Source organism: Spirosoma sp. 209 (assembly GCF_002006735.1).
Classification (GTDB): Bacteria; Bacteroidota; Bacteroidia; order Cytophagales; family Spirosomataceae; genus Spirosoma; species Spirosoma sordidisoli.
Genome location: NZ_MVEC01000019.1, coordinates 57,672 through 115,342 on the forward strand (window position 1 = coordinate 57,672; position 57,671 = coordinate 115,342).

The following is a 57,671-nucleotide window of genomic DNA, read 5'->3' on the forward strand; positions in this document are numbered from 1 at the left end:
GAGCCAGTCGACGGCCAGGGCGGGTATGACCAGCAGCATCGGAAAGTGAAACGGCTGATAATGGGTAATGGGGTTCAGGACCGGACCCAGCCGGGGCGTAGCCGGGAAGTTCTGAATCACCCAGCTCGGCACCACCAGCGCCAGCATATAGATACCGGCAATGGTGGTAAGCGGCCAGCGCAACATCGACGCCCGCCCCACGGCCAGTAGGTAAAATGGCAGCACAATGGCCGCTGTGGCGTAATAAACCGAGTTATGCGACTCCTGCATGCCCATCGATTCGGAAGCCAGCGTGAACAGCATGGCCAGCAACAGCCCGGCACTGATCGCGAACAGCCACTTCAGCCGCGTAGCCCGGCTGTCGGTCGGTAAACTAGCCGATGGAGCCGAACTGGTTGTCCGGTACTGGTTCTGCAAGGTTAGCACGCCAACCATAGCGCCGAACTGTACGGTCATGATGCCAATGGCCAGAATCGTATGCGGAGGGGTCAGAATCTGGACATCGAGGCCGTAGGTGTTGTGCCACCAGTCGTCGAAGGGTGCCGACGTCAGCATAGCCAGCGCCCCCCATACACAGAACATCGCTCCGAGTGGCGCGTAGAAAACACCCCAGAACCGCACCGACTTAATCCGGTCCGGATGGTTCCGGGTCAGCGTCAGGTTCAGAATCTGATAGGCCGAAAACAAACCGGACACCACGGCACCGACGTAGATAACCACGTGGGGTGGCGCAAACAGTCCGTCGCGGCCAATGCTGATGTGCCACATGATGTCCCAGAGCAGCCCTACTACGACGCAGAGCGATGAAAAGACGACCGCGTATACATACACCGGAATGGAATTGCCCGTACGGCTCACGGGCCAGACGGCCGACCGGGTACCCAGCAGCGGTTGATTGGAAGAAGGAATAGCCGATTGCATTAGCTTTAGTATAGTTTGACCAGTAGATGCTGAAAATTACGAAAACGTTGCCTGAAGCAATGCGCTTCCCGGATGAAATGACAGGATAAGTAGCTGAATGGTAGACTTGTGAAGGTAAACCGCAGGCTTTCGAGGGAATGGGACAATAGATGTGCGGATTTACTACGTTATTCGTAGAGAAATCAGTCAATACCCGCCACCATGTGTTTACTCTTAAAATCAGGTCGTTTGTTTATCGCGTTACTGCTGACCAGCGGGTTGCTCAGTGCCTGTGTCCCCGATTTTCTGTCATCGGAGCCGGACTGGGTCACCATTGAGCGGGGCGACCATGAACCGATGCCCAAGCGTAAAGTCGGCATCGTCATTGCGCCCGGCGAGCTGACGGCTACGGTTACTTTCGATAGCTCCTGCATCTACGACATTGGCGCGGTCGACGCCCAGGACTGGAACAAGGTCATCGGCATGGGATTCGTTGGCTCCAAAAATCAGGATGTAACGACGGGTGTGCCGCCCCACCAGGTCGATGGCATACGGGTTGGCTGGCGCTGGAATCCGCAGCGGGGCCGTATCGACCTGGGCGCCTACGCCTATGTCGACGGGAAGCGCACCGACTTCAAAGTGGCCGAAACGGGTATCAATGTGCCCACCCGGATGACGATCAAAATCGACTACGACCGGAAGGTGTACCAGGTGCTGGGCGGACAAACCATTCCGTTTACGCACAACAAAACCTTCGGCTACAAAACCGGCCTGTATTTCGGCGGTAGTTTCCCCGCCCCCCACAAGATCCGGGTCAAGATCGAAGATTAACGGGTTTGCCGGTGGTGCTGGTGTGGTATCCCCCCCACCGTGGTCCGTGGGGACACGGACCACCCATGCGTCAGCAGAAAAATTGTTCAATCGGAGCTAAGACAGTTTGTTTACATGAGTTTGTTGCTGACGCATATGAGACGCAAATGGTTGCGTCTCTACGGAGCCCACGCGCAACAGCCAAAATCATACGGACAGCAGTAGCTGCTGCATTTTACAGGGCGATTTGCCAGACGCCGTAGACGCTGACGGCCAGAATGGACAGGATGCTGAGCCAGAGCCAGATGTCGTAGGCCACGGACGGCTTGAGTGAGGGTGGTAGCTGGCGATACCGGAACTGGAGCGCGGCCCAGACCACCACCAGCAGCAGCACCGAGGTAGCCGCTCCGCCCAGCAATATCATCTGTACCGGTAGTTCGATAAACAGAAACAGCAGACACCAGATGGCCGGAAACGCCCATGACAAGGTCGCCAGTGCTTTCTGCCGGGCCGTCACATCGTGAAAGTTCAGCCAGCCCAACTGTCCGAACGCATCCGCAAAAATCCGCGACCAGCTCGCCGTGGCGGTGAATAAGGTAGAATACAGCACGAAAAACGCGCCAATCATAAACGCCACCCTGGCCCCCGGCCCCAGCGAAACCGTGAACAGCCGGGAGAGCGTTTCGACCATGGCGTACCCCTCCGGAATAGATCCTTCTTCGTGCAGCAGCGAAGCCCCGAGCAGGTAGAACGCAGCCGTTACGGTGGTGTATACGACCATTGAACAGAGCGCATCCAGGGTCATGACCCGAATCCAGCCCCGGGCGCGCTCGGTCCAGGCGGGCGATTCTTCGTACGGACCCACGTAGGCCGCGTAGCCTTTCTCGATACACCAGTAGGTGTAATACATGATCTCGTCGCCACCGACACCAGTAATGCCAAAGGCGGCTATGGCCACCCCCACCGTAGCGGGCGGCAGCGAGAACGTCAGTCCGTCGGCCAGCTCGGCTCCGCTGATGGCATAATCGGTACGTTGCAGCAGAAACAGCGAGAGCAGAATCAGTGCCGTAAAGAGAATGATCATCAGCAGGGAACCGCGCTCGACCCAGCCGTACTGACCTCCGTAGATCAGCAGACCCGCCGAGGCCGCTGACAGAACGGCCCATATACTGACCGGAACCGCCGGAAAGGCCATGTTTAGCACCAGCGCCACGCCCCCCACAATACCACCGACCTGCAACACCTTCAGCGTTTGTAAACTAAGCCAGAGCCAGATTGTCCAGTGCCCCCGGCCCAGTCGGAGACCCGGCAGCCGGTTGAGCGATTGCATGCTGGGCAGGCCGCTGTAGATGGCATTTTTGCCAAACTCAAGCTGGAGGGCCACCTTTACAAAACAGCTGACCAGAATAACCCAGAAGGTGATGAAACCCGCTTTGGCGCCCAGCGCCGTGGTCGCGATCAACTCCCCCGACCCCACAATGGCGGCCGACAGAATAAAGCCGGGGCCGAGGTGCCGTAACTGGTCGCGCAGGGCCGTTGGCGCTGGTTTTATACGATCGGTAGTCAGTACGTACAGATCGGCTGGGGGCCGGGTATCCGGTGGGGCTGGAGTCATGGAGACAGCGTTTAGCGAACTCTTAGATGCATAAAGACCAGTCCGTAATTTTCATACGCAGTAGGCTTCGGTTTCCGGCTACTTTTGCGCCGGTATCCCGGCCTGTTTGTTTCGTTTCCCGCCATGACCATCGCCCCGCTTGACCTGATTTTACTGCTCGGCTCCGGACAGGGGTTTATTCTGGCCATCCTGCTCTGGACAAACCGGAAAGGCAATCGCCTGTCGAACCGGTTGCTGGCGGTGCTGATCGGTTTGCTGGCGCTGATGAGCCTGGCGGTTGGCATACCGGTCGTTAGCCGATGGATGAGCCTGGCGCTCGATCTGCTGCCCCTGGTTATAGCGATGCCGCTGGGACCACTCATCTTTTTTTATACCCGCTCCGTTCTCGACCCCGCCTTTCGGCTCGGGCCAGCTCAACGACCGCATTTTTACCCGGTTATTATCGATCTCGGCTCCCAACTGATGGGCTGGGTCTTTGTGTTGGGAGCCATCGTCGGCTTGTTTAGCCCGCAGGACGGCCCGGCCTGGGGCGATGTGATGGATGAGTATGAGGCCTATGCCGACATTCCACGCTGGATTTCGCTGACGGTTTATCTGGTCCTGACCCGCCGGTGGCTGGCCCGGCAACCATCGGCCGCTGAGCTGTCGGAAGCAGGCCGGCAACGCCGGCGGTGGCTTCGGCAGTTTGTCCACGCGTTTCTGATTTTTCAGGCTATCTGGCTCGCATTCATGGTCCCCTATATCGTTCCTGGCTTACGGGCGCCCCTGCTGGATCGCCTTGGGTGGTACCCAATCTATATTCCTATTGCGGTGCTGATTTACTGGCTCGGGCTGCGGGGCTATCTGCAAAGTCGGGTCGAGGTGGCCGATCCTGCCGGTCGTAAGGTCGTCGGTACAAACCTGCCCGCCGAAGCGGTGGCGTCGGTGGTGAACGGACTGACGCGGGCTATGGAGACCGAACGGCTTTTTCTGGACCCGCTGCTGTCGGTCGATAAGCTGGGTAAGCATCTGCAACTGTCGCCCAAGCTGATCTCTGCCGTGCTGAACCAGCACCTGCTGACCAACTTTAACAGCTACGTAAACCGGTATCGGATCGAAGCCGTAAAACAACGACTGAGCGATCCGGGCAGTGACTACCTGACCCTGACCGGTATTGCTCTCGAATGCGGCTTCAACTCCCAGGCCACCTTTCAGCGGACGTTTCGGCAACTGACGGGCCTGTCGCCAAAGGAATACCTCAGCCAGACGGGCAAAACAGCGCTCAAATCCGGATTTGAGTAGACAGAACCGGCCATTGTGGCGTGTTTTGGCCTAAAAACAAGCTATGAAAGCCCTCGCCTGTCTGTTATTGCTGCTGCTATCTGTTGACGGATATACCCAGACCGATACGTTACAAAACCGGATGCTGTCGCCCGCCGACCTGCAGGCCGATTTTCGGTATTTCCGTCAGCTCCTCGAAGAAACGCACCCGGGTCTGTACCGGTATACGCCCAAGCCGGTCATGCAGGCCCGGCTGGATAGCCTGGCCGGGTCGTTGAATCAGCCCCTGTCGGTGTTCGGTTTTTACCGGATCATTTCGGGACTCATAGCCGACATTCGGTGCGCGCACACCCATGCGCTGCCCAGCAAGGCATGGCAAACGCTGTTTGCCCAGCGCTGGAAGACCCTGCCGTTTTTCATGTTTCCCATCGACGGAAAATCGTATATACTGTTCAACGGCACGGCCGATCAGCGCATCCGGCCCGGTTTCGAACTGCTCAGCATCAACGGACAACCCATCCAGGAGATTCAGCAGATCATGTACCGCTACCACTGGAGCGATGGCTATATCCAGACCTCGAAAGACGCTTCGTTGCAGGGGCAGCTGTTTGCCTTGTTTTACTACTGGTTCATTGGCCAGCCCGACACGTATGCACTCACGTTCAGAAGCCTGACCGGCGATACGATACGGGTTGAAGTACCCGCCGAACCGTTCGCGACATCGCTGAAGATGATGAAGAAAAACCCCGTCAACAAACAGATGATGGCCTGGTATAACCGCCGGAAACCTAAAACGCCCTGGCGGATTTCGTTTCCGGACGATGTGCCGCAAACCGCTTACTTACGCATCGATAGTTTTGGTGGCGGCAAGGACAGTGACGAGGCCGCGGCCCGGTTCCGCGCGTTTATGGACAAAAGCCTGGCGACGATGAAGACGAAAAACGTTCGGCACCTTATTGTCGACCTGCGAAGCAACCCGGGCGGCTGGGATGTGCAGGGCGTTGAGCTGTTTACCTACCTGGCCAAAGCCGATACGGCGGTTCGTTACTACCACCGTCATCATACCGTTACCGACAGTTCATCGTTTCTGCGCTTTTCGGATATACCGGCCGACGCGCTGAAGTCCATTAAACAACAGCTGATCCCGGAAAAAGACGGTACGTTTACCGAGGTCGCCGATGACGACAGCTGGGAGCTACGGCCGCAACTGCCCAAACCGAACCGGTTCAGCGGGCAGGTCTACATCCTGATGGATGGCCGGAGCGGATCGACTACGGCCGAGTTTCTGGCGGTGGCGCATGCACACAGGATAGGAACGTTCATCGGCACGGAGTCGGGTGGTGCTTACGAAGGCGGGAACGGCGGTAGTTTCATCAACCTGGCCCTGCCCAAGTCTCGCATTCAGGTGACCACACCGCTGGTCTATTATACCAACGGAGTAGGAAAACCCGATCAGCCCGGGCGCGGCACCCTGCCCGATTATAGCCTGCCGCTACAGATCGATAATGTGCTCAACCATACCGACAGTCAGCTGGACTTAGCGAAAAAGCTGATTCGGGAGCAGAGCCCGGGCACGGCTGGCCACACCAGCAAGTAAGCCACTGGTCCTGCCCGAAACACTGTTCTGCCTGGGCGGTTAGGGAGACATGGCCCACTACCAACCCATTCATGACTGGACGGCTGTTACGCCCGCCGAAGCCGTTTCCCTACAGCAGCAGCTGCGTTCGCAAATTCGGATTCAGCCGCTGGCCACTACGCCCAAAACCATTGCGGGTTGCGACATATCGTTCAACAAGTTCGAAGAAACGGTTTACGCGGGCATCGTCGTGCTGGACCTGGAAACACTCGACACCATTGAAGAAGCGGGCGTGGTCAGCACGGCTACGTTTCCGTACGTGCCGGGCTTGCTGTCGTTCCGCGAGATACCCTCCTTGCTGGAAGCCTGGCAGAAACTAACCATCGAACCCGACGTCGTCATGTTCGACGGGCAGGGTATTGCGCACCCCCGCCGGATCGGGATTGCGTCGCACGGGGGGCTGTTTCTCAACCGACCGACGTTCGGCTGCGCCAAGTCGGTGCTGGTGGGCAAGTACGAAGAGCCCGCGCCCGAACGGGGGAGCTGGTCGCCGATGACGCACTACCGGGACGTGATTGGCGCGGCCCTGCGCACCAAGAATAAAGTCAATCCAGTCTACGTCTCTCCTGGTCACCTGATCGATCTGGAAACGGCCATTACCTTAACGCTCCGCTGTGACAAAGGCTATCGCATCCCTGAACCGACGCGCCGGGCGCATAACCTGGTCAACGCCCTGCGCCGGGGCGAGCGGTCGGCGAGTTAGTAGCTGGTATGTTCGTCCAGCTTCACCTTGCCCCGGAATGTCCAGAACATAAATACCGTATACGTGGCGACGAGTGGCATACCGATGGCCGCGAAGAGCAGCATGGTCCGCAGTGATCCGTCGGACGAAGCCGCTTCGTAGATGCTGATGTGGCCGTTCGGGTCCACGTTCGACAGGACCAGGTTCGGATACAGGCCCATCGCAAACAGAATCAGCAGCAGCGCCGTCGTAACCGCCGACGAGATGAACCCCCGCCGGTACTGCCGCTTTTCGATACTTCGCCGAATGTTCAGCACGATCAGCACGGCCGCAATGGGCAGGATGAACAGCTGCGGATAAGCCTTGAAAATAGCCGTCATGTGGGGTACGTAGATGAGGGTAGCCAACGAGGTAGCCATGAAACAGAGGATGAAAAACTTGCTGGTGTTGTTGGCAATGATGGTCAGTTTGGCATACAGCCGGTCTTCGGTCTTCATGATGAGGTACATGGCGCCGTGCATCATAAACAGCGACAGGACCGTTATCGAAATCAGCCCGGCATAAGGGTTGAAAAAATCGCTGAGCCGCCCCACAAACTCGTGCCTGGCGTTCAGCGGCAGTCCCTGAATCAGGTTGCCCAGAATCAGGCCCAGCAGCAGCGAAATGGTAATGCTCGACACCGAATAGCTGATATCCCACATCGTTCGCCACCAGCGCATCTCTTCCTTGCTCCGAAACTCGATCGAAATAGCCCGGAAAATAATGGCGAACAAAAACAGCATGAACGGCAGATAAAACACCGACAAAATGGTGCCGTAAACCAGCGGAAAAGCCGCGAACAGCGCCCCGGCTCCGATAACGAGCCATACTTCGTTGCCGTCCCAAACCGGCCCGATGGCATTCAGCGCAATGCGTCGGCTCTGTTCTTTCCGGAAAAACAAATGCAGCGCGCCAGCTCCCAGATCGAAGCCATCCAGAATACCATAACCGCTGATGAGCGCGCCGATCAGTAAGAACCACCAGGTAGGTAAGTCAAGTCCGAGTACAGTGTCCATAGTGAGGAATAGTTTGTTGAGTGATTTTTTATATTGAGTGATTGAGTGATTCGTGGTTGAGTGCATTAGTCATTTTAGCTTTTCACTCAATCACAAATCACTCAATAGGCTCATTCACTCAATGTAAAATGGGATTCATGCGGGAGGAGGAGTCGAGGCCGGGTTCTTGCGATGTGGTCTGGATATCGGGGCCGTGCTGAATTTTTTTGTTCAGCAGGTACAGGAACAGGGCAAACAGCATCATGTATACCAGCGTGAACAGGATCAGCGAAGTCAGCACGTGCTCGGCCCGCACCGCCTGCGAGAGCGCATCCGAGGTGCGCAGCAGGCCATAGACCACCCAGGGCTGCCGGCCTACCTCAGCCGTGTACCAGCCGACCTGGTTGGCAATCTGCGGCAGGAGTACGGCGCCTACAAACACCCCCATCAGCCAGCGTGTCTGAAACAACCGCTTCCTGTACAGCATGACCAGCGAAAACAGGGTTAGCCCGATGAGCGCCATGCCGATACCGACCATGAGGTGATAGGTCTGGAAAACAAAGTTGATGGCCGTGGGGCGGTTTTTGGGTTTGATGCTGTTCAGGCCGGGAATAGGCTTCTTAAAATCCTGATGAACCAGAAATGACAAACCACCCGGTATCCTGATCCCCGTGGTCGTTTGTTCGCGGGCGTTGACCCAGCCAACCAGATACATATCGGCGGGGGCGGAGGCCTCAAAGTGCCCTTCCATAGCGGCCAGCTTGGCAGGCTGGTATTTTGTAACGACTTCGGCCGACTTATGACCCGTAAACAGCTGACCTAGGGCCGAGATGGCGGCTACCCACAGGCCAATCCGAAAGGCCGCCTGGGCGTGAACCACGTGTTTTTGCTTCAGAATGTACCAGGCGCTGACGCTCAGTACCAGAAACGACCCCGCCAGCAGGGCACCGATCAGTACGTGCGAATAGCGCTCAACCGACGAGGGATTAAAGACCATCGCCCAGAAATCGGTCACGATAGCGCGGGCCTGCATCCCGGTTCCTTCTATGCGGTAGCCGGCGGGCGTTTGCTGCCACGAGTTGGCGATCACGATCCAGAGGGCCGAGAAGATAGACCCCAGCGCCACCAGCACCGTAGCCAGAAAATGAACCGGCGGACTGACCCGGTTCCAGCCAAAGACCAGAATGCCCAGGAAGGCCGACTCCATGGCAAAGGCAAAGATGCCTTCAGCCGCCAGGGCCGACCCGAAAATGTCGCCCACGTAGCGGGAGTAGGTTGCCCAGTTGGTGCCAAATTCAAACTCCATCACGATACCGGTAGCCACACCGATGCCGAAGATGAGCGCGAAAATCCTGATCCAGAAGCGGGTCAGTTCTTCGTAAACCTTGTTTTTGGTGCGTAGATACTGGCCTTCCATGATGACCAGACAGACCCCCAGCCCGATACTCAGGGGTGGGTAGATGTAATGAAAAGCAATGGTGAAGGCAAACTGAATCCGGGAGAGAAGTTCCACATTATCCATACCCTTAGTGATAGCCGGGAAGACAAAAGCCGGGGCTGCGCACGGGGGAGGAGAGGTGCGCATTCGGCGCAAAAACTATCGCCCGAAAGGTACAATCGGAACCAATACGACGGACGTGTTTTTTTGACTTTCTACCCGCCATTCCAGGCCGGAGGGTGTGTGGCTGTCGCGTGCGTGGTCCGTGCGGACACGGACCACGGTGTAGAGACGCAAAGGATTGCGTCTCATGCGCGTCAGCAACAAAACCTTGTAGTAAAGGTGTGTTTGGTAAATGCTTTTGCCGTCGCCTTTGTGTCTCTTACGCGTCAGCAACACATCCACCCACGAATGCTCGGATCGTTAAATTAAATAAGACTTCAGTACAAACGCGTTGCCCGTTTTAAACTTTGCCGTACTTTTGTTCGATCAAAAACCGTATGCATGCATACTAATTTGTTGACCTACCTATGGCAGATGCATTCATTTACGACGCCGTCAGAACGCCCCGGGGCCGGGGTAAAAGCGACGGGTCGCTGCACGATGTGCAACCTATACAACTCCTGACCAGCGTACTCCGCGAACTCCGCGACCGAAACCAGCTCGATACAGCTCTGGTAGACGACGTCATCATGGGCTGCGTAACCCCCATCGGTGAGCAGGGCGCCGACATTGCCCGTACGGCGGCCCTCGAAGCCGGTTATGCCGAAACCGTGGCGGGTGTTCAGCTCAACCGCTTCTGTTCGTCGGGGCTCGAAGCCATCAACATGGCCGGCGCCTACGTGATGTCGGGGCAGGTCGATGCCATCGTAGCGGGTGGTGTCGAGTCGATGTCGCGGGTGCCGATGGGGTCCGACGGGGGCGCTATCTTCATGAACCCGCAGATTGTGGCCCGCCATAGAATTGTACCGCAGGGTATTTCGGCCGATCTGATCGCGACGAAGCATGGCTACAGCCGCAGCGATGTTGACGCCTTTGCGGCCGAATCATACCGGCGGGCGGTCGATGCGCAGGCGGCCAATCGATTCCATAAATCGCTCGTACCGCTGAAAGACGAAATAGGGCTTACCGTGCTTGACCGCGACGAAGGCGTTCGGCCCGGTACGACCGTCGAGAGCCTCGGCAAGCTGAAACCCGCCTTCGAGATGATGGGGCAGATGGGGCTGGATGCCCTCGCGCTGCTGAAATACGCGCAGTTCGATAAAATCAACCACGTTCACCACGCGGGTAATTCATCGCAGATTGTTGACGGGGCGGCTGCGGTCCTGATCGGGAGCCAGGCCTTTGGCGAACAGTCGGGCCTGAAACCGCGCGCCCGGATCAAAGCGTTCGCCATTGTCGGTTCGGAGCCGACCATCATGCTGACGGGGCCAATTCCGGCTACGCACAAGGTGCTGAAGCGGGCGGGCATGAGCATCAAAGACATCGATCTGTTCGAGGTAAACGAAGCCTTCGCGGCTGTGCCGATGCTGTTTATGGATGCGTTTGGCGTTGACCACAGCCAGCTGAACGTAAACGGCGGGTCCATTGCGCTGGGGCATCCGCTGGGCGCTACGGGGGCCATTATTTCGGCTACGCTCATCGATGAGCTGGAGCGTTCGGACAAGCAGTTCGGTCTGTCGACGCTCTGTATCGGGGGCGGCATGGGCATTGCCACCATTTTCGAACGCGTCAACTAACCGGCCTGTCACTTACCGGCCGTCCGGCGGCTTTGACAGGCGTCGAATGGCGTCTCCAGTCTTTTCCAGTAAAACTTTATAAGGAACTTTCGTATGATTCAATACACCGTCGATAATGATATAGCCATTATCTCATGGGCCATGACCTCGGCCCCGATGAATGTTCTTAACGATGAGTCTATTCCTGCTTTCGAAGCGGCTCTTCGGCAGGCGTATACCGACGAGGCCGTAAAAGGCGTAATCATTACCTCTGCCAAACCCGAGTTTGTGGCCGGTGCCGACCTGAAAATGATCCTGCGTAACAACGATAAAGACCCGGCCGAGATGCTGAAGGTATCGTCGGAGCTGAACCGGGTATTTCGGTCTATCGAAACAAGCGGGAAACCCACCGTGGCGGCTATAAACGGCACGGCGCTGGGGGGCGGTTACGAGATCTGTCTGGCCTGCCATCATCGGGTAGCCCTCAATAATCCGAAAACACTCATCGGGCTGGTCGAGGTGACCATCGGGTTGCTGCCGGGTGCGGGCGGAACCCAGCGGCTGCCGCGGATGATCGGTATTCAGGCCGCCCTGCCGCTGATCCTGGAAGGCAGGAAAGTAGGCGTCGAGGAAGCCAAAAAGCTAGGCATGATCGACGACATAGCCGATACGCCGGAGCAGCTGCTGGATAAAGCCCGCGCCTGGATTATGGCCAACGGAACGTCCGCCCGGCCGAAACCGCTGAAACCGTGGGACGAGATAGACCGTAAAACCGGCCAGATTGTGGGTAAAGACAATTTCAAGGTACCCGGTGGTAACGTGCAGAGTCCGGTGGGCGCGCAGACGTTTGCCGCCGGCACGGCCATGCTGATGGATAAAACCAAAGGCAATTACCCCGCTCCGCTCGAAATCATGTCGTGCGTGTACGAGGGCCTGCAGGTAAACATTGACCGGGCGCTGGTCATCGAAGCCCGCCATTTTGTGAAAGTGGCGACCTCCAAAGTGGCAAAGAGTCTGATCCAGACCATGTTCTTGGGGATGAACGAAGCGAACAAAGGAGCCAGCAGACCCAAAGACCAGCCCAAGACCGAGGTGAAAAAAGTAGGCATTCTGGGCGCGGGGATGATGGGCGCCGGTATCGCTTACGTGTCGGCCCAGGCGGGTATCGAGGTCGTGCTGAAAGACGTCTCGGTCGAAGCGGCCGAACGCGGCAAAGACTACTCCCGCGGACTGCTTCGGAAGGGGGTAGAGCGCGGCAAGGTCGACCCGCTGAAGGTAGACGGCATCCTGAACCTGATCAAACCCACCGCCGACTATGCCGATATGCAGGGCTGCGACCTCATCATCGAGGCTGTTTTCGAGAATCGCGACCTGAAAGCGCAGGTAACCCGCGAAGCCGAACCGATGCTGGCCACAAACGGCGTATTTGGCTCGAACACATCCACATTACCCATCAGCGGACTGGCGGAGGCTTCGGCCCGACCTGAGAACTTCATCGGTATTCACTTCTTCTCGCCCGTCGATAAAATGATGCTGGTGGAGATCATCGTGGGTAAACAAACGTCCGACTACGCGCTGGCGGCAGCGATGGACTATACCCGTAAGATCCGTAAAACACCCATCGTGGTCAACGACTCGCGCGGATTTTACACCTCCCGTTGCTTCGGTACCTATACCTCGGAGGGCATGGAGCTGCTGAAAGACGGGGTTAGCCCGGTGCTGATCGAAAATGCCGGAAAAATGGCCGGTATGCCGGTTGGTCCGCTGGCGGTTCACGATGAAGTAGCGCTCGACCTGAGCCTGAAAGTAATGACCGAGTCGATCAGGGCCGGGGCCATGCGGGCCGATGAGCCTACCTATCAGATGGTCAAAACATTCAACGAGCTGGGGCGTATCGGTAAGAAAGCCAAAGCCGGGTTCTACGACTATCCGGAAGGCGGCACCAAACAGCTCTGGCCGGGACTGGCCGATCTGTATCCGGTAGCCGATCAGCAGCCCAGCCTCGATGAGGTCAAAACACGGCTGCTGTACCGGCAGGCCATTGAAGCCGTACGATGCTACGAAGAAGGCGTTGTACGTACCAGACTCGACGGCGATCTGGGGTCTATTCTGGCGTGGGGATTCCCGGCCTATACGGGCGGAGCTCTTTCTTTCGTCGACTTTGTCGGGGCCGATACCTTCGTCGGAACCCTCGACCGGCTTGCCGATCAGTACGGCGACCGGTTTCGGCCGACCGAAAAACTGCGCGAGCGGGCGAGCCAGGCACAACTGGCCTGAGTAAGCCTGCCCCATAGCTGCAACCGCCCGGTACGAGTCGTTTCGTGCCGGGCGGTTGTGGTTTATGCGCAGTGTACCCGGTCAGTTGGTCCGGGAGAGGTTAACCGTTGTCGGAATAACATTAAGCCGGGCGCCGGTCTGAAAATTGAGATTCCCCTGCAGCAGCAACGAACGGGCTGACCCGGTATAATCGACCGGGATCGTGACCCGATGGCCGGTCCGAATCGTCACTGGCGTAACGGCCGATGGAACCTGGTTGCACGACCAGACCGACGGGTCAGACCAGTTGCCGCTCCGGACCGTAACCATGTCGGGCAACACGACCAGCGTGGTTGTACGGCTCACGCGACACCCCCCCGTGGTGGTGCAGGTGGCCGTATAGCTTGTTGTCTGGGTTGGGTTCACGACCAGCGTATTGCCCGATCCGCTCGGAAGCCAGCTTACCGTACCTGTGCAGTTTGTCACGCTCAGGGTGGTGCTCTGCAAACAGCTGGCTGTCGAGGCCGACAGGTTGATGGTTGGGGGCGGGGCACAGTCCGGCTCGATATAAACCAGGTAATCTTCGGTTTCGCCGTAGTAGAGGGTGTTGCAGGGGTCAGTAATGGGCGAGAAGTATTGGTTTCGGATGCGCATGCGTCGGGTAACGCCACCGGTAGCTGTACCGGGAATGACGAAAGAGGCCGAAACCGGAGCTATAAATTGCTGACTGGTAGCGTATACCAGCTCACTGGTCTCGAAGTCGTAATTCTCGTTGAAGTCGATCCAGATCGTTAGGTGCTGCGGATTGAAGTAGTTGATGAAGTCAACGATAAAGGTGTTGGCGGTTGTTTTGGATACCCTGCCGGGCGTGCCCGGGTAGAACGTAAAATAGCTGGGCGAACAACCCGTGTTGACAGAAAGTGCCGTGTTGTTGACTACTACCTGCTTAATACCGATGCTAAACGGGCAACCATCGTTACTGTACATCGGTGCGCAGTAGATTGCCTGTCCGGAGCTGAAGGTAGCCTCGGCAGAGTAAGCGCCGGAGCACTCGCCGGTTACCCGCCATACGTAGGTTGTGTTCGGTTGCAGATCGGTCAGGGTTCGGCGCGGACCCGTAAATGGCCCAACGGTTGTCCAGGTGCTGCTGGATGCGGGGCGATATTGCACCAGGAAGCTGGTACTGCCCGAATTGGACACCCAGTAAACGGTAGCGCCTGTAGCGCTAATATTTCTGGTCGCCAGACTAACGGGCGGATCGGCCGCCGACGGAACACAGCTGCTGGTCGTAACCCGGCTGCGCATCAGGTTTCCCGGTAGCTGGCCGAAGCCGTTGGCCAGGTTTATCCCATAGCCGGTATTATGACAGTAGCTCATGATCGTGCCACCGTTGGTCGGAGCCGGTCCCGGCGGACAGCTGCCCTCGGTAGTGTAACAATTATCGATGGCGCCACCGGGCCAGGTGCAGCTCTGGGTGTGGGGGGAGCCGAAATTATGCCCCAGCTCGTGCGCAACGACCATGACTTCCCACGAGTAGTTGGGGAACTCCGGATAGGTCGTCGACAGGTTGGCGCTGACGCCGTACTTGAAAAACGGATTGCATAACACGTCCAGATAGGCCTGTCCGCCCCCCAGGCCACGGGTCGACAGCAGATGCGACAGCTGGGAGGTGATGCCAGGTGGCGGGTTACTGTTCTGGTAGTTTCTGAACGCATCCAGCGCATCGCCGGTGGAGGTGGCCGACGCGTACGGATCAGATGAGGTCCAGACCTTGATACCCGAAATCCGGATGGCAATGTTTTCCCGATTGTAGATGGTAGCTACCTGATTGAACAGGTTCATGATAAAGCTGGTCGTGGCGGTTATGCTCGATCCGCTGCTGAGGTAAGTCTGGTAGTCGGCTTCCAGATAGATGCCAACCACTTTACAACTGATCGCTTCCGGCGCGATCGGCGACTGATTCAGTGCCGGATTAGTAGGGCTGGTGTTGTCTGTCAGGCAGGTGAAGGGCTGCTTTTTGCTGATTGTGTTGTCGGCGTAGAACAGGTAATTGCCGGGGCTCCGGGCCAGTCGGCTGATGGATCGGGTGCCGGTTTCGTCGGCTACGAAACCGTTGAGTTCGCCATCCACGATGCTGATGGATACCAGGGAGGCTGGCTTGTTTCTGATGAAGCCCTGGTAAAACAGGCCCGGATTTATGGGACTTTCGAGGGTACGGTTGCCGTTGCCGATCAGTATTTTGCCGGACGGTGAAAAGAGGTCGATGGGGACCAGTTCGAGCTCAATCGCGGTGGAGCCGCTGGGAATGGTAAATTCCAGCAGGTCCGGACGTTCTTGTGTAATCTGGTCGAGTACGTTCGGGTCTATACGAAGGGTTACGGGTTTTTGGTCGGGCTGAAATACCCCCGCATTATAAGACACGGTACTGGTCGGGCTGAAGAGCGGGTAAGCCTGCGCTTTCGATGCCTGCCGGGCCTGGTTAACCTGTTGCTGTAGGGGAACAGGTGTCTGTTGTTGCGCCACCACAGCCGGGAAGCGCACCATCAAAGCAAGTACAAAGAGGAAGTACGACCGGAGATTCATCAACAGGACGCGGTGGATATTTTGTCGCAAGTTTATGCGCAAATCCATCATGAGCCTATCAAGGATAGGTAACAAAGGCTAGTGTTTAGTAAACGGTGCTTTACATTTTCAAATGTCTAGCGTGCGTATACATCCATAGCCAGTTAATCCGCACCAGTCGGTGTCGGGGCAGGAGACAAGGCTGTCCTGAACTATAGCAACCGGAACGACATTCTATGGTGGGGGGTGGGGCCAAACTCCCGTAAAGCGGCCCGATGGATTGGGGTTGGGTAGCCCACGTTCTGTGCCCAGCCATAGGCGGGGAAAGCTGCTCCCAGCTTCTCCATGAGGGTATCGCGGTATACCTTGGCCAGTACTGACGCGGCTGCAATGGATAGATAGTGCGCGTCGCCCTTGATGATACAGGTGTGCGGAATCATGGGATACGGCACGAACCGATTCCCGTCAACGATCAGGTGATCGGGCCGGACAGTCAGAGCATCGACCGCCCGGTGCATGGCCAGAAAGCTGGCTTTGAGAATATTGATCTGATCAATATCGGCCGGCGATACTTCCGCAACCGCCCACGCCAGCGCATCCCGCTCGATATCCAGCCGCAACGTTTCGCGCTGGGCGCGGCTGAGCTGTTTGGAGTCGTTCAGCACCGGATGGGTGTAGTGTCGGGGCAAAATAACCGCAGCGGCTACCACCGGCCCGGCCAGACAGCCCCGGCCTACCTCATCTAAACCCGCTTCAACGGCGTCGGCGTTGTAATAAGAGCGTAACAACAGACAGGTCGGTTAACTCACTAGCGAAGTCGGTCAGAGCCGCGCACCAGCTTCTCGTCGCGTCGAATAAAGCGGTTGGCGAGGGCGTTGAACACCAGAGCCGCCACGATGGCGTAAAAGCCCAGCAGGAATGTGCCCTGGTCTGCCGGGTTGCCGTAAGCCTTGCCCGCGTAGAGCGTCCGGTACAGGATAATCCCCATAATAGCCGTCAGCATCAGGGCGTTTACCGCGCAAAGGGCGGTCTGGGTGAGCCGGTTGCGGTACTGGAAAATAGCATACAGTGACGACAGCGCTACCAGACCCATCAGCAGACCCAGGTACCAGACTGAGGTGATCAGCGTAGTGGGTGCCGTAGTGGCGGGTACGCCCGGCTGTTGCGAAATGGCCTGTTGTTCGCTGTATTGCAGGGCTGTCAGATACGCCATTTCGGGCAGTTGCCGGCCAGCCTTCTCCCAAAGCGGGTTGGCCAGAGCAATTCCCATGGCTATGACGATAAGAAACAAAAAGATGGTCTGAACGCGTTGAATCATTGGGGGTAATGAAAAAATATAACAAGTACTAACGTGTACAGGGCAGTCCCGACCGTGGGCGGGTCCGGTAACCGACTGTAACCCCGTTTATAGAGGGCAAAAGTAGCCGAAAAACTAATAGAGTATGAAAGCAGACGTGCGTTTGATGGTAACGGCCGACGGGTCACACACGGCCCTGAGCAAGCCGTTCGATACGACCTATCACTCCCGGTTCGGGGCGTTTCAGGAATCGGAGCGGGTATTCATCGAGTTGGGCCTGCAGGCTGCGTTCGACCGGTTCCCGCAGGATGAGCTGAGTATTCTGGAAATGGGTTTCGGTACGGGACTGAACGCTTTGCTGACTGCCCGCGAGGCCGAAAAGGCCCGGCGCCGGGTCCGGTATACAGCCCTGGAGGCCTACCCGATGCAGCTAGCCGATGCGGCTCCGCTTAATTACGATGCTCTGCTGGGTACCGACTACCTGTCTAAGCTCCACCAGTCAGCCTGGAATGAAGTCTGTTCGGTTAGCCCGTTCATGACCCTGACCAAAGTTGACCAGCGGCTGCAGGATTTCAGCACCGGCGAGCAATTTCACCTGATCTATTATGACGCATTTGCACCCAGCACGCAGCCGGAGTTGTGGGAACTTCCTATTTTTGAAAAATTGGCGCATTTGTTGCTGCCATCTGGAATATTAACCACCTATTGTTCCAAAAGCTACGTACAGCGTAACCTGCGGGCAGCCGGCCTGGTCGTTGACAAACAGCCTGGTCCGGCCCGGAAACGGGAGGTGTTACGGGCTATGAAGCCATAAAATGGTTGTTCTCCTAATTTTATTCGTGATCGGGCGTTACTTTTTAAACAACCTCGCTATGAACCGTCTCCTGCTTACTGCATTCGTGCTGATCGGGCTTACGATCAGTGCCTTTCGCCTGCCAACACCCGTGCTGTCGGCCACCGATCCAACCCCTGCGCCGAAGCGTATCAAATGGCTAACGGTCGAAGAAGCGTACCTGGCCACGCAGAAGAAACCCAAAAAATTTGTCATCGATGTCTATACCGACTGGTGCGGCTGGTGCAAAGTGATGGACCGCGAGACATTCACCAAGCCGGCTATCGTTGATTACGTCAACGAAAACTTCTACGCCGTTAAACTCAACGCCGAGCAAACCGCCGACATCACCCTCGGTAAGCAGACGTTCAAATACGTTGGTACCGCCAGCGGACGCGGAGCCCATGAACTGGCCGCAGCGCTGATGCGAAACCAGATGAGCTACCCGACCACCGTCTTTCTGGACGAAAAGTTTAACCTGATCCAGCCCATTGCCGGCTATCTGGAACCCCGTACGTTTCACCAGATCATTACCTACTTTGGCCGCGACTACCACCAGAAAGAGCCGTTTGACCAGTATAAAGCCGGTACCTACGCCAAAACCTTTCAGGGTTCGCTGACGGCCGGGAAGTAAACCAGCACATAACGCGGGTGCCAGTTGGCTCTTTACAGAACTTCTGTGAGGTGCCGACTGGCACCCGCGTTATTTTGTTGCGTATTTTTGTTGCTTCTCATCAACCCAATCAATAGAGTACATGAATCAACAACTGACTTTTCTTTCGGTGATTGCCGTCTCCATAGCGCTGACGGCAGCTACCCCTCCGAAGAAAATCGGGAAGCCGGTCCCCGGTCGGCCGGCCGCTGCTCCCCGCAAATTCATCGACCCTCAGAACATGGATACGTCCGTGAAACCGGGCGACAATTTCTACCAGTACGCCAACGGGAACTGGCTGAAACAAAACGCGATCCCGGCCTCCAAAACATCCTGGGGCAGCTTCAACGAGCTGCGGGAGAAAAGCCTCGATGCGATGAAGTCGCTGCTCGAGGACGCGTCGAAAACAACGACCAAAGGCCGGTTGTACCAAATGGTTGGCGATTATTACGCCAGCGGTATCGATAGCCTGACCATCGAAAAGCGGGGCTTCGATCCCATCAAGCCTGACCTGGCCCGAATCGAGAAAGTCAACAACAAAACCGCCTTCCTCGACGAACTGGCTTACCAGCGTAGTCAGGGTAACGGTATGCTCTTCGGCTTTTTTGTGGCGCAGGACCGTAAAAACGTGTCGAAGTACCTGCCGCAGTTTAGCCAGGGAGGTACAACCCTGCCCGACCGTGATTACTACCTGAAGACCGATGCCCGTAGCCTGAAAATCCGGGATGCGTACCGCGACAACCTGACCAAGATGTTTGCGCTCATCGGCGAAGAGCCAACGCAGGCCTCGCAGGATGCCGACGTTATCCTGCGGGTCGAAACCGCGCTGGCCAAAGCCCAGATGGCCCGCGTCGAGATGCGCGATCCCTACAAGACCTACAACAAGTTTACGGTAGCGAACTTCAGCCAGCAGACACCCGGTATCAACTGGGCCGATCAACTAACCAAGTATGGTGTAAAAGGGCAGGATACGGTGCTGGTGCAGAGCCCGACCTTCTTCCGGTCGCTCGATAGTCTGGTGGCCGCTACGCCAATCGAAGACCTGCGTACCTACATGCGCTGGAATATCCTGAAGGGCGCTGCACCGTATCTAAGCGACGCATTCGTGAAACAAAGCTTCGCATTCTCGCGGGTGCTGACCGGACAGAAAGAGCAAACTCCCCGCTGGCAGCGGGTGAGTGGCCTCATCGACGGTACCCTGGGCGACCTGCTGGGTCAACTCTACGTACAGCAATACTTCAAGCCAGAAGCCAAGCAGCGTATGCTGACCCTGGTCGATAACCTCGAAGCGTCGTACAAAGAGCACATCAAAGGGCTCGACTGGATGAGCGAAGACACCAAAAAACGGGCACTGACCAAGCTGACGTCGTTTAAACGGAAAATCGGCTATCCCGACAAATGGAAGAACTACGATGGGGTCACGATTGCGCGGAACGACTTCTACGGAAATGTGAAATCGGCCGGCAAATGGTCGTATAACTACATGATCAACCGGCTCGGCAAACCCGTCGACCGAACCGAGTGGGGCATGACTCCGCCAACGGTGAATGCATATTACAACCCCGTCAATAACGAAATCGCGTTCCCGGCGGCTATTCTGCAATTTCCCTTCTTTGACTTCGACGCTGATGATGCCATCAACTACGGCGGTATCGGTGCCGTAATCGGCCACGAAATGACCCACGGCTTCGACGATCAGGGGCGGCAGTACGATGCCGACGGTACCCTGCGCGACTGGTGGACCAAAGCGGATGCCGACAACTTCAAGAAACGCGCCGATCAGGTGAAAGAGCAGTTCTTTGGGTTCAAAGTGCTCGATTCGATCAAGGTAAACGGGCAACTCACCCTCGGCGAAAACCTGGCCGATCTGGGTGGCCTTGCCATCGCCTACGATGCCTTCAAGAAAACTGCGCAGGGGAAAGCCAACGGCAAAAAAGCCATGATCGACGGCTTTACCCCCGATCAGCGGTTCTTCCTGTCCTGGGCACAGGTATGGCGCATCAACGTCCTGCCCGAAACTCAGGCTCAGTTGATCATGACCGATCCCCATGCGCCCGGCCTTTACCGCTGCAACGGCCCGCTGTCCAACATTACGGCCTGGTATCAGGCATTCGATGTGAAGCCAGGCGACAAAATGTACAAAAAGCCCGAAGACCGGATCAAGGTTTGGTAGGTAACCCAAAACCAGAAACAATAGCCGCGTTCGCCTGGGTGGACGCGGCTGTTGTGTTTTTTGCCGCGGCTTCGTGTAGATTCTCTTCTCCGGCTGCTTTTGTTTGTGACTTAACCCGTTCTTACATGAAGAAATTACCGATACTGCTGACCATCACTATCCTGCTCATTGGGGGCTGTCAGCAAAAGCCAGCGCAAGAAACGACCGGCAAGCCCGCTGCCGAGCCAACCGCTGCCGCTGTCGACCTGACCAAACGACCCGCTGCCGACGCCCCCCGATCAGCGGCCGACCGGCTGGTGCGCGCGCTTTACTTCGAGCACGATACCAAAGAAAATCCCTTCTTGGAGGCTAAAGATCCGGCGCTGGCCGAGCAGTTTTTTACCAAACCGGTTGCGGAACGATTGTACAAAAAAGCAGCAGCAGCCAGCGCCAGCCGCAAACAGATAAATCCGCTTTTCAATGTGCCCGATGCGCAGATTCAGAAGCGCTGGGTACTGCCAGCCGCTGTATCGGGCGCCAAAGCAGTCGTATTTGTCACGTACAATACCAGTGGAAAAGAGCAGGAAATGCGGTGCGAACTGGAGCAGCAGGCCAACGGTCGCTGGCGAATCAGCGACATTATTTACGCCGATGGAAAGCGCCTAACCGAGTTGATTAAGTAGCTGTTAGCCGGTGTCCTGACAGAATTGTTCCTGTCAGATTCAAATTATTTTTAGTTGACATGTTGACAACACCGTAAAAGCTTGTAATTTTGCAACTCCAAACCGGAAACGGGGCGGAAATTGTTCTTTAACAGTGTGTTTTTGGGGAGTTTCCAGAGTGGCCAAATGGATCAGACTGTAAATCTGCTGGCGTACGCCTTCGGAGGTTCGAATCCTCCACTCCCCACTATTTGGTAACTGAAGACGACGAAAGTAATCTTGGGTTGCTGAGTTTGCGGAAGTAGCTCAATTGGTAGAGCGATAGCCTTCCAAGCTATAGGTTGCGGGTTCGAGACCCGTCTTCCGCTCAACAGAAAGCAGTTGGTACTCAACAGCGTTCGGCCCCGGGCTGTCGGCTGTTTTAGTGGTATCTGCTAGCTGTGGTAAGTTAGTACAAGCCGTTATAGCTCAGCGGTAGAGCACTTCCTTGGTAAGGAAGAGGTCCGGGGTTCAAGTCCCCGTAACGGCTCAGGACTTCGCGGAGAGGTCTGCTTTGAGTTAAGCCGTGTCGTAATTACGTTCATTAAGCGTGGTTCCGGGCGGCTTGATTGACGTTCAGCGAGTTTATTTCAAAACAAACAACAGTTCACAATAGCGTTTTAAACACATGGCAAAAGAGAATTTTGACCGCTCGAAACCGCACGTAAACATCGGTACGATTGGTCACGTTGACCACGGTAAAACGACGCTGACGGCTGCCATTACGAAAGTGCTGGCCGAAAAGGGTCTGGCCGCAATTCGGGACTTCTCCTCGATCGACAACGCGCCTGAAGAAAAAGAGCGCGGTATTACCATCAATACATCGCACGTTGAGTACGCTACGGCTTCTCGCCACTATGCGCACGTTGACTGCCCGGGCCACGCTGACTATGTGAAGAACATGGTAACGGGTGCTGCTCAAATGGACGGAGCTATCCTCGTGGTAGCTGCTACTGACGGACCGATGCCCCAGACCCGTGAGCACATCCTGCTCGCCCGTCAGGTAGGTGTTCCTCAGCTCGTTGTGTTCATGAACAAAGTGGACATGGTCGATGACCCAGAGCTGCTCGAACTGGTTGAAATGGAAATCCGTGAGCTGCTGAGCTTCTATCAGTTCGATGGCGATAACATCCCGGTTATCCAGGGTTCGGCTCTTGGTGGCCTGAACGGCGATGCCAAGTGGGTGAAAACGATCGAAGAGCTGATGGACGCCGTTGATACATTCATTCCGCTGCCTCCTCGTCAGACGGATCTGCCGTTCCTGATGCCGGTAGAGGACGTATTCTCGATCACGGGTCGTGGTACGGTTGCTACGGGTCGTATCGAGCGTGGTGTTATCAACTCGGGCGAGCCAGTTGAAATCCTCGGCATGGGTGCAGAAAACCTGAAGTCAGTTGTAACGGGTGTTGAAATGTTCCGGAAAATTCTGGACCGTGGCGAAGCCGGTGACAACGTAGGTCTGCTCCTCCGTGGTATCGAAAAAACCGATATCCGCCGTGGTATGGTAATCTGTAAGCCAGGTTCTGTAACCCCGCACATGAAGTTCAAAGCTGAGGTTTATGTACTGTCGAAAGAAGAAGGTGGCCGTCATACGCCGTTCTTCAACAAGTACCGGCCGCAGTTCTATTTCCGCACCACCGACGTTACGGGCGAGATCATGCTGCCTGCCAACGTTGAGATGGTGATGCCAGGCGATAACATCACGATTGATGTAACGCTGATCAACAAGATCGCCATGGAAAAAGGTCTCCGTTTCGCTATCCGCGAAGGTGGCCGTACCGTGGGTGCTGGTCAGGTAACGGAAATCCTCGACTAAGTAATACGCGTAAAACAAGTGCATTTCTTCACAGGGGTGCACTTGTTTTTTGCAATTATTCCGTACTTTTGCAGTCCGTTTCAGAGGCACGCTGTTCCGGGTTTACGTAAAGTCACTATAAACGGGTGTAGTTCAAGGGTAGAATAGCGGTCTCCAAAACCGTTGATGGGAGTTCGAATCTCTCCACCCGTGCCAATCCCTTACATACAATGGACAAGTTTCTCTCGTTTCTGAAAGCCTCCTGGGAGGAAGTTCAGCACAACGTGACTTGGCCGAAATTCAGCGACCTGCAATCCAGTTCGACCCTCGTACTGGTAGCTTCGCTGATTTTTGCGCTAATGGTCGGACTGATTGATCTGGTGTTTGAGAATGGTCTCAACGTCTTCTATCAGTCGTTTTAGAATTAGTCATTTGGTGTCGTTCATTATCATTAATTGTCATCTACCGCAACAGGTCTGACAGTAACTCCTGACAATGAATGACTGGCCAACGGCTACTTAAGGACAATAATTATGAGCGGCATACAATGGTACGTCATTCGGGCGGTTTCGGGGCAGGAGAAAAAGGTTAAATCTTATCTCGAAAATGAAGTCATCCGGCAAAAGCTGGACGAGGTCATTCCCCAGATTCTGATTCCGGCCGAGAAGGTCTACGAGATGCGCAACGGCAAGAAGCGCGTTCGGGAGAAGTCATTTTTTCCTGGCTATATCCTGATTTCGGCCGACCTCGGCAATAACCGGGCCCTTGATTTGATCCTTAATATGCCCGGCGTGTTAGGGTTTTTGGGGAACTCACAGGTTGGTACAACAACCAAAGTACCCGTACCGCTCCGCCAGTCCGAAGTGAACCGCATTCTGGGTAAGGTTGAAGAAGAAACGCAGGAAGTCTCTATTCAGACAGTTGCCTTCCTGAAAGGAGAGAACGTGAAAGTCGTCGATGGTCCATTCGGCGGGTTCATTGGTACAGTAGAAGAAGTTTTTGACGACCGGAAGAAGCTGAACGTCGTCGTAAAGATATTTGGCCGGAATACTCCGGTAGAACTCAGTTACGCACAAGTAGAAAAGGAAAGCTAAGCTTCCACTTGGCTTTTCGAATCGGTCAGGCGTCCAATGCTTCCCTCAGTGGACAAGCGGCTAAAAAAGTTGGTCTGTGGTGTGTAGAGAACAGTCTGGTATGTGACGATCAGCCGCCCCTCGTTCATCATCGATCGTAAAATCAGTTTCACAATGGCAAAAGAAGTAGGTGGCTACGTAAAGCTGCAAGTCAAAGGCGGGCAGGCTAACCCCTCACCTCCGATCGGTCCGGCGCTGGGTTCCAAGGGTTTGAATATCATGGAATTCTGCAAGCAGTTCAACGGCCGTACGCAGGATAAAATGGGTATGGTACTGCCGGTTTTGATTACGTATTATAAGGACAAGTCCTTTGATTTCGTCATCAAAACCCCACCGGCCCCGATTCTGCTCATGGAAGCAGCTAAGCTGAAAGGCGGCTCTGCTCAACCGAACCGTAATAAAGTCGGCTCGGTTTCCTGGGATCAGGTACGGACCATCGCCGAAACGAAGATGCCCGACCTGAACGCCTTTACGGTTGAAGCCGCCATGCGGCAGGTAGCCGGAACGGCTCGCAGCATGGGTATCACGGTGACGGGTACTGCTCCGTTTTAAGAACCAATAGACTTGCCGAGGCAAATACAGAAATGGCTAAGTTAACGAAAAAGCAAAAGGAAGCCCTGTCGAAGTACGATGCTGCCAAGGAATACTCGCTGCAACAGGCGGCTGAGATCCTGAAGGAGATTTCGTACACAAAATTCGACGCTTCCGTGGATATTGACGTTCGGTTAGGCGTTGATCCGCGTAAAGCCGACCAGATGGTACGTGGCGTTGCTACGCTGCCCCATGGTACGGGTAAAACGGTTCGCGTTCTGGTGCTCTGCACGCCGGACAAGGAGAACGAAGCGAAAGAGGCTGGTGCTGATTTCGTAGGCCTGGATGACTACATTCAGAAGATTGAACAAGGCTGGACGGACGTTGACGTGATCATCACGATGCCGAACGTAATGGCTAAAGTTGGTCGTCTGGGTAAAGTACTGGGTCCGCGGGGTCTGATGCCGAACCCTAAATCGGGTACAGTAACCCCCGAAGTAGGTAAAGCCGTTCGCGAAGTGAAGGCCGGTAAAATCGATTTCAAAGTCGACAAACAGGGTGCCATTCACACCAGCATTGGCAAAGTGTCGTTTCCGCCCGAAAAACTGGCTGAAAACGCACAGGAGATCATCGCTACGTTGCTGCGCCTAAAGCCCTCATCGGCTAAAGGTACCTACGTGAAGACGATCAACATGTCCAGCACGATGAGTCCGGGAGTAACGATAGATAAAGGCACAGTAGCCGGAGTATAAGCCATGAAACGCGAGGAAAAAGGAGCAATTATTGAGGAATTAACTGGCAAGTTCCAGAGCATTCCCTTCTTCTACATCACGGAAGCAAATGGCATGACGGTTGCTGAAACCAATGACCTTCGCCGGATGTGTTTTGAGCGCGGTATCGAGTACAAAGTGGTGAAGAACAGCTTCATCAAAAAGGCACTCGAAACGCTGGAAACGGACTACGCTCCGTTCAACGAGACGGTACTACATGGCCAGTCGGCGGTGATGTTTCACCCCGAAGACCAGAAAGCGCCGGCCAAGCTTATCAAAGAGTTTCGCAAGACGAGCGATAAGCTACAACTGAAAGCCGCTTCAATTTCGAGCAGTTTGTTCATCGGTGCCGATCAACTCGACGCACTGATTGCGCTGAAAAGCCGCGAAGAACTTATTGGCGAAGTTATTGGTCTGCTGCAATCGCCTGCCAAGAACGTCATTTCGGCGCTCCAGGGTGGTGGCAACAAACTGGCCGGTATCCTCAAAACGCTGTCGGAGCGCGAGGAGGCAGCCTAGCTGTAACGCGGGCCAACACCCGCCTTTCGACAAAAAAGCGGACACGACGTTCGCAATTCACAAACAATTGTATCACAATCAACTAAGAATACTACAATGGCAGATTTGAAAGCGTTCGCTGAGCAGCTTGTAAGCCTGACGGTTAAAGAAGTTAACGAACTGGCTGCTATCCTGAAGGATGAGTATGGTATCGAGCCGGCTGCTGCCGCTCCCGTAATGGTAGCTGGTGGTGCTGCTGGTGGTGGCGATGCCGCTCCGGCCGCTGCTGAAAAAACCTCGTTCGACGTGATCCTGAAATCAGCTGGTGCCGCTAAACTGGCAGTTGTTAAGCTGGTTAAAGATCTGACGGGCCTGGGTCTGAAAGAAGCGAAAGAACTGGTTGACACCGCTCCGAAACCAGTAAAAGAAGGCGTTGCCAAAGACGAAGCCGAAGCCCTGCGTAAGCAACTCGAAGAGGCTGGTGCTGAAGTTGAAGTAAAATAAGCAACTGCTTGTTTGCATAGTACTCCAAGCAGGGGAGGCCAGGTTTAACATCTGGTCTTTTCCTGTTTGGAGAATTTTTGTCTGTGCCCTTGCAAAAGACAAACTTATTCTTATTGCCTTACGTTGTCTATTTACGCCCCTTAGGTCGGGTGACACCCGGGGTCTGAATAGCCGTCTACTATACATGCCGTTGTAAAACCACGCAACGAGCTCATTGAGAATCGGTTACGCAACTAAACAGAGTACAATCTTGGCTACAAACGCGAAAATCAGTACGCGCAAAAATTTTGCGACGATTCAGCCAGTGATTGGGTATCCTGATTTCTTAGATATCCAAGTTAAGTCTTTCAAAGATTTTTTCCAACTTGACACCCCCTCCAACCAACGGTCGGAAGAAGGTCTGTTCAAAGTTTTTCAGGAAAATTTCCCCATCTCCGACTCCCGCGAAAACTTCAAGCTGGAGTTTATCGATTACTCCGTCGACCCGCCCAAGTATTCGGTCGATGAGTCGATTGACCGGGGATTAACCTATTCGGTGCCACTCAAGGCCAAACTCCGCCTGTCGAACAACGATCCTGACAACGAGGATTTCGAGACAATCGAGCAGGAGGTGTTCCTGGGTAATATTCCGTACATGACCGAGAAAGGCTCGTTCGTCATTAACGGAGCGGAACGAGTGATTGTTTCGCAGCTGCACCGGTCGCCAGGTGTGTTCTTCTCTATGAGTAAACACACAAATGGTACCAAATTGTATTCAGCCCGGATTATTCCTTTTAAAGGGTCCTGGATTGAATTCTCGACCGACGTGAACAATGTCATGTATGCCTACATCGACCGGAAAAAGAAATTCCCGGTTACAACGTTGCTGCGTGCCATTGGTTTTGGTTCGGACAAAGACATTCTCGACCTGTTTGGTCTGTCGGAAGAAGTACTAGCTACGCCCGCCAACCTGAAGAAAGCGATCGGTCGCCGGTTAGCTGCCCGGGTGCTGCGGACCTGGACGGAAGACTTCGTTGACGAAGATACCGGGGAGGTAGTATCGATTAGCCGGAACGAAGTGCTTCTCGAGCGCGATTCGGCAATCTCGGTCGATGACATTGATACGATAACGGACTCGGGTCAGAAGTCGGTCATCCTGCATAAGGAAGACATGAACATGGCCGATTACAATATCATTTATAACACGCTGCAGAAAGACAGCTCCAACTCTGAGAAAGAGGCTGTGGAGCAAATCTATCGGCAGTTACGGAACGCCGATGCGCCCGACGAGCAAACCGCTCGGGAGATCATCCAGAGCCTGTTCTTCTCGGATAAGCGCTATGATCTTGGCGACGTTGGCCGGTACCGGATCAACAAAAAACTCGGTCTCGACATTTCGTCGGACATGAAAGTACTGACCACCGAAGACATTGTCTCGATTGTGAAGTACCTGATTGGCCTGATCAACTCGAAAGCCGTTGTCGATGATATTGACCACCTCAGCAACCGGCGTGTCCGGACGGTAGGGGAGCAGCTGTACGCGCAGTTTGGCGTCGGTCTGGCGCGGATGGCCCGTACCATCAAGGAGCGGATGAACGTGCGTGATAACGAGGACTTCAAACCCGTTGACCTCATCAACGCCCGTACGCTGTCTTCGGTCATCAACTCGTTCTTTGGTACGAACCAGCTGTCGCAGTTCATGGACCAAACCAATCCGCTGGCCGAAGTGACGCACAAGCGTCGGATGTCGGCACTGGGGCCGGGTGGTCTGAGCCGCGAGCGGGCTGGTTTCGAGGTTCGTGACGTACACTATACCCACTACGGGCGTCTGTGCACCATCGAAACTCCGGAAGGTCCGAACATCGGTCTGATCTCGTCGCTTTGTGTCTATGCTAAAATCAACAGCATGGGCTTCATTGAGACGCCGTACCGGATTATTGAAAACGGTAAGGTATCGATGGATAAACCCGTCATGTACCTGACGGCTGAAGAAGAAGATACGCACTACATAGCTCAGGCTAACGCAGGCATCGACAAGAAAGGTAATTTCATGGTCGACCGGCTCAAGGCCCGTTTCGAGGGTGATTTCCCGATGGCGGAACCCGCCAACGTGACGTTCATGGATATTGCGCCGAACCAGATTGTTTCGGTGGCTGCTTCGATGATTCCGTTCCTTGAGCACGACGATGCGAACCGCGCCCTGATGGGATCGAACATGCAGCGTCAGGCCGTTCCGCTTCTCCGTCCCGAAGCACCTATCGTCGGTACGGGTCTGGAAGGCCGGGTGGCTGTTGACTCACGGACGCTGGTGATTGCCGAGGCCGATGGCGTTATCGAGTTTGTTGATTCGACAAAAATCGTTGTTCGCTACAGCCTCGATGAAGATCAGATGGCCGTTACGTTTGACGAAGACCGGAAGACCTACAACCTCATCAAGTTCCGCCGGACCAACCAGGATACCTGCATCAACATCAAGCCGACGGTGCTGAAAGGCCAGAAGGTGAAGAAAGGGGATGTACTCTGCGAAGGCTACGCTACGCAGGCGGGTGAACTGGCGCTGGGCCGGAACATGAAAGTTGCGTTCATGCCCTGGCAGGGATACAACTTTGAGGATGCTATCGTGATCTCGGAGCGGGTTGTGCGCGAAGATATTTTCACGTCGATCCACATTGAAGAGTTCGAACTGGAAGTACGTGACACCAAGCGGGGTGAAGAAGAACTGACTTCTGAGATTCCGAACGTGAGCGAAGAAACGGTTCGTAACCTCGATGAGAACGGTATCGTACGCGTCGGTACGGAGGTGAAAGAAGGCGACATCCTGATCGGTAAGATTACCCCGAAAGGAGAAAGCGATCCGACACCGGAAGAAAAACTGCTGCGGGCCATCTTCGGTGACAAAGCCGGCGACGTTAAGGATGCTTCCAAGAAAGCACCACCGTCGCTGAAAGGCGTCGTGATCGACACCAAACTGTTTGCTCGTCCGGCCAAAGAAGACCGGGGTAAGCACAAAGATGAGGTGAAAGCGCTCATGAAGAAATACGGTCGTGAACTGACCGATTTCCGCGCCCGCATGATCGACAAGATGGTTACGCTGCTGGATGGTAAAACCAGCCAGGGTGTGAAGCATAAGTTCGGCGATGAGGTCGTGAGCAAGGGTGTGAAGTTCAGCCGTAAGAACATTACGGATAACCTCTTCCCCGACAAGAACCCGTATCGCGACGAGAGTGGCTATGCCGTTCCTGAAGAAGCGAACCTGCTTTCGGACATCAACCTTGATGGCTGGACAGAAGACGACAAACTGAACCAGATGATCGTATCGCTGGTGAAGAACTATAACAACCGTCGGAGCGAAATCACGGGCCGGTTCAAACGCGAGCGCTTTACGCTTGAAGTAGGCGACGAACTGCCGGCGGGTATCGTGAAACTGGCTAAGGTCTATATCGCCAAGAAGCGGAAGCTGAAAGTAGGGGATAAAATGGCCGGTCGTCACGGAAACAAAGGGGTTGTTGCCCGGATTGTGCGCGACGAAGACATGCCGTTCCTGGAAGATGGTACCAAAGTAGATATCGTGCTGAACCCGCTTGGGGTACCTAGCCGGATGAACCTGGGCCAGATCTATGAAACGGTATTGGCCTGGGCTGGTCAGAAGCTGGATCGTAAATACGCTACGCCGATTTTCGACGGAGCCACGGAACAGCAGGTGGCCGACGAGCTTGACGAAGCAGGCCTGCCCTCGTTCGGCCGTACGTACCTGTATAACGGTCTGACCGGTGAGCGTTTCGATCAGCCCGTAACCGTGGGTATCATCTACATGCTCAAACTCGGTCACCTGGTTGACGATAAGATGCACGCCCGTTCGATCGGCCCCTACTCGCTCATTACCCAGCAGCCGCTGGGTGGTAAGGCGCAGTTTGGTGGTCAGCGTTTCGGAGAGATGGAAGTATGGGCGCTGGAAGCATTCGGCGCATCGAACATCCTGCAGGAGATTCTAACCGTAAAATCGGATGACGTTGTAGGCCGTGCCAAGGCATACGAAGCCATCGTGAAAGGGGAGAACCTGCCGAAGCCAAACATTCCTGAGTCGTTCAACGTACTTGTTCACGAGTTACGCGGTCTGGCTCTCGAAATTACACTTGAGTAAAAAACGTTTTCAGTTTACGGTATTCGCCGGGTCGCCGGAACAGTTTTCAGTTGGTCAGTACAAGACGTGTCCTGTATTGGCCAACTGAAGGCAGTAAACAGAAAACTGTAAACTCCACTAATTAAATCTCCAACCAATGTCGTTCAAAAAGAACAAGAAACTCAACAGCGACTTTGCCAGTGTGACAATCAGTCTGGCGTCGCCGGAGTCTATTTTGGAGAGTTCCTACGGCGAAGTGACACAGCCGGAAACCATCAACTATCGGACGTACAAACCCGAGATGGGTGGCTTGTTCTGCGAGCGCATCTTCGGACCGGTAAAAGACTGGGAATGTCACTGCGGTAAATACAAGCGGATTCGTTACAAAGGCATTATCTGTGACCGTTGTGGTGTTGAGGTAACCGAGAAAAAGGTTCGCCGGGAGCGTATGGGTCACATCGAACTGGTTGTGCCGGTTGCGCACATCTGGTATTTCCGCTCGCTGCCCAACAAAATCGGATACCTGCTTGGGCTATCGACCAAGAAGCTCGACCAGGTTATCTATTACGAGCGCTATGTGGTTGTTCAGCCCGGCGTAAAAGCCGAAGACGGTATCAACCAGCTTGACTTCCTGACCGAGGACGAATACCTCGACATCATGGACAAGCTGCCGAGCAGCAACCAGCACCTGGACGACAAGGACCCGAACAAATTCATCGCCAAGATGGGGGCCGAAGCGCTGGAGATGTTGCTGTCGCGTCTGCAACTGGACGAACTGTCGTATCAGCTGCGCCATGCAGCGGCTACCGACACGTCGCAGCAGCGTAAGGCCGAAGCCCTGAAGCGTCTTAAAGTAGTAGAGGCTTTCCGGGAAGCCAACGGCCGTATCGAGAACCGCCCCGAGTGGATGGTGATCAAGATGGTACCGGTTATCCCGCCCGAACTGCGCCCACTCGTCCCGCTGGATGGTGGCCGGTTTGCTACCTCTGACCTGAACGACCTGTATCGCCGGGTAATTATCCGGAACAACCGTCTGAAGCGCCTGATCGAAATCAAAGCGCCGGAGGTAATTCTGCGTAACGAGAAGCGAATGCTACAGGAAGCGGTCGATTCGCTGTTCGACAACTCGCGGAAAGTGAACGCCGTTCGTTCGGAAGGTAACCGTGCCCTGAAGTCACTATCTGACATGCTGAAGGGTAAGCAGGGCCGTTTCCGTCAAAACCTGCTCGGTAAGCGTGTCGACTATTCGGGTCGTTCGGTTATCGTGGTTGGTCCCGAGCTGAAACTGCACGAGTGCGGTCTGCCAAAAGATATGGCGGCTGAGCTATTCAAGCCGTTTGTGATCCGGAAGCTGATCGAGCGGGGTATCGTTAAAACGGTGAAATCGGCTAAGAAAATCGTTGACCGGAAAGACCCTGTTATCTGGGACATTCTGGAAAACGTGCTGAAAGGTCACCCTGTTCTGCTGAACCGGGCTCCAACGCTGCACCGACTGGGTATCCAGGCATTCCAGCCTAAGCTGATTGAAGGTAAAGCTATCCAGCTGCACCCGCTCGTCTGTACGGCTTTCAACGCTGACTTTGACGGTGACCAGATGGCCGTTCACGTGCCGCTGGGACAGGAAGCCGTTCTGGAAGCATCGCTGCTGATGCTGGCCTCGCATAACATTCTGAACCCCGCCAACGGCGCGCCGATCACGGTACCGTCGCAGGACATGGTACTCGGTCTGTATTATGTGACGAAAGGTCGTAAGAGCATTCCTGAGTACCCCATTGCGGGCGAAGGCATGACGTTCTACGGCGCCGAGGAAGTAATCATCGGTATCAACGAAGGAAAAGTATCCAAGCACGCCAATATCAAATGCCGGGTGAAAGTTCGGGATGAGAATGGCGAGCTGGTTTATAAAGTCATTGACACCGTGGCGGGCCGGTTGTTGTTCAACCAGGCCGTACCGGAAGAAGTTGGCTACATCAACGAACTGCTGACGAAGAAAAAGCTGCAACAGATCATTGCGCTTATCTTCAAGATTTCGGGTGGTGCGCGTACGGCGCAGTTCCTGGATGAGATTAAAGAACTCGGTTTCCAGATGGCGTTCCGGGGTGGTCTGTCGATTGGTTTGAGCGATGTCATGATTCCTGAAGCCAAGCAGGGACTCGTTGAAGAAGCCAAAGCCGAAGTACAGAGCGTCTGGGATAACTACCTGATGGGTCTGATTACGGAAAACGAGCGTTACAACCAGGTTATCGACATCTGGACGCGGGTTAACTCGCGCCTGACCGAAACGCTGATGAAACAGCTCGAAGCCGATCAGGGCGGGTTCAACTCGATCTACATGATGATGCACTCGGGCGCACGTGGTTCGCGGGAGCAGATTCGTCAGTTGGGCGGTATGCGGGGTCTGATGGCCAAGCCGCAGAAAAACCTGCAGGGCTCGGTTGGTGAGATCATTGAAAACCCGATTCTGTCGAACTTCAAAGAAGGCCTCGACGTACTGGAGTACTTTATCTCGACGCACGGTGCCCGGAAAGGTCTGGCCGATACAGCTCTGAAAACGGCTGATGCCGGTTACCTCACCCGTCGTCTGCACGACGTAGCGCAGGACGTAATTATCAGCGAAGACGACTGCGGTACGCTGCGGGGTCTGCAGGTGTCGGCGCTGAAAGATAACGAAGACATCGTCGAGCCGCTGTCAGAACGGATTCTGGGTCGTACAACCGTACACGACATCTACGATCCGCTGCTGAAAGGTGAAGATGGTAAACCCCTGCTGATCGTTGGATCGGGTGAGCTGATTACGGAAGAAGTGGCGGCTCAGATCGACGAAACGAGCATCGAAACGGTTGAAATCCGCTCGGTACTGACCTGCGAATCGCGGCAGGGTGTCTGCGCCAAGTGCTATGGCCGCAACCTAGCTTCGGGCCGTATGGTCGACATCGGTGAAGCGGTTGGGGTTATTGCCTCGCAGTCGATCGGTGAGCCGGGTACACAGCTGACTCTCCGTACGTTCCACGTGGGTGGTACGGCGTCGAACATTGCGGTCGATGCGTCGATCAAAGCGAAATTCGACGGTCTGATTGAGTTTGAAGAGATGCGTACGGTAGAGTCGGAAGATTCGGAAGGCAATCCGCAAACGGTCGTAATGGGCCGCTCGGGCGAGATCCGGATCGTTAACCCGAACGACCGCAACGTGGTCCTGATCAGCAACAACGTACCATACGGGGCGTTCCTTCGGGTGAAAGATGGCGATATAGTGAAGAAAGGTGATGATATCTGCGCCTGGGATCCCTACAACGCCGTTATCCTGTCGGAGCTGACCGGTACGCTGACGTTTGATGCGATCGAAGATGGTATCACGTACCGGGAAGAGTTTGACGAACAGACTGGTTTCCAGGAGATGGTTATCATCGAAAGCCGCGACAAGGCGAAGAACCCGGCTATTGTGGTTCAGGGAACAACCACCCTGTCGCTGCACCTGGCCGATATCGAAGGGGGACTCTTCCAGAAGAGTTACAACCTGCCGGTAGGGTCGCGTCTGGTCGTAAAACCAGGGCAGAAAATTAAAGCTGGTCAGCCGCTGGCCAAGATCCCGCGTAACGTAGGTAAAACCCGCGATATTACCGGTGGTCTGCCACGGGTAACGGAATTGTTCGAAGCCCGTAACCCGTCTAACCCAGCCGTGGTGAGCGAAATCGATGGCGTAGTAACCTACGGAACCATCAAGCGTGGTAACCGCGAAATCTTTATCGAGTCGAAAGACGGCACAAAGAAGAAGTATCTCGTACCGCTGTCGAAGTTCATCCTGGTACAGGACAATGACTTCGTACGGGCCGGGGCACCGCTGTCTGACGGCGCTATTACGCCGAGCGACATTCTGGCTATCAAAGGGCCAACCGCCGTTCAGGAGTATCTGGTGAACGAAATTCAGGAAGTATACCGCCTGCAAGGGGTGAAGATCAACGATAAGCACATCGAGGCCATTGTTCGGCAGATGATGCAGAAAGTGGAGATCATCGACTCGGGCGATACCAACTTCCTCGAAGGACAGGTTGTTGATAAGTGGGCCTTCCGTGAAGAGAACGACAAGATGCTCGATGCAAAAGTCGTGATGGACGCTGGTGACTCGGTCAACTTCAAACCGGGTATGATTGTAACGAGCCGTCAGCTTCGCGATGAGAACTCGAGTCTGAAACGTCGTGACCTCGCGCTGGTAACCGTTCGGGATGCTATGGCCGCTGTATCGCAGCCAACGCTGATGGGTATCACGCAATCGTCGCTGGGTACGGACAGCTTCATCTCGGCCGCTTCCTTCCAGGAAACGACCAAGGTGTTGAGCGAAGCGTCGATCCGTGGTAAGATGGACACGCTCGAGGGACTGAAAGAGAACGTAATCGTAGGTCACCTGATCCCGGCTGGTACGGGTATCCGCCGGTACCAGAATGCGATTGTCGGCTCGAAAGAGGAACTCGAAACGCTGACCGAATCGCGCGAGCAGTTTGCCCGTACGAAGAAGAAAGCAACAGTATAGGCGCAAGCTTATAAAGTTATAATCCCCGGTCAGCCATGACCGGGGATTTTTTTTGCCGTCAGATACGTGCTTTCTTAAAGCCAACTTTTCTGCACCATGACTAGGCCAAAACTGGCTAAAAGCTTGAAAATAGCCGGACTATCCTTGTTTTGGCTAAACCTATTTTTGCACGTCTTCTTTTTTGAAGACGTGCTGTTCCGCACAAACAGACCCCTTTATCTGTATTTGGTTTCGCTGATTTTGGTAGCGGCTGGTTCATCAAGTCGATATCCAAAAAGGAGTGGCTGGTTTGAGCAGAGCCAACGCTGGCTATACTGGGCCATTGCCTGCCTGGCTGCGTTCGGCCTTTGTCAGCTGATCAGTACACACTACTACGCAAAGGCGCTGGAATTAATTTCGGGCCAGTAGGGGTTAAATGCGCCTGAGTCAGAGAATCGTTCCGGTCAGTGATGATCGGGAGGGCTTTTTAGGTGGCTGGTTATTGACTGTAGTCATTATAAGTACAGCAACCACCGTCAGGGTCTTCGACCACTGACGGGGTAAAATGCTGCAAACCACGTCAGTGGTCGAAGACCCTGACGGTGGTTAAAAGTCGGGGAAATGAAAAGAAAGCCGCCCCTATCCAATTCGTTTAGGGCGGCTTTCTTTCTTGAATGCTGTACTTTTGAGAAACGATTTATCCGTATGAATACACAGCAGCAAAATCCCGAAGGTACCATAGATGTTGAACTCAGTGAGGAAATTGCCGAAGGCGTATATGCCAATCTGGCTATGATTGCTCACTCTAATAGTGAATTTATCCTGGATTTCATCCGGCTTATGCCCGGCGTACCCAAGGCGAAGGTAAAAGCCCGCATCATTCTGACTCCCGAACATGCCAAGCGGCTTCTCGATGCCCTGCGGGAAAACATAAATCGGTTCGAGGAAGCCTACGGCGGTATCAACGAGCCGACCGATACATTCCGGTTTCCGGGTGGCGGTTTCAGCGGCCCGGTAGGGCAGGCCTGATCAGGTCCCCTACGGAGCTGGGTGTCCGGTAGTTGCGGTGAGTAATTCGTCGAGTTTTGGCAGCGCGAATCCGGCCCCAGATTGCTGAAATCTTTTCGTCTTCTGCTTTGGCGTTCAACTGCTTATCCGTATCTTTGCACCTCAAATTTCGGGAAGACTGTTTTTCGTAAACAAATCAAAGAATGCCTACCATACAACAATTGGTGCGTAAAGGGCGTGAGAAACTGGTAGATAAGTCGAAATCACCAGCTTTGGACGCTTGCCCACAACGTCGGGGCGTGTGTACGCGCGTGTACACAACGACGCCGAAAAAGCCGAACTCGGCTCTTCGGAAAGTTGCCCGGGTTCGTCTGACGAACCAGAAAGAAGTGAACGCCTACATTCCGGGCGAAGGCCACAACCTGCAGGAGCACTCGATCGTGCTGATCCGCGGTGGCCGGGTAAAAGATTTGCCGGGTGTTCGTTACCACATTGTACGCGGTGCCCTTGATACGGCCGGCGTAAGCGGCCGTCTGCAGAGCCGGTCGAAATACGGTGCCAAGCGTCCGAAACCAGGTCAGGCTCCTGCTGGTAAAGGTGCTCCGGCAAAAGGAAAGAAAAAGTAATTAATCCGACTGCCCGTTGAAAGACTACGGCAGAGTAAGATCAAAAATCTGAAGCAATCATGAGAAAGGCGAAACCGCCCAAGCGTTACGTACTGCCCGATCCTAAGTATAAGGAAGTACTGGTAACCAAATTTGTTAATAACCTGATGTACGAAGGCAAGAAAAGCCTGGCGTACTCAATCTTCTACGATGCTCTCGATGTGGTTGCCAAACGCACCAGCGAAAGCGGACTGGATACCTGGAAAAAGGCGTTGAACAACGTCATGCCATCGGTAGAGGTGAAAAGTCGTCGTGTGGGTGGTGCTACCTTCCAGGTGCCGACCGAAGTACGGGCAGACCGGAAGGTCGCGGTAGGCATGAAATGGCTGATCCGGTATGCTCGTTCACGGGGTGAGAAGACAATGGTTGACCGGCTCGCAGCCGAAATCGTAGCCGCTTCGAAAGGAGAAGGTGCCGCTGTGAAAAAGAAAGACGATACGCACCGCATGGCTGAGGCCAACAAGGCGTTCTCGCACTTCCGGTTCTAATAGTCAATACATACAGTTCTTTCCGCAGACAGGCTCTCCAATTGGGGGGCCTGTCCTGTTTTAAGGATAGTACCCGTCGCCACGTACAAGCGCATCAGCTGGAACGATTCGCCTTACTTCCGAAAAACAACGGGGCGTCAGCCTAGCCGCAGAACCCCGTGAAGGCCCATAGCCTCGGTTCGGTGGATAAAGATTAGTGCATACGGATATGCATGAGCGGCTTTTCTTATTTTTGGCCGTATGACGACCCTCGAAAACGACCAGCTACGAGTATCCATTCGGCCTAAAGGGGCTGAACTCACATCTATCTTTCATAAGCCGACGGCTACTGAGCACCTCTGGCAGGCCGATCCCACCGTCTGGCCATGGCATGGGCCCAACCTGTTTCCGGTAGTCGGAGGCTGCCTGAATAATCAACTCCTGATCGATGGGCACGCTTATCCGACAGAGCGGCACGGGTTTGCGCGGCATACGGTCTTCGAAACGACCGAATCGTCCGACGCGCACGCTATTTTCTCGCTGCGGGCCGATGATAAAACCCGGGCCGTGTACCCGTACGAATTTCTGTTCCAGATCATCTACGAACTGGAGGGGCCGCAGCTGACCATCACCTACCGGGTCGTGAACGAGGACCAGAAAACGGTTTTCTTCTCCGTCGGGGCACACCCGGCTTTTGCCGTTCCGTTCCGGGCTGGGGACACCTATGAAGATTATTTCATCGAGTTTGACCAGGCTGAACCGCTGGAAACGCATCGGCTATCGGCAGGTGGCTTTTTTACGGGCGAAACGGAACCAGTGTCCACAGCCGGTAACCGGCTCCCGCTGACAGCGCATTTGTTTGATCAGGATGCGCTGGTATTCAAAAATATACGTTCACGACGGGTCACTATCCGTACGGATAAACACGAGCAGGCCGTAACCGTAACCTTCCCCGAATTTCCGTACCTGGGCCTGTGGGCCAAACCGGGCGCGCCCTTCGTCTGTATCGAGCCGTGGCTGGGGTGTGCCGATAGCGAGGGTTCGCCAGTACCCATCGAGCAGAAAGAGGCTATTCAGCAGGTCGAGCCGGGGCGCGTATTCGACGCCAGCTTTACGATCCGTATTCAGTAAAATACGCGCATAGAAAAAGGGCCAGACTCATGTCTGGCCCTTTTTCTATGTGTCGGTAATCAATTACTTACCACCAGCCTGGCCGCTCGACAGCAGATTGAAGAACTGATCGAGTTTGGGGGTGATGATGATTTCGGTCCGGCGGTTCTGCTGGCGACCAACCGATGTTGTGTTGTCATCCTTGGGCGAGTACTCCGAACGACCACCGGCAGTCATCCGCTCGGGCTGAACACCAAACTTGCTTTGCAGCGTACGAACAACCGAAGTAGCCCGTAGCGCGCTCAGATCCCAGTTGTCTTTGATCGACGCCGTCGAGATGGGTACGATATCCGTATGACCTTCTACCAGGATATCGAGTTCTTTGTGGTCGTTCACTACTTTGGCCACTTTACCCAGTACCGTTTCGGCTTTGGGGGTGATGTCGTAGCTGCCCGACTTAAACAGGAGCTTGTCCGAGATCGATACGTAAACGACACCTTTCTTCACTTCAACCTGTACATCCTGATCGTTGATGTCGTCGAGTGAGCGTTTGAGGCTCATAACCAGGGCCAGGTTCAGCGAATCTTTCCGCTGCATGCTGGTGTTCAGGTTATTAACGTATTTGGTCTGTTCGTTCAGGGTTTCGAGCGATTTACGGATACTCTCAGCGCCCGACTTGCTCACGATCGACAGATCTGACATCCGGTCGAGCAGGTTGGTGTTGGTCCGTTTCAGGTAGTCGACCTGAGCCTGCAGATCGCCCAGTTGTTTATCTTTCCCCTGCAGGTCGTTGTCTTTGGCCGACAGCTGGTTGCGCAGGTCGGCTGTACGCTGGTCGCAGTCGTTGAGCGAAGCAACAGCTTTGTCACGGGCTTCCTGAAGAGATTTAATTTCGGCCAGCCGCTTCTTACTGTTGCAGGACGACAGCATAGCTACGGCCGCAAAAAGAATCAGTACTCGTTTCATGCTAGTAAGTGGAGTTTTATCGAAGAACGAAAAGTTAGGTTTGACTGGTATCAATCGGGTCAACACGCAAATCATCCTACAAAAGTAAGTGATTCTGATTAACCACGTTAACACATCATTTTTATCTAAAAGAAATCAACTCAAAATTTTCCTCATGTGTCTACATCTTTTTTGCAGAACGCACTGGGTAAGCTAAAACCGTAGACATGGCCGCTCACGCGAAGCGTCTGCCAGTCAGCCCATAGGGGCCATTTACTAAAAGATGTTGGTAGTTTGCCGGCAATGCTGACTTTTGCAGGTACCTTTTTCTCAGAATCATGATTAGACACTTACTTTGCCTGGCTGGTTTACTGGCCAGTACAGGCTCCGTTCTTATGGCACAGTCAGGCAGCCGGGAGATAATGTACGTCGGTACTTACTCCGTTCGCGGTAGTGAAGGAATTTATGTGTTCAGCTTTGATCGGCAGACCGGCACCATGCAGCCCGTGCAGTCGGTATCGAATACCAAAAGCCCCTCTTTTCTGGCGCTGCACCCATCGGGCCAGTTTCTTTACTCGGTCAACGAAGCCGCCGATGCGGGACCGACCGGAGCCGTGAGCAGCTACCAGGTCGATCGCGCAACGGGAAAGCTTACGTACGTCAACAGCCAGTCGTCGCTGGGTAAGGGCCCCTGCCACATCAGCATCGACCAGACCGGCAAAACCGCTTTCGTCTCAAACTACGGCGGAGGGAGCCTGGCCGTATTGCCAATCAAAGCCGATGGAACCCTGGGCGCCCCGACCGATAGTGTGCAGAACGCCGGTACCGGGCCCGATCCCAAACGGCAGGAGAAAGCGCACGTTCACTCGGCTACCATCGCGCCCGACAATCGGTTCGTCTACGTGGCCGATCTGGGTACCGACAAACTCCACATCTTTGCCCCTGACCTGAAAGCCGGCACGGTGAAACCAGCGCAAACGCCCTTCGTAACGGTTGAGCCCGGCTCCGGACCGCGTCATTTCACATTTCATCCTAACGGCCGGTACGCGTATCTGGTCGAGGAAATGATATCGTCGGTAGCGGTGTTCAGCCGCGATGCCAAAACCGGGGCTCTTACGCTGATCCAGGATGGTATACCAACGCTGCCCCAGGGTTTCAGCGGTAACAATACCAGCGCCGATATTCACATCGACCCATCAGGAAAGTTTCTGTATCAGTCGAATCGGGGCGCCAACACCCTGGCTATTTTTTCGATCGGGGCCGACGGGAAACTGACGAAAGTGGCCGATCAGCCCGTTGAAGGGAAAACTCCGCGTAACTTCCTGATCGATCCGAAGGGCGACTTTGTGTTCGTGGCCAACCAAGATACGGATAACATTACCATTTTTCGGCGCGATCGTCAAACGGGCAAGCTGACTTATACGGGGCAATCGGTGTCGGTTCCGGCGCCGGTATGCGTCATTATGGCTCGTCAGTAAACCCAACTCAACTCTCGTTCTTATGCGAACCCTCTGCGTACTCCTCGTTACCATCGTTAATCTAAACGCCTGTACGGGCCGCAAAACCGAATCGGCAGCCGCCGATTCGACCGCTACCCAGGCCAACGACGCGGGCCTCAGCGCCAGCCAGTGCTATCAGCAGGTAACAGGCCGGGATACAACTACCCTGCAACTGACCATCAACGGCTCAGACGTGACCGGCGAGTTGCTCGTTCTACCTTATGAAAAAGACCAGGCACGGGGTTCGATCAAGGGCACGATGGTAAACAAAACCATTAAAGCAGACTGGCAACGCTCGGGAGAAGGCGTCACCCAGCCTTATCTCATCGATTTCGAAATGCAGGGCGACTCCATCATGTGGCGCGAAGGCGAGCGGGTGGAGGAAGGAGGCAAGTGGGTATTAAAAGCACCGGATCAGGGTTATCGGTACGTATTGACAAAAACAGACTGTCGATAATGGCTTAGTTTTGTGTTGACCGGATTCGGATGCATGAGCGGATGCGCTGCGGTCCGGATTCGGTCAGCACCGTTTTTTATTAACCAATTCTATTCGTATGACACGTTTTCTGTTAGTGGGGGCCGTACTGGCCGTAATGGCGTTTACGATGCCAACCAAAAAAGTTGTTCTCTTCAACGGCAAAGACCTGACGGGCTGGAAAATTTACGGCACTGAAAAGTGGTATGTCGAGAACGGAGAGCTCATCTGCGAAAGCGGGCCTGACAAACAGTATGGCTACCTCGCTACAGAGCAGTTCTACAAAAACTTCGACCTGTCGGTTCAGTTCAAGCAGGAAGCCAACGGCAACAGTGGCGTGTTTTTCCGGTCAACCGTCGAGGGTACCAAGATCAGCGGCTGGCAGGTCGAGGTAGCGCCCAAAGATCACGACACGGGCGGCATCTACGAATCCTACGGCCGGGGCTGGCTGGAGCAGATCCCGGCCGAAAAGGAAACCATTCTGAAGCCCGGCGAGTGGAACACGCTCCGCATCCGGGTCGAGGGCGATCACGTACAGACCTTCCTCAACGGCAAGGCCATGGTTGACCGGCACGATGAAAAAATTGGCGCGGCCAATGGCTCCATTGCCCTGCAAATCCACGATGGCGGTGGCATCAAGGTTCGCTGGCGCAAACTGGTGCTGAAAGAATTATAAGGTTAGTTACTTCGGCAGATCGATATACGACATGGTATGTACATCATCGGCTTTGGTATTCACGAATTTCTTTTCGGGCTTGTCGAAGTTGGTGATGTACAGTCGGTTTCCTTTTAGCAGAACCTCGGCGGGCTGATCGATGCGCCCGTCTTTCCCGTCTGTATCGCCATTTTGAACCAGGGTAGTTACCTGGCCCGTTGCCAGATTGACCGACTGGATGGCATTCTCGCGGGAGTTACACAGGTACAGTATATTCGTGTTCCGGTCAACAATCAGGCCGTCGACGCACGAAATAGGCTGGCTCACGTTCACCACTTCTTTCGACGCCAGTTTACCATCGGGCCGGAGCGTCATCTTGTACAGCGTGCCGTCGCCAAAACTACCCGTATAGAGATTCCCCTGGCTGTCGTAGTCGAGCCCGTCGGCTCCGTTGTCGACCCCCGTCTCGTTCACCTTGGTCGTAAACATAGCCAGCACGTGCGGGTCGGCCGTTTTGGGCTTCAGGGCTACCACGCCCCGGTTGAGTTCGTCGAGCGTAAAGCTCAGTACGGCGCTGCCCTTATCATCGGCAGGCATGTCCCACTGGCTGTCGGTAACGTAGATGGTATTGCCTTTCCAGACAACAGCATTGGCCAGCCCGAACCCCGTCACGACCGGATCGACACTCAGCACTTTGTTGCCCTTCATCCGAATCCGCATCAGCCGCGACTTGAAATTCTTGTCGTTTTCATACTGATTTTCGGCATAATACAGATTCCCGTCAGGACCGAAAGCCAGGTCCATGGGGGCTGCGTGCCTGGTATCGGGGTGCGCAGGCAGGCTGGTGACGAACTGCACCGAGTCGGGCGCGAATTTTACCAGCACACCGGGAGAGCTGTTATCGGCCAGGTTAGGTACTGACAGGTAGACAGTACCGTCGGGCCCCAGCGCCATACCATCGGGGGTGTTGTATTTATCGGGCAGGGTGTAGAGCAGTACCGGATTCCCGATGGTCGAGATCGACTCTTTGGCCTGAGCACTGTCCAGATTGCCGGTGTCTACCCCTTTGGCATTTTCTTTTTGCTGACAACCCGCGGCCAGACAGAGGCTCAGCAGCGCGGGCATAACATATTGTTTCATAGAATCACGTCGAGTATACAAATGTCTTCGTACAACCGGCTGATTCCTGAAATGTTGTAAACCGTTACTTACTGTGTTGGGCGCGTTCCTAAGGGCCGGGCCGATGCCAGATCGATGCAGTGGCCCAGGTTGGAATCAACGGCCTGAGCCAGAAAATCGGGCTGCGCAATGCCTACCGTAGTTCGGCCAGCAGGTTGTTCAGGTCGAGCGAGCGGGTATACATGTCCAGCGAGCCATCGGGCCGCTGAGGCCACTGCTCCATGGGGCGATCCCAGTACAGTTCTACACCGTTCTGATCGGGGTCGTTCAGGTAGAGCGCTTCCGAGACGCCATGATCCGAGGCACCTGTCAGCGGGTAGCGCGCATCGACCAGTCGTTTGAGCGCAACGGCCAGATCCCGGCGGGTCGGATACAGAATAGCGGTATGAAACAGGCCGGCGCTACGGGTTGGGGCGGGTGGTGCGTCTTTGCTGTACCAGGTGTTGAGGCCGATGTGGTGATGATAGCCGCCAGCTGAAATAAACGCAGCCTGATCGCCATAAAGCAGGGTGACCGAGAACCCCAGCAGGTCCCGGTAAAAAGCCAGCGACCGTTCCAGATCAGCTACTTTAAGATGAACATGCCCAATTCGGGTCTGGGCAGGAATGGTATACGGTGTCATAATCAGTCGGGAAAGATCAGATGCCAAGTTGGCGATAAAGTGGTTCCCACAGAAATAGCGCCGGTCGTTTGTGCCAAAAACCGCGGTTATAAACCGCACGGCGGTCGGTTGTGTGCGCTTCCGGCTTATTTTTAAGCATGAAAACCGCCTGTCTGTTCCTCCTTGCTGTTGTTCTATCGGTAAGCACCTTGCTGGCTCAGTCAGCCAAACGGCCCCGTGAGTACGGCATCCGCTTTGGCGTTATGCCAACGGGTCCGCTGAATGCAATTACCGACGTGCCTGGCGTTCGGGTGGGGCAGGTTACCCTGCAGCAGGGCCAGAACGTTCGAACGGGGGTTACGGTTATCCTGCCCCACGACGGGAACCTGTTCCAGCAGAAAGTACCGGCGGCTATCTACATCGGCAATGGGTTCGGTAAGCTGACCGGATACAGTCAGGTCGAGGAGCTTGGTACGCTCGAAACGCCCATTGTCCTGACCAATACGCTGAATGTACCTGTAGCGGCCGATGCCGTCATTGACCATACGCTGGCGCAGCCCGGAAACGCCCAGGTCCAGTCGCTCAACCCGGTAGTGGGCGAGACCAACGATGGATTCCTGAACGACATCCGGGGGCGGCATGTCAGTAAACAGCATGTACTCGACGCCTTGCGCACCGCCAGAACGGGCCCGGTCGAAGAAGGCAACGTCGGGGCGGGTACCGGAACGGTTTGCTTCGGCTTCAAAGGCGGTATCGGTACCGCATCGCGCAAGCTGCCGGCCTCGCTTGGGGGCTATACCGTAGGTGTACTGGTACAGACCAATTTTGGCGGTGTGCTACAGATCGGGGGCGTGCCGGTGGGCGTTGAACTGGGTAAGTATTCGTACCGGGAAAAACTGGACGGGTCGTGTATGATGGTGGTGCAGACCGACGCGCCCCTCGACGCCCGCAACCTGAAACGACTGGCCAAGCGGGCGTTTATGGGGCTGGCCCAAACGGGTGGCATCGCTTCCAACGGCAGTGGCGACTACGTCATTGCCGTATCAACGGCCTACCGGATACCGCACGAAACGGCCAGCAACTTCGACGAAATGAAACTCCTGCGGAACGACGCTACATCGCCCCTGTTCATGGCGGCTATCGAAGCGACCGAAGAGGCTATCATCAACTCCCTGTTTATGGCCCGAACGCTCAGCGGTCATCAGGGGCACCGGGTAGAGGCCCTGCCCGTCGATAAGGTGGTTGAACTCCTCCGGAAAGCCGGTCAGATCAAGTAGCGAGCCGTTTCCGATCGTAGCTTACCGGACGCGGTTGAACACGAACAGATCACTAAACGCCCAAGTGCCGTTCTTCGACTCGCCCCGCCGGATAACGAGCTGGTCGGGGCCACGTTTTTCGTAAATAATCCGAATGGAGCCGTCTTCTTTCTCGAAGAGGGCGCGGTCTTTCTCGGCGCTGATGAACCCGTAACGGTCCGACTTGTCTTTTTCTTCAACGCCGATCAGGCCCGGCTTGAAGTGCTTTACCAGCGCAACAGGGCCGCGCTCGGTCTGCTCGAAAGCAAAGAGTTCGTACAGCGTCACCTTGTTGTCTTTCATCATCCGGATGTAGCCGACAATATTATCCCCGGCCGGGGCTGTCCAGGAGGCTTCGATCGGGCCATCGTTGAAACGGCCCTGCCAATGCCCTTCCAGCAGTGCCATGTCGGCCAGCGTACCCGGTTTGGTCGGCGCTGTCTGAGCCTGGGTACTCAGTCCGCCGAGCAGGAAGCTGGCAAAAAATACGAGGAGCATACGGGTGCGAAAGCCGTTCATGGGGAATGGGCAACCAGGGGTTATGCAGTGGTTGACTTCTTAAAGACAGCAGGAGCCGGTTTGCTACCGGCTCCCGCTAGTGATCGTGGCTAAAACAGTTTCTCGTTGGGCGGCTTGATGCCTTTCATCCGGATGTAGATTGTAGCCTGGCCCCGGTGGTGGGTCTGATGCTCGAAACCTTTGGCAAAAGCCAGCTCCCGCGACAGTTCGTTCTTCCCAAATTTGATGGATTCGGCTAGTTGGGCGTCGCTCATGCCCTTTAAGCCGTCAATGACGAAATCATAGCTATCCAGCACGGCTTTGGTCAGAGCCGCTTTGGTTTTCAGCTCCTCCATTTTTTCCATGGATTTGCCCGCCATCGGGTTGGGTTTGCCGGTAGCGGTAGAGCCGAAGAGGTAGTTGCCGCTGGCCAGATGAAGCATCTGCTCCCCAAAACTGCGAATCTCGGGGGTTGGCTTGTAGGCAATCCCATCTTCGGGCATCGCGTCGAGGTATTCTTTGGTATACTCCCGAGCGCGTTGCCATTCGGTAACCAGCTGGCTGACGCTGGTAGCTGGTCGGTGGCTGCTGAGAACAGTCAGCACCAATACGAGTAATAAGGGCTGGAGGATGTGTTTCATGGGGTTCGTTAATCGGATACGCTGCCAATGTACAACATGCGATCCATAAACAGCTATACTATTTAGCCAGCGTCGACGCGTGCGTTTTCGGGAACCGCCTGCCGTGTGGTATCTACGCCCGATCGGACAGGCGGGCCTGGCTACCAGTCAGTTGACGCGCCAGTCCGTATAGCACCAGTCCGAGCACCACCATTGACACGCCCCATTTCAGGTTGGTAAAGACCGAACAGAACGAGGCAACCGTGGCCGACGAGGCCGGGTAGGTCCAGAGCAGGTACACGATGCAGGCGTTCTCGAGCAGGTCGAACCCCATAATACCGAGCGGCAGCACGTTTACCCGCCGAAAGGGAGCGTAGGGCCGGTTCCGGAACAGCATCGACAGGATGATACAGAACAGAAACGTGTAGATGACTGGATACGCCAGGTCGGCGGTAAGCTCGCCCTGGGCGTAGATATCCCGGCCTTCGGGGCCGTATGCCGCTACCATCTGCCGGATGCGGTCGGGATCGTAGCCGGTAAGCAGATCAATCGGGCCGATGGGCCGACCGGCCAGCGTGTTCATGCGTTCTTCCAGGCTCTTGAACACATAGGCCGGAAAAGGTACGTACAGAACAACCGCCAGTAAGAGCGTTTTCCAGGACGCGATGCGGTAGAAAAAACGGGATAAGTTGTTAGTCATGAGGAAGATAGGGTTGTGGTCGGAAAGCTAGCGCTTTGTGGCCACACGTCCTAACAGCAGGGCTAGCCCCACAAATGCCAGCGCCCCCAGCAGCAGGTAGCCGCCTTCGCCCAGCACGCCCGTCAGCGCCGGTTCGAGCGTCAGGCCCGCCAGGCTGTTGAAGATGGTATCGTTGACCGACAGCAGCGCCACCGCCACCCCCGCCAGCGCGCCACCGGCCACCAGACCTGTAGCGAACAGATTCCCTTTGCCCAGATCGGGGTCTTCATCGACGGTGCCGCTGCGTTTGGCGTTCCAGTCGACAATAGCCTTGACCAGACCACCCGCAAAAATGGGCAGGGTTGTCGACAGGGGCAGGTACAAGCCCACGGCAAACGCCAGTGCGCTTACGCCCACCAGCTCGAACACAAAAGCGGTAAAGGCGCCCACCAGCACAAACTGCCAGTCGAGGTTGAACGACAGCAATCCTTTGATGAGCGTGGCCATGAGGGTACCCTGTGGAGCCGGAAACTTGTCGGAGCCGATTGCGTGGGTGATGCCCTGCGCAACCAGGTCGGGCGTGGGCGTATCGAGAATCTTTACGGTAGCGCCAACCACCAGCGACGAAACGATGACGCCGATAAACAGGGCCAGCTGCTGGTAGCGGGGAGTCGCGCCGACGAGGTAGCCGGTCTTCAGATCCTGCGAGGTAGCACCGGCATTGGCAGCCGCCACGCAGATCATACTACCCACAACCAGTACCGCCGGCTCGTACAGATTCCCCGTCAGGCCGAAGCCGATAAAGACGAGGGCCGTGCCCATGATGGTGGCAATGGTCATACCCGACACCGGCGACGACGACGACCCGATCAGACCTACAATCCGACTGGCTACGGTAACGAAGAAAAAGCCAAAGACAATCACCAGCACGGCAATGAGCAACTTCGTCAGCACCGAGTCGCCCGGAATCTGTGGCAGAACGACCATCAGCGCGATCAGTATTGCGCTGCCAATGATCACCACCCGAACGCTCAGGTCCTGCTCCGTGCGGGCCAGGGTAGTGGCCCGATTCGACGTCGTGCTGCCGCTACCCACCCCACTAAAGCTCTGGCGGAACGACGATACAATGGTTGGTATGGTTTTCAGCAGCGTCATGAACCCACCGGCCGTAACGGCGCCGGCACCGATCTGACGGATGTAGGCCCGGTAGATGGCAGCTGCTGTGTCGGAAAATGTGTGGGTCTGCGGATTCCAGCCGCCCGGTCCACCTGCCGTTTGCAGGTCGGTGAGGTACCCTAGTTTCTGAAGCTGTAGCGCAATGGTATCGCCCGGTACGACCGATGCCAGCAACGGAATCAGGCCGAGCCAGGCCAGAATGCCACCCCCAACCAGAACAGCCGAAATCCGAAAGCCAATGATATACCCAACCCCCAGGTACTCCGGCGTAATCTCACCGGCTACCTGTGCCGATGGAAAGTAGCGGTTCGTTTGTCGGGTGGCCCACACGGGTACTTCGGCAATAACGTGCAGCACCTTTTGCAGAAACGCATAGAGCAGTGCCACGCCCAGCCCCTGGTAAGCGGTTTTGGCAAAGTCGCCCCCGCGTTCGCCCGCCATCAGTACCGACGCGCAGGCCGTTCCTTCGGGGTAGGGTAGCGTGCCATGTTCCTGCACGATGAGCGATCGGCGCAGGGGAATCATCATCAGTACCCCCACCAGTCCGCCCAGAATCGACAGGGTTAGAATGGTCCAGTAGTTAAAAAAGTCGGTGCCGATGCCATCGGTCAGGAACAGAAAGCCCGGCATCGTGAAAACTACGCCGGAGGCAATACTTTCGCCGGCCGAACCCGTTGTTTGAATGATGTTATTTTCGAGGATGGTCGTGTTCAGAAACCGCCGGCCCAGCGAGATGGCAAGTACCGCAATTGGAATAGAGGCCGAGACCGACAACCCAGCTTTCAGCGACAGGTAAACAGTAGCGGCTCCGAACAGCACCCCGAATACGGAGCCGGTGATGATGGCTTTCAGGGTAAACTCGGCGGGCGATTCAGAAGCGGGAATGAAAGGTTTATGCGTAGGTTCAGTAAGCATAGATGAAGGGTTTAATCAGCCGTCAGCGCTGATGAGGCAACCGTAGTTGGGGCAGCGGCCCCGTTCAGCGAGCTGACCGTTGAGCAATGTAAAGCAAACCCCTTGACATTTTCTAACGAAATGACCAACTTTGTTCACACAAGCTCCACGCGGGAGTAGCTCAGTTGGTAGAGCGGCAGCTTCCCAAGCTGCAGGCCGTGGGTTCGAGACCCATTTCCCGCTCCTGTTTCTGAAAGGCCCTGTTCGTAACCGAATGGGGCTTTTTGTTTTCGTTGTTTTCGTAAACAATCGCCTTTTTCAATAGGTTAAGTCGGAAGAAACAGGTTCTCAACCCTGTTCGCTCAACGCTATGGAACGGAACACGAATCACACACAACGCTGGTGGCTGATGATTGGCCGGGGCGTTTTATATGTCCTCATCGGGGCAACTATGTTTTTCTTCGCCAGCTCGTACTCGGCCCAGTCGGGTCATATTCTGGGCGTGCTGGCCGTACTGGCCGGCGCTTGCCAGCTGGTTTTCTCGTTCTCGAATCAGCGCGATGAGAAAAATAACCTCTGGGGCATTCTACACGGCATTACCGACGTTGCCTTTGGGGTAGCGATCTTCGTTTTTTCGGAAGGTACCATCAAAGGATTTGTCGACGTGCTCGGCTTCTGGGCAATGATGTATGCGTTTCTGCAGGCCGTTCAGGCTATGTACTCGTTCCTGGCCGCACGCGGAGCCGGTACCGTTAGCGGAACCAGCCTGGTCCATTTCCTCAACGTGCTGACCGCCGGTGCCCTGGCCTTTACCTTGCTGCTGCGGCCCGCCGGATTCGATAATTCGCTCGGGTTTATCGGCGTCTTCCCGATCGTACTGGGCGCGTTGATTATTGTATTAACGCAGCAGATGCGGGCGCAGGTGGCGCAACGCTATCATTGACCGAACGCGCTGGAACAAGCGAGGGGGGCAGAAATCATTTTCTGCCCCCCTCGCTTGTTGTTTTTAGTCGACCAGACTCTGCTGCTGGCGTACCTGCTGGCCAATGGGTATATATTCGACCTCGCAGGGGTATCCGAACAGGCATTTGTCTTTGATGCGCTGGGCCACCCGGTCGGGTACCATGGACTCCCAGCCGTCTTCGCCCCGCTGAATCATTTCGAGTACGCTGTCGGTCGAGATGTGCAGATTCGCTTCGTTATAGTCGCGGATGTCTTCGATTTTATCGTTCCGAACCAGATACTGGTACAGCGGCTCCAGCGTAGGGGGCAGCTGAAAGTCGTTGCAGGTATAAACCGCGTCGTTTCGCAGGGTCGGGTAAACGAACAGCTTCACCTTCCGGCTGAAGAGGGTGGCGAAGCCTTCCAGGATACCGCCCGGCAAAAACTCGTAGTGCCCTTCTTCAAAGATGTATTCGAGGTTCGGGATACCGACCGTAAGCCCGATCTTGAGCCGGGTGAGCCGCGCCAGATACGCCACCAGCCGGTAGTATTCCAGGTAGTTGGAGATCATCACGGCCTGCCCCATCGAGCACAGAATGTCGACCCGGTCGAGGAAGTCTTTCTCGTCGATGCCCTGGTCGCTGGCTTTCAGGTTATGCAGGGTTAGCTCGGCCATCGACACGACCTTGCTTTCGTCGACGTCGGGTTCGGCTTTGAACTGTTTCAGCCCGTTTTCGATCATGTCGAGCTGAACGTTGGTGAGTGGCCGCAGCCGCCCGCGCATGACCAGGATGTGTTTCTTGTAAAGAGCCTCGGAAGGTTGCAGTACCTGCCCGTCGGGACCGAAGAGGGCCGCGTCGGTGAAGCCGTTTTTGACCAGATGCAGACTCATCAGCCGGTTGTCGACCTCCGCAAAGTCGGGCCCGCTGAACCGGATCATGTCGATCTGGATGCGTTCGGGCGCGAGGTCGTCCATGAGCGAGAGCACCAGCGTTTCGGGCGATTTGGCGTAGTAATAGCAGCCGTAAATCAGGTTGACCCCAATTACGCCCAGCGCCTGCTGCTGCAGCACGTTCTCGTTGTCGAGCATCCGGACGTGAATGATCACATCGTTGTAGCCCGACTGGGGCGTCAGCTGAAACCGGCAGCCAATCCAGCCGTGGGCGTCGTTGGTTTTCTGAAAGTTGAGAGCCGCCACGGTATTGGCAAAGGCAAAGAAAGTCGTATCGGGACCGCGTTTTTCGGCCAGGCGTTTTTCCAGCAGGCTGTATTCTTTATTGAGCATTTTCACCAGCCGCGATTCAACCACGTAGCGGCCGCTTTCTTCAACGCCGTAGATCGAGTCGCTGAAGGTCATATCATAGGCCGACATCGTCTTGGCGATGGTACCCGACGAGCCGCCCGCTTTAAAAAACATGGCCGCTGTTTCCTGACCGGCACCGATTTCGGCAAACGAGCCGTATATCTTCCGATCGAGGTTGACGCGTAATGCTTTCTGTTTCGTGCCTATATTCTTCTCGTACATGATGGTGGTGCTTATGTTGATAAAGATACGATGCAAAACTACAAAACCGAAGTCGCCCCTGAGGTCTCAACGCTTGTTATGGAATTGTTGTTTTGCAGCGTACCGCTCAGGCCGTACGGGTTTCTGGTAACCCGTACGGCCTGTTTCCCCATCAGCAGAACGCATCTTCTATGTGTTTGATTCGGACCTCGTTAGCGGCAATGGTGACGGCTATGATGTCGAACCGGACGTCGTAGGGCCAGTTTTGAGCGAAGATGTAGTGCTCGGCTGTTTTCATAACGAGCCGGGCTTTGGTGTAGTTGACAAACTCCTCCGGGTTACCGTAGCTGACATTGGTACGGGTCTTGACCTCCACGAATACCATCAGCTTGTCTTTGCGGGCAATCAGATCGATCTCGGCATGCTGGTGCCGGTAGTTGGTGGCTACAATCTGATAGCCGTTGTCCAGAAGATAGCGGGCGGCTTCGGCTTCGCCCTGTTTACCGGTTTCATTGTGCTGTGCCATGGGATAGGGGTTAGTTACGGGCGGGAAATCGAACGAAAGAGGCCGATTCTAGTGTTATTTGAGGAGGTGGAAGCAGACTTCCGCGTAAAAGAATGAATACACGCATCAATAAGCAAGTTGTCGTAGAAAATCTGGGACTGATTGATTATCAGGCTGCCTGGGACGAACAGGAGCGCCTGTTTGCGCAGATCGTGGCGCAGAAAGTGCAGAACCGCGAACGCCCCGATACGGAGCAGGTGTCCACGCCCAACTACCTCTTGTTTTGCGAACACCCCCATGTCTATACGTTGGGAACGAGCGGAAGTATCGATAATCTGCTGGTCGATGAAGAGCGGCTGGCAGCTGACTACGGCGCTACGTTCTTTAAAATCCGGCGCGGGGGCGACATTACCTACCACGGCCCCGGCCAGCTGGTTGGTTACCCTATTCTGGATTTAGCCAACTTTTTTACGGACATTCACCGCTATATGCGGTTGCTGGAAGAAAGCATCATCCGGACGCTGGCCGATTACGGATTGCGGGCGGGCCGGGTAGAAGGGGTAGGCGCCGACCGGCTTACGGGCGTCTGGCTCGACTACGACGGGGGCCCACGGCCGCGAAAAATCTGCGCCATGGGGGTAAAAGCCAGCCGCTGGGTAACGATGCACGGATTTGCGTTGAACGTCAATACAGATTTGTCGTATTTTGGCCATATTGTCCCCTGTGGCATCAGCGATAAGGCCGTAACCTCGCTGGCCGCCGAACTGGGGCATACCGTACCGCTCAACGAAGTGGCCGGTCGGGTGAAACAGCACCTGGCCGATTTATTTGAGATGGAGTTGATTCAACAGGAAAAAACGCAGCCGAACGAAACGGTAACCGCCGTTTCCGGCCCGTTGTGAGGCATGTACCCGCACCGGCTGGCTGTGTTCAGGAAACCAGGTAATGAAAAAAGATATTAATTTTTTGCCCGTTGAGGGCGTACAGATTGTGATTGCCCGCAAAGAGAACATAGCCGGCGGGTATGACTGGCAGGTTTTTTTAATCAACCAGAACGACGTGCCGATCCGGACGGTTTTCGTAACCTCCAAAGGATACGGGCTCAAAGACGATGAGGAGCAGAAAACCTCTACTCTGCGGCACTTCTTCGTGGAGGTACAGCCCGGTGCGCACGAAGTCGTTGAAACCATCATGCCCGATGTGTTTCATCTGAACAATGAATATTGGGTGAGTTACTACATTGATAATCAGATATTCGATAAGAAATTCATCTTTGTTCCCGATAGCATCGTTGAGGATAACCTCGTTACGGTGCCAGCCCTGGGGCTGGAGGGAATCCTGCACGAATGATGGCCAGCCTGCTGCGGTGGGCACGATGACCCGACAACCCTGAACCCCGATGCCGCAAGCCGTCTCCTGGAAACGCCGACTCAAAAACGTTTTATTCATCGATCTGAAAACCGTGGCGGGCGAGCCATCGCTGCTGGCGGTCGATCCGCGTCTGCAACGGCAGTGGGAAGAAAAAAGCCGCCATTTCCGGGCCGAAGATGAATTGTCGGCAGCGGGCTGGTACGACCGGCGGGCGGCTTTCTACGCCGAGTTCGGCAAGATTATCTGCATCGGTGTGGGCGGTCTTTTTTTCAACGATGCCGATCAGCCCAACCTGAAAGTCAAACTGCTCAGCAACGACGATGAGCGAACCATTCTGAACGAGTTTCTGACCATCGTAAACCGATACCCACCCGGCGAACTGGTGCTCTGCGCGCATAATGGCAAGGAGTTTGACTTCCCCTACCTGTGCCGGCGACTGATGGTGAACGGGTTGCCGCTGCCGCCTGCTTTGCAGATTGCCGGCAAGAAGCCCTGGGAAATACCGCACCGCGATACCCTGGAGCAATGGCAGTTTGGCGATAAACGGCATTTCGTACCGCTCGACCTGCTGGCGGCTGTGCTGGACGTACCCGGCCGACCGCTCGAATGGATGGGCGACCGCACCAGCGAAGTCTACTACCGCGAACACGACTGGCCCCGGATCGAACAGTATGCCCGCGATTCGGTGGTCATGCTCGTACAGGTTTATCTGCGCATGGTGGGTGCCCCGCTCGTGGCCGACGAGCATATTGTAAATAGTGACTGACATCAGCCACCAGAAGAGAAGAACGCAGGGCGACCGGCCGTTTCTGTACCGGCTTAAAACCAATGCGTTCGCTCTGTGTTTAACTAGTTAAGCTCGCCCTTCAGGCAGAGCATATTACATGAGAAACGGAAAACCAAAACAAAATAAATACACCCGGCCCGACCGCGGTGACAACACGAAACCACGTGCCCGCGAGCGAGGTTCGGAACAAAGCAAAGCCCGGCCTATTCAACAGGCCGACAGCTTTCTGGACGAGATGAAAAACGACCTGATGGCGTTTTTCCAGATTAACGATCAGCAGTCGTTTACGCAGGAGCAGGTGCTCGAGCATTTCGACATCGGCGACCGGCGGATGAAACTCATTCTGCACGGCCTCATCGGCGAACTGACCGACGAGGGCGCCATTGTTCGCCAGCCCGATAACACCTACCGGGCCGATGCCGACGCCAACGTTGTAGAAGGCGTAGTCGACCATGTTAACTCGCGGTTTGCGTTCGTCATTGCCGAGTCGCCAACGGGCGGCCGGGGCGATCGCGACGATGATATCTGGGTATCGACCGATGACCTGAACGGCGCCGTCGATGGTGACCGGGTTCGGGTGGTTCGCTTCGCCGATTCGCGCAACGGATCGGGCGGGCGCTCGCGCCGGCGGATCGAAGGCAAAGTGGTCAGTATAGTCGAGCGTGGCCGTACCGAGCTGGTTGGTCGTATCGACGTATGGCCCACCTACGGCTTTGTCGTTCCCGACAGCAAGAAGATCTACGACGACATTTTTATCCCGAAAGAAAAACTGGGCGGGGCCAGTGATGGCGAAAAAGTCATTGTCCGGCTCACCAAATTTCCCGATCCGGGCAGTAGCAAACAGCGGTTCGAGGGCGAGGTCGTCACGGTGCTGGGCGTGGCGGGGCAGAACAACACCGAAATGCACGCCATCCTGGCGGAGTTCGGGCTGCCGATTCATTTCCCGGCCGATGTGGAGCAGGAGGCCGAAGCCATTCCGACCAAAATCCTAAAGAAAGACCTGACCAAACGGCGCGACATGCGCGAGGTGACAACGTTCACCATCGACCCGGTCGATGCCAAAGATTTTGACGATGCGCTGTCGGTGCAGATCCTGGACAACGGACATTACGAAATCGGCGTACACATTGCCGACGTAACCCACTACGTGCGGCCCGGTTCGAAGCTCGAAGAAGAAGCGTTCAAGCGCGCAACGTCGGTCTACCTCGTGGACCGGGTGGTGCCTATGCTGCCCGAAAAGCTGTCTAACGGCCTGTGTTCGCTCCGGCCCAACGAAGACAAGCTGACGTTCTCGGCGGTATTCGAGCTTACGCCCGATGCCCATATTGTAAAAGAGTGGTTTGGCCGTACCGTTATCCACTCGAACCGGCGGTTTAGTTACGAAGAAGCGCAGGACATCCTGAACAACAGCAACGGCGATTACCTGGCCGAGCTGCAGCTGCTCAACGAGCTGGCCTACAAGCTGCGGGCCGAACGTTTCAGACGGGGCGCCATCAACTTCGAAACGGTAGAGGTTCGCTTCAAACTGGATGAGAACGGCGTACCACTGTCGGTATATCCGAAACTGCGGCAGGATACCAACAAACTCATTGAGGAGTTCATGCTGCTGGCCAACAAACGGGTAGCCGAGTTTGTCCACTCGCTGAACAAAAAAGGCGATGAGAACACCATGGTCTACCGCGTACACGAAGGCCCCGATGAAGATAAACTCCGGCAGTTTGCGGACTTTGCCGGTCGGCTGGGCTTCAAACTGAAAGTAGACGAAGAGCACCTCTCGAACTCCATGAATCAGTTCATGGCCAGTATCGAAGGCAAACCCGAAGCCAGTATGCTATCGCAGCTGGCGGTGCGGACCATGTCGAAAGCGCGCTATAGTACCGAAGATCTGGGCCACTTCGGTCTGGCTTTCCGGCGGTATTCGCACTTCACGTCGCCGATCCGGCGCTACCCCGACATGATGGCCCACCGGTTGCTGCAACACTACCTCGACAAAGGCAAACCGGTTGAGCGCGACACGCTCGAAGACCAGTGTAAACATGCCTCGGCCCGCGAAAAAATGGCGTCGGATGCCGAACGGGCCAGCATCAAATACAAGCAGGTCGAGTTCATGAGCCGGATGGAGCCGGACCGGACGTTTGCGGGCGTGATCTCGGGCGTTACCGAGTTCGGCATCTTCGTCGAGATCACCGAGAACAACTGCGAAGGGCTGGTGCGGATGCAGGACCTGAGCGACGATTTCTACGATTTCGACAAGGAGAACTACCGGATCGTTGGCCAGCGGAACAAGAAAATATACACCTTCGGCGATGCGGTAGAGGTACGGGTTAAAGAAACCAACCTGGCCCGCCGGAGTATGGATTTCGTACTCGTTGGCGACAACGCCAGCCGGGCCACCGGTGGTAAAACATCGGGTCGGCGCTCCGACAGCAAACGGGACTCGGACGGTCGGTCGTCGGCTTCTTCGTCCCGGCGCAGTAGTTCGGGTCGCAGCGACGCGCCGGCGGCCAAAGGCCAGAACCGGCGGGGCGGTCGCGGACGGCGGTAAGGCAGGCTGATACTTTTTATCCCGGTTAGCGCAGGCTGACCGGGCTTTTCATGTAAAGCGCAATCAAAATGGATGAATTCATGCAGGAGGCCATTAACCAGGCCCGCAAAAGTCTGAACGAAGGCGGTATTCCAATCGGGTCGGCGCTGGTTAAGAATGGCTCATTGGTAGCCTCAGGGCATAACAAACGGGTGCAGGAAGACAACCCCATTCTGCACGGCGAAATGGACTGCCTCAACAACGCCGGTCGGGTGGGGCCGTTTCGCGATACGGTAATTTACTCGACCCTGATGCCATGCTACATGTGTGCCGGAACGATCGTGCAGTTCAAGATTCCCAAAGTGATCGTGGGCGAGTCGCGGACGTTTGCCGGCGCGCGCGCCTTCATGGAGGAGCATGGCGTTGAAGTCGTTGACCTCGATCTGCCCGAATGTGTGCAGATGATGGAGCAGTTCATTGCCGACAAGCCCACGCTCTGGAACGAAGACATCGGCGAGCTGTAGCGGTTACTTCACCGGCATCGTGCGTCATACGAAGGATTTTTACTTCCGTACCGCGCGCGTATGTTCCGACTGTTTTGTGGCCTGGTGTTGTTTCTGGAGCTGACTATTTCGCTGAACTGCCGGGCTCAGAAGTCCCGTTACTGGGAAGATAAGCCCGGCAGCTGGCAGATCAGTGCGGGGCTGGGCGCTACCCGCTATGCCGGTGACCTGAACGAATCGGGTAATCTGGCTCACCTGCGGCTGGGCGCTGCCATCAACGGAGCCATTACCTACCGACTGTCGTACCGGCTGTCGCTACGGGCCGAAGGGCAGATCTACTACATCTACGGAAGCCAGAAAGACACGCGTAATTTTTATAATAACCTGTCT

At 55.3% G+C, this 57,671-nt stretch carries 50 protein-coding genes and 5 tRNA genes (2 of these 55 cut by a window edge); 39 read left to right on the forward strand and 16 right to left on the reverse strand.

Annotated features, from left to right (window positions below; all coding sequences use genetic code 11):
- On the reverse strand, positions 1–921 hold the 5' portion of the coding sequence (locus tag B1C80_RS23455; RefSeq protein WP_369822735.1) for a hypothetical protein. The gene continues 339 nt to the left of window position 1, outside the view; 921 of the gene's 1,260 nt are visible here — the first part of the coding sequence; the start codon lies at positions 919–921; its stop codon lies beyond the left edge, outside the window.
- 201 nt (positions 922–1,122) lie between these two features.
- Between B1C80_RS23455 and B1C80_RS23460 the strand changes: the two genes are divergently transcribed.
- Complete coding sequence (locus B1C80_RS23460; protein ID WP_077923663.1) at positions 1,123–1,731, forward strand: hypothetical protein; 609 nt, start codon at positions 1,123–1,125, stop codon at positions 1,729–1,731.
- Positions 1,732–1,945: 214 nt separating this feature from the next.
- Here the strand turns inward: B1C80_RS23460 and B1C80_RS23465 are convergent, their stop codons facing one another.
- Positions 1,946–3,325: an Nramp family divalent metal transporter gene (locus B1C80_RS23465; protein WP_201723582.1), complete on the reverse strand. Its 1,380-nt coding sequence runs from the start codon at positions 3,323–3,325 to the stop codon at positions 1,946–1,948.
- 123 nt (positions 3,326–3,448) lie between these two features.
- Between B1C80_RS23465 and B1C80_RS23470 the strand changes: the two genes are divergently transcribed.
- Genes B1C80_RS23470 through nfi form a run of 3 tightly spaced genes read left to right on the forward strand, consistent with a single transcriptional unit; the run spans position 3,449 to position 6,924 of the window.
- On the forward strand, positions 3,449–4,606 hold the full coding sequence (locus B1C80_RS23470; RefSeq protein WP_077923763.1) for a helix-turn-helix transcriptional regulator: 1,158 nt from the start codon (positions 3,449–3,451) through the stop codon (positions 4,604–4,606).
- 43 nt (positions 4,607–4,649) lie between these two features.
- A complete protein-coding gene (locus tag B1C80_RS23475; RefSeq protein WP_077923664.1) occupies positions 4,650–6,182 on the forward strand; it encodes a S41 family peptidase in 1,533 nt (510 codons plus the stop codon).
- A 49-nt stretch (positions 6,183–6,231) separates the two neighbouring features.
- Positions 6,232–6,924, forward strand: coding sequence for a deoxyribonuclease V (gene nfi, locus B1C80_RS23480; protein WP_077923665.1), 693 nt, complete (start codon positions 6,232–6,234; stop codon positions 6,922–6,924).
- On the opposite strand, the gene cydB is transcribed toward nfi, so the two are convergent.
- Positions 6,921–7,958 (reverse strand): cytochrome d ubiquinol oxidase subunit II, encoded by a 1,038-nt coding sequence (gene cydB, locus B1C80_RS23485; RefSeq protein WP_077923666.1) that lies wholly within the window; start codon positions 7,956–7,958, stop codon positions 6,921–6,923. The genes nfi and cydB overlap by 4 nt on opposite strands.
- A 118-nt stretch (positions 7,959–8,076) precedes the next feature.
- Positions 8,077–9,459, reverse strand: coding sequence for a cytochrome ubiquinol oxidase subunit I (locus B1C80_RS23490; protein ID WP_077923667.1), 1,383 nt, complete (start codon positions 9,457–9,459; stop codon positions 8,077–8,079).
- A gap of 446 nt (positions 9,460–9,905) precedes the next feature.
- Here B1C80_RS23490 and B1C80_RS23495 point away from each other — a divergent pair, with 446 nt between their 5' ends.
- Complete coding sequence (locus tag B1C80_RS23495) at positions 9,906–11,114, forward strand: acetyl-CoA C-acetyltransferase (protein WP_077923668.1); 1,209 nt, start codon at positions 9,906–9,908, stop codon at positions 11,112–11,114.
- A 93-nt stretch (positions 11,115–11,207) separates the two neighbouring features.
- Positions 11,208–13,370: a 3-hydroxyacyl-CoA dehydrogenase NAD-binding domain-containing protein gene (locus B1C80_RS23500; protein WP_077923669.1), complete on the forward strand. Its 2,163-nt coding sequence runs from the start codon at positions 11,208–11,210 to the stop codon at positions 13,368–13,370.
- An 81-nt stretch (positions 13,371–13,451) separates the two neighbouring features.
- Here B1C80_RS23500 and B1C80_RS23505 read toward each other — a convergent pair whose 3' ends face one another.
- The 3 genes from B1C80_RS23505 to B1C80_RS23515 all read right to left on the reverse strand — a co-directional run bounded on the left by B1C80_RS23505 (position 13,452) and on the right by B1C80_RS23515 (position 17,229).
- Positions 13,452–15,932 carry a M12 family metallo-peptidase gene (locus B1C80_RS23505; RefSeq protein WP_161492814.1) on the reverse strand — a complete coding sequence of 827 codons (2,481 nt, stop codon included), beginning with the start codon at positions 15,930–15,932 and terminating at the stop codon, positions 13,452–13,454.
- Between the two features lie 191 nt (positions 15,933–16,123).
- A complete protein-coding gene (locus B1C80_RS23510; RefSeq protein ID WP_077923671.1) occupies positions 16,124–16,699 on the reverse strand; it encodes a ribonuclease HII in 576 nt (191 codons plus the stop codon).
- A 20-nt stretch (positions 16,700–16,719) separates the two neighbouring features.
- Complete coding sequence (locus tag B1C80_RS23515) at positions 16,720–17,229, reverse strand: DUF4293 domain-containing protein (protein ID WP_077923672.1); 510 nt, start codon at positions 17,227–17,229, stop codon at positions 16,720–16,722.
- Positions 17,230–17,353: 124 nt separating this feature from the next.
- On the opposite strand from B1C80_RS23515, the gene mnmD reads away from it, so the two are divergent.
- From mnmD to B1C80_RS23625, 21 genes are all read left to right on the forward strand, one after another.
- On the forward strand, positions 17,354–18,022 hold the full coding sequence (gene mnmD / locus B1C80_RS23520; RefSeq protein ID WP_077923673.1) for a tRNA (5-methylaminomethyl-2-thiouridine)(34)-methyltransferase MnmD: 669 nt from the start codon (positions 17,354–17,356) through the stop codon (positions 18,020–18,022).
- 58 nt (positions 18,023–18,080) lie between these two features.
- Positions 18,081–18,674: a DUF255 domain-containing protein gene (locus tag B1C80_RS23525; RefSeq protein WP_077923764.1), complete on the forward strand. Its 594-nt coding sequence runs from the start codon at positions 18,081–18,083 to the stop codon at positions 18,672–18,674.
- Between the two features lie 121 nt (positions 18,675–18,795).
- Positions 18,796–20,865: a M13 family metallopeptidase gene (locus B1C80_RS23530; protein ID WP_077923674.1), complete on the forward strand. Its 2,070-nt coding sequence runs from the start codon at positions 18,796–18,798 to the stop codon at positions 20,863–20,865.
- Positions 20,866–20,990: 125 nt separating this feature from the next.
- Positions 20,991–21,527: a hypothetical protein gene (locus tag B1C80_RS23535; protein ID WP_077923675.1), complete on the forward strand. Its 537-nt coding sequence runs from the start codon at positions 20,991–20,993 to the stop codon at positions 21,525–21,527.
- A 143-nt stretch (positions 21,528–21,670) separates the two neighbouring features.
- A tRNA-Tyr gene (locus B1C80_RS23540) sits at positions 21,671–21,753 on the forward strand.
- Between the two features lie 48 nt (positions 21,754–21,801).
- Positions 21,802–21,874: transfer RNA gene (locus B1C80_RS23545), tRNA-Gly, on the forward strand.
- A gap of 89 nt (positions 21,875–21,963) precedes the next feature.
- Positions 21,964–22,035: transfer RNA gene (locus B1C80_RS23550), tRNA-Thr, on the forward strand.
- A 138-nt stretch (positions 22,036–22,173) separates the two neighbouring features.
- Positions 22,174–23,361, forward strand: coding sequence for an elongation factor Tu (gene tuf / locus B1C80_RS23555; RefSeq protein ID WP_077923676.1), 1,188 nt, complete (start codon positions 22,174–22,176; stop codon positions 23,359–23,361).
- 121 nt (positions 23,362–23,482) lie between these two features.
- Positions 23,483–23,556, forward strand: a tRNA-Trp gene (locus tag B1C80_RS23560).
- 14 nt (positions 23,557–23,570) lie between these two features.
- Positions 23,571–23,762 carry a preprotein translocase subunit SecE gene (gene secE / locus B1C80_RS23565; RefSeq protein WP_077923677.1) on the forward strand — a complete coding sequence of 64 codons (192 nt, stop codon included), beginning with the start codon at positions 23,571–23,573 and terminating at the stop codon, positions 23,760–23,762.
- Positions 23,763–23,873: 111 nt separating this feature from the next.
- Positions 23,874–24,434, forward strand: coding sequence for a transcription termination/antitermination protein NusG (nusG, locus tag B1C80_RS23570; RefSeq protein WP_077923678.1), 561 nt, complete (start codon positions 23,874–23,876; stop codon positions 24,432–24,434).
- 153 nt (positions 24,435–24,587) lie between these two features.
- Positions 24,588–25,025 (forward strand): 50S ribosomal protein L11, encoded by a 438-nt coding sequence (gene rplK, locus B1C80_RS23575; RefSeq protein WP_077923765.1) that lies wholly within the window; start codon positions 24,588–24,590, stop codon positions 25,023–25,025.
- 32 nt (positions 25,026–25,057) lie between these two features.
- Positions 25,058–25,756: a 50S ribosomal protein L1 gene (gene rplA / locus B1C80_RS23580; RefSeq protein ID WP_077923679.1), complete on the forward strand. Its 699-nt coding sequence runs from the start codon at positions 25,058–25,060 to the stop codon at positions 25,754–25,756.
- A gap of 3 nt (positions 25,757–25,759) precedes the next feature.
- A complete protein-coding gene (rplJ, locus tag B1C80_RS23585; RefSeq protein ID WP_077923680.1) occupies positions 25,760–26,293 on the forward strand; it encodes a 50S ribosomal protein L10 in 534 nt (177 codons plus the stop codon).
- A gap of 96 nt (positions 26,294–26,389) precedes the next feature.
- The gene (rplL, locus tag B1C80_RS23590) at positions 26,390–26,776 is read left to right on the forward strand and encodes a 50S ribosomal protein L7/L12 (RefSeq protein ID WP_077923681.1); all 387 of its coding nucleotides are present in this window, start codon (positions 26,390–26,392) and stop codon (positions 26,774–26,776) included.
- A 250-nt stretch (positions 26,777–27,026) separates the two neighbouring features.
- Positions 27,027–30,896, forward strand: a complete 3,870-nt coding sequence (rpoB, locus tag B1C80_RS23595) for a DNA-directed RNA polymerase subunit beta (RefSeq protein ID WP_077923682.1) — start codon at positions 27,027–27,029, stop codon at positions 30,894–30,896.
- Between the two features lie 136 nt (positions 30,897–31,032).
- The gene (gene rpoC, locus B1C80_RS23600; protein WP_077923683.1) at positions 31,033–35,400 is read left to right on the forward strand and encodes a DNA-directed RNA polymerase subunit beta'; all 4,368 of its coding nucleotides are present in this window, start codon (positions 31,033–31,035) and stop codon (positions 35,398–35,400) included.
- Between the two features lie 684 nt (positions 35,401–36,084).
- Positions 36,085–36,408 (forward strand): DUF3467 domain-containing protein, encoded by a 324-nt coding sequence (locus B1C80_RS23610; protein WP_077923685.1) that lies wholly within the window; start codon positions 36,085–36,087, stop codon positions 36,406–36,408.
- Between the two features lie 182 nt (positions 36,409–36,590).
- A complete protein-coding gene (rpsL, locus tag B1C80_RS23615; protein ID WP_077923686.1) occupies positions 36,591–37,013 on the forward strand; it encodes a 30S ribosomal protein S12 in 423 nt (140 codons plus the stop codon).
- A gap of 59 nt (positions 37,014–37,072) precedes the next feature.
- Entirely contained in the window at positions 37,073–37,540 is a 468-nt protein-coding gene (gene rpsG, locus B1C80_RS23620) for a 30S ribosomal protein S7 (protein WP_077923687.1), read from the forward strand.
- Positions 37,541–37,780: 240 nt separating this feature from the next.
- The gene (locus tag B1C80_RS23625; RefSeq protein ID WP_077923688.1) at positions 37,781–38,650 is read left to right on the forward strand and encodes an aldose 1-epimerase family protein; all 870 of its coding nucleotides are present in this window, start codon (positions 37,781–37,783) and stop codon (positions 38,648–38,650) included.
- A 63-nt stretch (positions 38,651–38,713) separates the two neighbouring features.
- On the opposite strand, the gene B1C80_RS23630 is transcribed toward B1C80_RS23625, so the two are convergent.
- Positions 38,714–39,595: an OmpA family protein gene (locus tag B1C80_RS23630; protein ID WP_077923689.1), complete on the reverse strand. Its 882-nt coding sequence runs from the start codon at positions 39,593–39,595 to the stop codon at positions 38,714–38,716.
- A 317-nt stretch (positions 39,596–39,912) separates the two neighbouring features.
- Here B1C80_RS23630 and B1C80_RS23635 point away from each other — a divergent pair, with 317 nt between their 5' ends.
- From B1C80_RS23635 to B1C80_RS23645, 3 genes are all read left to right on the forward strand, one after another.
- Positions 39,913–41,052 carry a lactonase family protein gene (locus B1C80_RS23635; protein ID WP_077923690.1) on the forward strand — a complete coding sequence of 380 codons (1,140 nt, stop codon included), beginning with the start codon at positions 39,913–39,915 and terminating at the stop codon, positions 41,050–41,052.
- A gap of 22 nt (positions 41,053–41,074) precedes the next feature.
- Positions 41,075–41,530 (forward strand): hypothetical protein, encoded by a 456-nt coding sequence (locus B1C80_RS23640; protein ID WP_077923691.1) that lies wholly within the window; start codon positions 41,075–41,077, stop codon positions 41,528–41,530.
- A gap of 97 nt (positions 41,531–41,627) precedes the next feature.
- Positions 41,628–42,224, forward strand: coding sequence for a DUF1080 domain-containing protein (locus B1C80_RS23645; protein WP_077923692.1), 597 nt, complete (start codon positions 41,628–41,630; stop codon positions 42,222–42,224).
- Between the two features lie 6 nt (positions 42,225–42,230).
- On the opposite strand, the gene B1C80_RS23650 is transcribed toward B1C80_RS23645, so the two are convergent.
- Both B1C80_RS23650 and B1C80_RS23655 read right to left on the reverse strand, forming a co-directional pair.
- Positions 42,231–43,343 (reverse strand): SMP-30/gluconolactonase/LRE family protein, encoded by a 1,113-nt coding sequence (locus B1C80_RS23650; protein WP_077923693.1) that lies wholly within the window; start codon positions 43,341–43,343, stop codon positions 42,231–42,233.
- Positions 43,344–43,515: 172 nt separating this feature from the next.
- Complete coding sequence (locus B1C80_RS23655; RefSeq protein WP_077923766.1) at positions 43,516–44,004, reverse strand: VOC family protein; 489 nt, start codon at positions 44,002–44,004, stop codon at positions 43,516–43,518.
- 137 nt (positions 44,005–44,141) lie between these two features.
- Here B1C80_RS23655 and B1C80_RS23660 point away from each other — a divergent pair, with 137 nt between their 5' ends.
- A complete protein-coding gene (locus B1C80_RS23660) occupies positions 44,142–45,260 on the forward strand; it encodes a P1 family peptidase (RefSeq protein ID WP_077923694.1) in 1,119 nt (372 codons plus the stop codon).
- Between the two features lie 21 nt (positions 45,261–45,281).
- Here the strand turns inward: B1C80_RS23660 and B1C80_RS23665 are convergent, their stop codons facing one another.
- The 4 genes from B1C80_RS23665 to B1C80_RS23680 form a co-directional block, all read right to left on the reverse strand.
- A complete protein-coding gene (locus tag B1C80_RS23665) occupies positions 45,282–45,776 on the reverse strand; it encodes a DUF6265 family protein (protein ID WP_139361723.1) in 495 nt (164 codons plus the stop codon).
- Between the two features lie 110 nt (positions 45,777–45,886).
- A complete protein-coding gene (locus B1C80_RS23670) occupies positions 45,887–46,417 on the reverse strand; it encodes a DinB family protein (RefSeq protein ID WP_077923696.1) in 531 nt (176 codons plus the stop codon).
- Between the two features lie 112 nt (positions 46,418–46,529).
- Complete coding sequence (locus B1C80_RS23675; RefSeq protein ID WP_077923697.1) at positions 46,530–47,096, reverse strand: hypothetical protein; 567 nt, start codon at positions 47,094–47,096, stop codon at positions 46,530–46,532.
- Between the two features lie 27 nt (positions 47,097–47,123).
- The gene (locus B1C80_RS23680; RefSeq protein WP_077923698.1) at positions 47,124–49,166 is read right to left on the reverse strand and encodes an OPT family oligopeptide transporter; all 2,043 of its coding nucleotides are present in this window, start codon (positions 49,164–49,166) and stop codon (positions 47,124–47,126) included.
- 149 nt (positions 49,167–49,315) lie between these two features.
- Here B1C80_RS23680 and B1C80_RS23685 point away from each other — a divergent pair.
- Positions 49,316–49,388: transfer RNA gene (locus B1C80_RS23685), tRNA-Gly, on the forward strand.
- Positions 49,389–49,515: 127 nt separating this feature from the next.
- The gene (locus B1C80_RS23690; protein ID WP_236648905.1) at positions 49,516–50,088 is read left to right on the forward strand and encodes a DUF308 domain-containing protein; all 573 of its coding nucleotides are present in this window, start codon (positions 49,516–49,518) and stop codon (positions 50,086–50,088) included.
- A 63-nt stretch (positions 50,089–50,151) separates the two neighbouring features.
- Here B1C80_RS23690 and B1C80_RS23695 read toward each other — a convergent pair whose 3' ends face one another.
- Both B1C80_RS23695 and B1C80_RS23700 read right to left on the reverse strand, forming a co-directional pair.
- Positions 50,152–51,612, reverse strand: coding sequence for a nicotinate-nucleotide adenylyltransferase (locus tag B1C80_RS23695; RefSeq protein WP_077923699.1), 1,461 nt, complete (start codon positions 51,610–51,612; stop codon positions 50,152–50,154).
- A 151-nt stretch (positions 51,613–51,763) separates the two neighbouring features.
- Entirely contained in the window at positions 51,764–52,117 is a 354-nt protein-coding gene (locus B1C80_RS23700; RefSeq protein ID WP_077923700.1) for a YraN family protein, read from the reverse strand.
- Positions 52,118–52,209: 92 nt separating this feature from the next.
- Here B1C80_RS23700 and lipB point away from each other — a divergent pair, with 92 nt between their 5' ends.
- From lipB to B1C80_RS23730, 6 genes are all read left to right on the forward strand, one after another.
- Positions 52,210–52,998, forward strand: coding sequence for a lipoyl(octanoyl) transferase LipB (gene lipB / locus B1C80_RS23705; protein WP_077923701.1), 789 nt, complete (start codon positions 52,210–52,212; stop codon positions 52,996–52,998).
- A gap of 43 nt (positions 52,999–53,041) precedes the next feature.
- The gene (locus tag B1C80_RS23710) at positions 53,042–53,446 is read left to right on the forward strand and encodes a hypothetical protein (protein WP_077923702.1); all 405 of its coding nucleotides are present in this window, start codon (positions 53,042–53,044) and stop codon (positions 53,444–53,446) included.
- A 49-nt stretch (positions 53,447–53,495) separates the two neighbouring features.
- The gene (locus B1C80_RS23715; RefSeq protein WP_077923703.1) at positions 53,496–54,233 is read left to right on the forward strand and encodes a 3'-5' exonuclease; all 738 of its coding nucleotides are present in this window, start codon (positions 53,496–53,498) and stop codon (positions 54,231–54,233) included.
- Positions 54,234–54,351: 118 nt separating this feature from the next.
- Positions 54,352–56,799 (forward strand): ribonuclease R, encoded by a 2,448-nt coding sequence (rnr, locus tag B1C80_RS23720; RefSeq protein ID WP_077923704.1) that lies wholly within the window; start codon positions 54,352–54,354, stop codon positions 56,797–56,799.
- A gap of 68 nt (positions 56,800–56,867) precedes the next feature.
- Positions 56,868–57,302: a nucleoside deaminase gene (locus tag B1C80_RS23725; RefSeq protein WP_077923705.1), complete on the forward strand. Its 435-nt coding sequence runs from the start codon at positions 56,868–56,870 to the stop codon at positions 57,300–57,302.
- Positions 57,303–57,362: 60 nt separating this feature from the next.
- Positions 57,363–57,671 carry the 5' end (the start) of a hypothetical protein gene (locus tag B1C80_RS23730; protein WP_077923706.1) on the forward strand. Its footprint extends 516 nt past the window's final position, so only the first 309 of its 825 coding nucleotides appear in the window; its start codon is at positions 57,363–57,365; its stop codon lies off the right edge, out of view.

What these genes read in the sequence shown, in the direction of transcription:
- B1C80_RS23610 (WP_077923685.1), top strand. Translation starts at nt 36,085, where the DNA reads ATGAATACACAGCAGCAAAATCCCGAAGGTACCATAGATGTTGAACTC.
- rnr (WP_077923704.1), top strand. Translation starts at nt 54,352, where the DNA reads ATGAGAAACGGAAAACCAAAACAAAATAAATACACCCGGCCCGACCGC.
- B1C80_RS23515 (WP_077923672.1), bottom strand. Translation starts at nt 17,229, where the DNA reads ATGATTCAACGCGTTCAGACCATCTTTTTGTTTCTTATCGTCATAGCC.
- rpsL (WP_077923686.1), top strand. Translation starts at nt 36,591, where the DNA reads ATGCCTACCATACAACAATTGGTGCGTAAAGGGCGTGAGAAACTGGTA.
- B1C80_RS23680 (WP_077923698.1), bottom strand. Translation starts at nt 49,166, where the DNA reads ATGCTTACTGAACCTACGCATAAACCTTTCATTCCCGCTTCTGAATCG.
- B1C80_RS23665 (WP_139361723.1), bottom strand. Translation starts at nt 45,776, where the DNA reads ATGCTCCTCGTATTTTTTGCCAGCTTCCTGCTCGGCGGACTGAGTACC.
- B1C80_RS23460 (WP_077923663.1), top strand. Translation starts at nt 1,123, where the DNA reads ATGTGTTTACTCTTAAAATCAGGTCGTTTGTTTATCGCGTTACTGCTG.
- B1C80_RS23495 (WP_077923668.1), top strand. Translation starts at nt 9,906, where the DNA reads ATGGCAGATGCATTCATTTACGACGCCGTCAGAACGCCCCGGGGCCGG.
- B1C80_RS23490 (WP_077923667.1), bottom strand. Translation starts at nt 9,459, where the DNA reads ATGGATAATGTGGAACTTCTCTCCCGGATTCAGTTTGCCTTCACCATT.
- B1C80_RS23630 (WP_077923689.1), bottom strand. Translation starts at nt 39,595, where the DNA reads ATGAAACGAGTACTGATTCTTTTTGCGGCCGTAGCTATGCTGTCGTCC.
- B1C80_RS23675 (WP_077923697.1), bottom strand. Translation starts at nt 47,096, where the DNA reads ATGACTAACAACTTATCCCGTTTTTTCTACCGCATCGCGTCCTGGAAA.
- B1C80_RS23695 (WP_077923699.1), bottom strand. Translation starts at nt 51,612, where the DNA reads ATGTACGAGAAGAATATAGGCACGAAACAGAAAGCATTACGCGTCAAC.
- B1C80_RS23500 (WP_077923669.1), top strand. Translation starts at nt 11,208, where the DNA reads ATGATTCAATACACCGTCGATAATGATATAGCCATTATCTCATGGGCC.
- tuf (WP_077923676.1), top strand. Translation starts at nt 22,174, where the DNA reads ATGGCAAAAGAGAATTTTGACCGCTCGAAACCGCACGTAAACATCGGT.
- cydB (WP_077923666.1), bottom strand. Translation starts at nt 7,958, where the DNA reads ATGGACACTGTACTCGGACTTGACTTACCTACCTGGTGGTTCTTACTG.
- B1C80_RS23465 (WP_201723582.1), bottom strand. Translation starts at nt 3,325, where the DNA reads ATGACTCCAGCCCCACCGGATACCCGGCCCCCAGCCGATCTGTACGTA.
- secE (WP_077923677.1), top strand. Translation starts at nt 23,571, where the DNA reads ATGGACAAGTTTCTCTCGTTTCTGAAAGCCTCCTGGGAGGAAGTTCAG.
- rplA (WP_077923679.1), top strand. Translation starts at nt 25,058, where the DNA reads ATGGCTAAGTTAACGAAAAAGCAAAAGGAAGCCCTGTCGAAGTACGAT.
- B1C80_RS23645 (WP_077923692.1), top strand. Translation starts at nt 41,628, where the DNA reads ATGACACGTTTTCTGTTAGTGGGGGCCGTACTGGCCGTAATGGCGTTT.
- B1C80_RS23535 (WP_077923675.1), top strand. Translation starts at nt 20,991, where the DNA reads ATGAAGAAATTACCGATACTGCTGACCATCACTATCCTGCTCATTGGG.
- nusG (WP_077923678.1), top strand. Translation starts at nt 23,874, where the DNA reads ATGAGCGGCATACAATGGTACGTCATTCGGGCGGTTTCGGGGCAGGAG.
- B1C80_RS23530 (WP_077923674.1), top strand. Translation starts at nt 18,796, where the DNA reads ATGAATCAACAACTGACTTTTCTTTCGGTGATTGCCGTCTCCATAGCG.
- rplL (WP_077923681.1), top strand. Translation starts at nt 26,390, where the DNA reads ATGGCAGATTTGAAAGCGTTCGCTGAGCAGCTTGTAAGCCTGACGGTT.
- B1C80_RS23670 (WP_077923696.1), bottom strand. Translation starts at nt 46,417, where the DNA reads ATGAAACACATCCTCCAGCCCTTATTACTCGTATTGGTGCTGACTGTT.
- B1C80_RS23525 (WP_077923764.1), top strand. Translation starts at nt 18,081, where the DNA reads ATGAACCGTCTCCTGCTTACTGCATTCGTGCTGATCGGGCTTACGATC.
- rpoC (WP_077923683.1), top strand. Translation starts at nt 31,033, where the DNA reads ATGTCGTTCAAAAAGAACAAGAAACTCAACAGCGACTTTGCCAGTGTG.
- B1C80_RS23625 (WP_077923688.1), top strand. Translation starts at nt 37,781, where the DNA reads ATGACGACCCTCGAAAACGACCAGCTACGAGTATCCATTCGGCCTAAA.
- B1C80_RS23475 (WP_077923664.1), top strand. Translation starts at nt 4,650, where the DNA reads ATGAAAGCCCTCGCCTGTCTGTTATTGCTGCTGCTATCTGTTGACGGA.
- B1C80_RS23505 (WP_161492814.1), bottom strand. Translation starts at nt 15,932, where the DNA reads ATGAATCTCCGGTCGTACTTCCTCTTTGTACTTGCTTTGATGGTGCGC.
- B1C80_RS23715 (WP_077923703.1), top strand. Translation starts at nt 53,496, where the DNA reads ATGCCGCAAGCCGTCTCCTGGAAACGCCGACTCAAAAACGTTTTATTC.
- B1C80_RS23660 (WP_077923694.1), top strand. Translation starts at nt 44,142, where the DNA reads ATGAAAACCGCCTGTCTGTTCCTCCTTGCTGTTGTTCTATCGGTAAGC.
- B1C80_RS23690 (WP_236648905.1), top strand. Translation starts at nt 49,516, where the DNA reads ATGGAACGGAACACGAATCACACACAACGCTGGTGGCTGATGATTGGC.
- B1C80_RS23700 (WP_077923700.1), bottom strand. Translation starts at nt 52,117, where the DNA reads ATGGCACAGCACAATGAAACCGGTAAACAGGGCGAAGCCGAAGCCGCC.
- nfi (WP_077923665.1), top strand. Translation starts at nt 6,232, where the DNA reads ATGGCCCACTACCAACCCATTCATGACTGGACGGCTGTTACGCCCGCC.
- B1C80_RS23635 (WP_077923690.1), top strand. Translation starts at nt 39,913, where the DNA reads ATGATTAGACACTTACTTTGCCTGGCTGGTTTACTGGCCAGTACAGGC.
- rplJ (WP_077923680.1), top strand. Translation starts at nt 25,760, where the DNA reads ATGAAACGCGAGGAAAAAGGAGCAATTATTGAGGAATTAACTGGCAAG.
- mnmD (WP_077923673.1), top strand. Translation starts at nt 17,354, where the DNA reads ATGAAAGCAGACGTGCGTTTGATGGTAACGGCCGACGGGTCACACACG.
- B1C80_RS23640 (WP_077923691.1), top strand. Translation starts at nt 41,075, where the DNA reads ATGCGAACCCTCTGCGTACTCCTCGTTACCATCGTTAATCTAAACGCC.
- B1C80_RS23650 (WP_077923693.1), bottom strand. Translation starts at nt 43,343, where the DNA reads ATGAAACAATATGTTATGCCCGCGCTGCTGAGCCTCTGTCTGGCCGCG.
- rpsG (WP_077923687.1), top strand. Translation starts at nt 37,073, where the DNA reads ATGAGAAAGGCGAAACCGCCCAAGCGTTACGTACTGCCCGATCCTAAG.
- B1C80_RS23725 (WP_077923705.1), top strand. Translation starts at nt 56,868, where the DNA reads ATGGATGAATTCATGCAGGAGGCCATTAACCAGGCCCGCAAAAGTCTG.
- rplK (WP_077923765.1), top strand. Translation starts at nt 24,588, where the DNA reads ATGGCAAAAGAAGTAGGTGGCTACGTAAAGCTGCAAGTCAAAGGCGGG.
- B1C80_RS23470 (WP_077923763.1), top strand. Translation starts at nt 3,449, where the DNA reads ATGACCATCGCCCCGCTTGACCTGATTTTACTGCTCGGCTCCGGACAG.
- B1C80_RS23710 (WP_077923702.1), top strand. Translation starts at nt 53,042, where the DNA reads ATGAAAAAAGATATTAATTTTTTGCCCGTTGAGGGCGTACAGATTGTG.
- B1C80_RS23655 (WP_077923766.1), bottom strand. Translation starts at nt 44,004, where the DNA reads ATGACACCGTATACCATTCCTGCCCAGACCCGAATTGGGCATGTTCAT.
- lipB (WP_077923701.1), top strand. Translation starts at nt 52,210, where the DNA reads ATGAATACACGCATCAATAAGCAAGTTGTCGTAGAAAATCTGGGACTG.